Source organism: Microbacterium sp. zg-Y818, assembly GCF_030246905.1.
Lineage (GTDB): Bacteria > Actinomycetota > Actinomycetes > Actinomycetales > Microbacteriaceae > Microbacterium.
Genome location: NZ_CP126741.1, coordinates 2896283 through 2952265, shown reverse-complemented (window position 1 = coordinate 2952265; position 55983 = coordinate 2896283). Strand labels below are relative to the sequence as shown.

Sequence of the window (55983 nt, the reverse complement as noted above, 5' to 3'; positions counted from 1 at the left end):
CGCCTGGCACCGTGGCCAGCGCTCCGTATATGACGACCGCGCTGAGCGGAAACCAGTGCCAGCTGTTGACGAGGATTACAGCGATGAGCGCGACGGCCGAGTCGCCGAACGGTGAGCCGAGGTCGATGCCGATGCCGCGGAAGAGCTGGGTGACGATGCCGTAGTTGCTGTTGAGCATCCACTGCCACACCACGGCCACCGCCACTGTCGGGATCACCCACGGCAGGACGATCCAGGTCCGCGCGGCTCTCGACCACCGGGTGCTGCGTTGCAGGAGGAGCGCCGTCGCGAAGGCGAGAATCGTCTGCACGATCATGTTCACGACGAGCCAGATGCCGGACCGGCCGAGCGCCTCCCAGAAGGCGCTGTCTCCGAGCACCTTGGCATAGGTGTCGAAGCCGACGAATTCGGCAGGGCTGCCAATCGTGCGCTGATCCTGGAAGCTGGTGATCACCGCGTTGATGAGCGGGAACGCGATCACGAGCGCCATGATGACCACGATTGGGGCGATGAGTGCGTAGCCCAGGACACGTTCACCCAGGCTTTGCTTTTTCTTTGGAGCGGGAGCCGACGAGGGGCGGCGCTGACGGATCGCCGCCAGCGCCGCCGGACGGCTCGTTACCGAGCTGGTCATCGTCAGTCGATCGCTGCCTGCATCTGCTCCTGCGCCCAGGCTGTAGCTTCTTCGGCGCTCATGCCGTTGACATGCATCTGCTGAATGGCTTGCGCAAGGAAGTTCTGGCCTGAGATCTCGCCGACAGCGTCGATGTACTGGCCGTCGACGAAGCCGAACAACTCGCCGGTCTCGGACTGCTTCAACATCGCGTCGACGCACTCGGCGTAGGTCGTCAGGACCTCGTTGGAGCGCCACTGCTCAAGTTCCGCGCCACCGCTCGTGACGGGGAGGAAGAGGCCCGGCTCGGCGTTCAGGAAGTCGCCGTAGTTGTCGGGCTCGAGTAGCCATTCGAGGAAGTCACCAGCAGCAGCCTGCTTGGCCGAGTCCTCGCTCAACACCATGGCGCCATTGGAGTAGTAGATGCTTCCCGGCTCCCCGCCCTCGTCCGCCACCGGAATCGGCGCGCAGCCAAGCTGCGACGGGTCGAGGCCGGATTCCTCGGCGAACGGGGCGAGGTACTGCCCCTTCTCGATCGCCATGGCGGCCGCGCCGCTGTTCAGGGCCGCCTGTGGCTCGCCCCACGCGTAATTCGCGGAGTCAGTGGGGGAGTACTGAAGCAGCTCCTTGTACAGATCGAACGCGGCTACGGTCTCGGGCGTGTCAATATCGACCTGACCGTCCTCGGTGAAGAAGTTGGCGCCACCTCCCGTGACCATGAGGCTATAGAGCACCTGATCTGTGGCGAGGTTCTTCCCGGCAGGAAGGGCAATGCCGCTCGTGCCATCCGTGGTCAGCGCCGCAGCGGCGTCGACGAGCTCGCTCCACGTGGTGGGCGCCTCAACCCCCGCGGCCGCGAGCATGTCCTCGCGGTACCAGAGCATCTGCACCATGCCGTACAGCGGCACCGCCCAGTACTCGTCGTCATCCTGATAAGGCGCCTTGGCTGCGTCGATCAGCCCGTACTCGTTCTCGAGCGAGTCGACCACGTCCGTGACCGACTGGCCGAGACCGAGGTTGCGCACGTAGGTAGCGAAGTCGGGGATGGCGAAGAGGATGTCGGGCTGCTTGCCCGACTGCGCCGCACCAGCGACCTTCGTATAGACCTGGTCCCAGTCCTGCACCTGCACAGTGACCGGGTACTCCGGGTTGGTCTCGTTGTACTTCTCGGCAAGCGACTCGAAGGCTGCCACACGGTTAGGCGTGCCTTCCATGTGCCAGAGGACGAGTTCCTGGTCGCCGCCGGCGTCGGGCCCGTCGGTGCCGCCGCCTGAGCACGCACCGAGGGCGAGCACGGCCGCCGTTCCGAGTGCCACAGCCCCAATTGATTTAGATCGCATGTCACAACTTTCTGGTTGGTGTGAACGCCGTTCGACAGTGAACCGGCGCGATGACGGAGCTGCTGAGACTCCGTCCCGTGACGGTTGAGCCAGTGTAGCAAAGAGTGCTCTAGAGCAATATAGGCTGTGATACATGACAGGCGTGTTTCGGGCATGTTCGGTTTTCTTGAACACCTGTCCGGGAGAATGTCATTGACGAAGGGTCGCTGAATGGTCCAACCCAAGTACTTGGAGATCCTCGATGCGCTCCGTAGTCGCTCTTCCGGGCTGCCCATCGGCGCGAGGCTCGCTCCGGAGCGGGCTCTCGCGGAGGAGTTCGGAGTGAGTGTGATGACCGTGCGCCGCTCGCTCGGTCAGCTCGCCGCAGAGGGCTGGGTCAAGAAAATCCCCGGCAGCGGGACATACGTGAGCCGCCCCACGGTGTCGATGGGCCCGGCGCTGACCTCGTTCACGCAGGACATGCGGCAGCGCGGCTTCACGCCCAGTTCGCAGGTGATGCGGAGCGAGACCATCACCCCCGATGTGGAGACCATCGGGGTGCTCGACCTGCGGCCGGGCGAGTCCGCGGTGCTGGTTGAGCGGCTTCGGTACGCCGATAACGAGCCCATGTGCCATGAGGTGAGCGTGTTCCGGCCCCAGTTCGCGCCGCTGCTGTTGGGAGTGGACCTCTCCGGGTCGGTCCACGAGCGGCTCGCAACGAAAGGCTTCACGCCCATGTCGACCGAGCGGGTGGTCCGGGCGGTGCTCGCGTCGAATCGTGAGTGCGAGTTGTTGCAGTTGCCGCGGGGGTACCCCGCGCTCGAGATCGTCGACACCTTCTTCGACACGCTCGGCCGACCCATCCAGCACGTCCGCTCGCGCTACCGTTTCGACCGCTATGAAGTGCGGACGGACATCAATCGCGGATGACCTCACTTGGTGGCTCACCACCCGCGTCATGTGGTCAAAGCTGGCGGCAGGGCGGGCGCTTTGGCGCCGTGGCCCGTGAGTATCAGCACGACTGGGCCGGCCGCTGCAGGCTCATCCGACACATCCGCCCTGCGAGCGCTCTTCGGCAACGTGACCTTTCGGAGTGCGGCGAGCGCCGTGGCGGCGGACGGCTCGACCCAGACGCCGATCGCGGCGAGCTGCCGGGTGGCACGAGCGATCTCTGGTTCTTCGACCGCGACGATCTCGCCACCGGTGCGTTCGACCGCGGCGATGGTGAGGTCGCCGTGAGATTCGTACCCGACCAGCCGGTCGGCGATGGCCGTAGCGAGCGTGGGTCCGCGCTCGCTGGACGCGGTGGCGGTCCTGGGGCCGTGCCGCCGCTGCCACGCGGCGTGAATGGGCGCGACCCGGGCGGCCTGCACGCCGATCAGCGCGGGCGGACGGCCCACTCGACCGACAGCGACGGCGTCGGCGAACCCTCGTTCGATCCCGCGCAGGAGGGGGCCGGCTCCGATCGGCACGATCACGGCGCTCGGAGCCCGGCCGAGCTGCTCGATGAGTTCGAAGGCGAGCGACCGGTACCCCTCGGCGAGTATCGGATTCCGGTACGTCGTCGAGACGTTCATCCATCCCGCGCCCTCGAGGATCTTGGCGTGTGCGTACGCCGCACTGTAGTCGCCCTCGATTTCCCGGACGTCAGCGCCGAGGACGCGACAGGCGTCGAGTTTCTTGGTCGCGTTCGACTCGGACCCGACCAGCACGACGCACGACAGCCCCGCCGCAGCGGCGTACATGGACGCGGAGACGGCTGCGTTGCCCGTGGAGGCGACGACGAGGCCGTCCATCCCAAGCCCCACGGCGGCGGATGCCCCGAGCGCCATCGCTCGGTCCTTGAACGAAAGGGACGGGTTGAGTGATTCGAGCTTTGCGAATACCGGCCGCTCGCCGGCGTCGGTGACGGGCAACGCCACGAGCGGCGTGTCGCCTTCGCCGAGCGAGATGCGGGTCTCGGTGCACGGCAGGAGCGCCGGGAATCGCCACGGGCCACGAGTACCCGGTGCGGTCTGCTTGAGCTCGGCAGCGGTCACCTGGTTGGCGTCGAGCACGATCGCGCCGCCGCAGCTGGGGCAGTCGTAGCGAAAGGCTTCGTCGGAGTCTCCGCAGAGCGCGCAGGCAAAGCGGTGTCCGCGGGTCCCAGCCTTCATTGTTCCGCTCATGCGCCTTCCACCGACTAGATTATGGAAGGCCATTCTGAAAGCTTTGATCGCTTCCCACAAGTCCGGGCCGTCATCAGCTCGCGGAAATAACGAGGAGAATCCATGGACGTGCTCGATCTCACCCGCGAACTGGTCGCTATCGACTCCCAGAATCCCGGCCCGCAGGAGTCGGAAATAGTCAACTATGTCGCGCGCTGGGCCAAAGAGCGCGGATTTGACGCCCAGATCCTGGAACCCGTCACCGGCCGCCCCAACCTCGTCGTCGCGGTCGACCGCGGCGGGTTCGGCCATCTCGGCCTGTCCGGTCACCTTGACACGAAGCCCATCGGGGACGCTGCATCGGAGTGGAAGACCTCCCCGCTCGAGTTGACTGTTGCCGGTGACGAGGCCTTCGGGCTCGGCAGCACGGATATGAAGGGTGGGGTGGCGGCGATGATGCTGGCGCTCGAAGACTTCGCGTCAGATAGGGGTGGGGCTGCGGCCGCTGGTCGGCTATCCCTCGTCCTTACAGCCGACGAGGAACAGGGCTCCGACGCGGGTGCTAAGGCCCTCGCTGCCGACGGACTGCTGCCCGACCTCGACGCCATCGTGATCGGGGAGCCGAGCGGCATCATTGATCCTTGGGAGGCCGTGTACCTGGTGTCGCGTGGTATCTGCTGCTTCCACATCGATGTGCTCGCGCGCCAGGGCCACAGTGGGCTCTCGCACACACTCGGCCGCAACGCCACTCTGCACGCCGCTGACCTCCTGCATGCCTTCGAGACCTTCCGGCCCACCGTTGACACGCCCGGAGAGGTGGGTTGCGCGCCGACGGTCAACCCCGGCATGTTCATCAGTGGCGGAGTGAGTTTCGGAACCTGGCCCGGGCAGTGCCGCGTAAGCATGGAGGTGCGCCTCGTTCCCGGCATGAGCCAGCAGACGCTCCACTCTGAAGTCGACGCGCTCGTACGGGCAACACTCCCCGCCGATGTCGACTACCGGATCAGCTATCTCGGCAGCGGTCAGGGCTGGATGCCCGCGGTCGAGCTGTCGCCCAAGACGGTGGTCGCGCGGGCCGCGCAGTTGGCTACCAAGTCCGTCCTTGGGCGGAGCGTTCCGTTCGCCGCGTTTCCGGGCGGCACAGACGCCACCTACTTCATGGGACAGGGCGGCATTCCCACCATCGCGAGCCTGGGCCCCGGATGGATCAGCGTCGCGCACGGCGCGAACGAGAAGGTCGGTGTCTCTCAGCTCTACCAAGCACATCGGCTCTACGGCACCCTCGTTGAGACCTATTTCGACCTCCGCAGGAAGGAACTCGCATGACCCGCATCGCCCACACCAGTGACATCCTTCCGAATCCGGCAGGGCCATACAGTCACGTGATCGACTGCGGATCCTTCGTGGTCACTGCTGGCTTCGGTCCGCAAGACCCGGCGACGGGGCTCGTTCCTGAGAGCATCGAGGCGCAGACCGAACAGGTCATCAGCAACGTCGAGACAGCACTCGGGCTCGTCGGGCTCACACTCGCGGACGTCGTCAAGTCGACCGTGCACTTGCAGCACCTCGACCGCGATTTCGCCGCATACAACGCTGTTTACGAGCGACGCTTCCCTGCGCCGTACCCGGTACGCACCACGGTCGGCAGCACGCTTGCGAACATCCTGGTCGAGATCGACGTCATGGCGGTCCGCCCGCCGTCGGCGCAGCTGCCGCTCTCTATCGAGGACGGAGCGGTCGGGCAAGGGCCATCATGACCGCGGTCCGGCTGGGCGAGTACGTCTGGCTCGTCGGAACCGCAGACGATCGCAGCCCCGCCTTCACGAGCCCGTACGACGGTAACCAATACCTGATCTGGGACGGCGAGCGGGGTGTGCTGCTCGACGCCGGGACTGGGCTAGGCGCTGACTCCTGGTTCGCGAACGTCGAGTCCGTAGCCGCCGCTGACGCGATCTACCTCGTGCTCATCAGTCACTATCACGGCGATCACGCTGGTGGGGCGGCCGCGGCGGCCGCCCACGGTTGGCCGGTTGCGGCAGGCGAGGTCACCGCAGCCGCGATCGCCGCCGGCGACGAAGCTGTCACGCAGGTCGCGCGGGCTCGCGAACTCGGGATTTACCCGCCACAGTTCTCATTGCGGGCGCAGGCTTCCGAACGGATCCTGGCCGATGGTGAGAGCATCGACGTGGGGACCGTCCGGGTCACGAGCCTCGCCACGCCCGGTCATTGCGATGGACATTTTGTCTTCCTCGCCGACGGGCCGGCGGGGCTAGCGCTGTTCACGGGCGACGTTCTCTTCGCTGGCGGCCTCGTGAGCCTCCAAGCCATTCCAGACTGTCGGCTTGACCGGTACGCCGAGAGCGTCATGAGGCTCGCTGAACTCGGGATCGACCAGCTCTTTCCCGGTCACGGCGATCCGGTCCTGTGTGAGGCGCACCGGGACGTGACCTCGGCCGCAGACTCGTTCGCACGCCTCATCCCTCCGCGCAACTTCCTCAATCCGTGATCACGGCCTCGGGCGCGCCGCGCTCGAGGGACCCGATCATGGCCTCGGCTGTCGCCACGCTCCAGAGCGACTCCCGGTGGGGCATCCGGGTATTCTCTGCCCCGCTGGAGAAGACCGCGAGCGCGTGCTCGATCTCCGCGCTAAGGGCTCCTCCGATGCGGCCGTTGCGCTCCGGCCAGAGTGAGAGGTCCGGCGTGAAGACGCCGCGCTCGTTCCATTCGACGAGTGCGTCGCTGATCAGGCGCTGCCTGACGGTCCCGTTCGCCCCGATGAGTTCGGCCTCACCCGCGATCGTCCCGTCGAGTGCCAACGCGCCTGCGAGCGACTGCGGTCCCCTATCGGGAATGCTCCAAGCGGACTCGATGGTCGCCGTCCGCCCCGACGGGAACCGGAGCAGCGCCGTCATCGAAGCCGGCGCGTCGGTGTCGGGGTCGACGACCTGCAGGGCGTAGACCGATTCCGGGCACTCGCCCGTGAAGTAGATGGCGAGGTCGATGTCGTGAATACACGATTCCCAAACCGGGTGGACTCGGTGTCCGAAGTCCGCCAGCCAGCCGCGTGTGAAGTCGCGGCGCAAGCGTATGCTCCACAGATCGCCGAGTCGCCCGGCATCAAGCGCCTCGCGCATGTACGCGTAGGGTTGCGCAAAGCGGGAGACGTGCCCTGCGATGATGTGAAGCCCTGCGGCCTCCGCGGCGGCAATGCTCCGTGCCGCCTCCGTGCTGCTAAGCGAGAAAGGCTTCTCGACAAACACGTGGCAGCCGTGCTCGATCGCCTGGTCCGTGAGGCGGGTGTGCGACGCCTCGTCGGTGGCCACGACGACGGCGCCCACTTCGCCGCCCCGCAGCACCTCTCCGAGGTCGGTACCGTGCCGGTCCGAGCCGTGCGCAAATGCGAGGACACGGGCCCGCTCGGGGTCCGTGTCGACCGCGGCCACGACCTGTGCGCCGGCCTCGCTCCAGGCCCGCGCGTGCAGCGAGCCGAACCGGCCCGCGCCGGCGATGGCAATGCGAAAGGGCGAGGTCATGTCACTCTGCTTCCATCATGTCGGGCGCCTCGGCGCGGTAGCCCAGGGCCTCGGAGATGCGGTCAGCGCTGCGGCGCACGAGCGCGCCCCACTCGGCGGCGCGCTCACGATCGAACCGTTCGGTCGGGATCGATAGACCGATGGCCGCGACCGGCGCGCCCTGCTCGTCGAAAACTGGCGCCCCGAGGCACGTCACCCATGGCTCGTGCTCGCCGAGGTCGCGACTGAAGCCGGCCCGGCGCGTGTGTGCGAGTTCGGCGTCCAGGTCGTCCCGGTCCATGGCTCGGCCGAGCTGTGATGCTGTGGACTCGACCACCGCGTCGACGACGGCAGGCGTCGAGTAGGCGAGGATCGCCCGGCCCACCGCCGTGGTAACCGCCGGCGCCGTGGCCCCGATCCGCGAGACGACGCCGACCGACCGGGTGCTGTCGAGCTTGTCGACGTAGACGATGTGCGGATTAGCTAGCGTGCCGAGATGGCAGGCCTCGTCCGTCGCATCGCGGAGCTCGGAGAGGACCGGAAGCGCCTCGACCCGGAAGTCGAGCCCGCCGAGAAACCCGCGCGCGAGAATCAGAGTTCCAGGCCCTAGCGCCTGTCGGCCATCGGGGGTCTCGCGCGTGAGTCGGTACTCCCGGAGGGCCCCGATCATGCGGTGCACGGTGGTGAGGGTTAGCCCAGTCTCCCTTGCGAGATCGGCGAGGGTTAGGGCCTGAGGATGCGCCGCGAGCTCGAATAGGATGCTCGTCGCACGGTCTATTGCCCGTAGACCCTCCGGCCCGCGCCGTTTGGGATCGTCTACGTGCTGGGTCATGCCTGCCTCTCGTCGCCGACGCTGAGTGTGGTGATTCCGGAATGCCATTCCAGTTTACGGTGATCGGCCCGCTTCGAGTCCGCAGGAATGAAGCGCCCCAGGTGTCCGGGAAACCGGGTCAGGCTTCAAGTCGATGTCACGTCCCGCGGCACCTACGGGTACCGCCGCGTGCACGCAGAGCTGACAATACGGAGTTCGCGTTCGATACTCAGAGTGCTGCGCAGGCGCTCGACCGGAATGCGTTAGGTCTCCGCTTGCCGAGAGCTTGGCCCGGAATCGGCAAAGCTCGGGGCGAGCAGCTCCTCGACTTCACGCATGTCATAGCGACTCGCGAGCTCCGCGAGGATTTCGCGCGGCGTTCGGTGGGGGCTCTGGCTGCGCAAGGACATGGCCTGAACTGCGCCAATGCCGGCGTCCAAGTGGGCGGATACGCAGTTGGCGGCGAATGTGGCCGCGTCGACGACTTCGACCTCGGCTTCCTCGAGCGCGGTGCTCGCCTCGAACCCTGCGCGCTTGTCTCCGGTTACGAGCGCGTCGGCGTTGCCGATGATCGAGGCGTGGACAACGTGTCCGTCGTCAGGGTCGTCTATGTCGTAACTGTATTGGCGGTTCTTGGGTGCTTCGACGAGGGCGCCGGGAAACGCCTTCTGCATCTGTTCCAGGAGGTGAGCGCGGCGTGCGGCGCTGCTGGTTACGCTACGCCTTTCATGAAGAGCCTCGAGCACATAGTCGAGCTCGTGCAGGATGCCGCTACCCCACAGCGGCGTATATGCCCCTTCTGCTGCCAACTGCAGAAGGAAGTCGCGCTGCAGGCCGGGTACCAGGACGACAGTGTCGAGGACGGCGCGGTACACGTGGCGAGTCTGTCACACGCCGTCCAGCCAGGGGGTCAGCGCGCCCTGCGTGCCTTCGCGGCAAGCGCCGCCGCGTCGGCCGGGTCGACATCGTCGAATTCGGCGGAGCTTTCGGTGATGAACTCATTCCGCGCCTGGTGTAGCCGGTCCCGGTACTCGAGGACGTCCGCGAGTCGTAGCTTCCGGCGTTTCTCTCCTGGCACGGTGGCGTGGAGGTCACCCTGGCCGATCAGCTTGACGACGGTGGGGCGGCTGATGCCCAGAATATCGGCGGCTTGCTGAGTGCTGATCTCTTTGTCGCGCGCGATGATGCTCACGGACTGACCACGGCTGAGTGCTCCGGCGACATCCTTGAGGATCCGGAAGAGCTGTTCGTTCAACTCGACGCGGTCGTGCTCGTTCGGCCCGCTGAGATAGAACGCGGGGGTTGGTGCGGCACCTCCGCGAGACTGGTGGGCATCGAGGAAACTGAGGACTTGCGCCACTTTCGCGCGGTCCGTGGGCGCTGGTGTGACCACCTCCAGCATTGCCGTGCTCATCATGCGCCCCTTCTGTCTGGTGATACAACGGTACCACGGTTGCGAAAGTTACGAAACGGGTAAGGTTTGGCCGAATCGCAACCATTCGCGATCTCGTGGCCGCAGCGCAGATGACGTGCATGACGCTTGAGACGACGACCCACGGGCCCGCGGCACATGTACGCGGCTTCTGTAGAGACCGCGCATAGAGAAGCTATGACCCTGGATCTTCCCGACGGCTACGAGCACGGAACTACCCGTGCGTACCGGCACTGTCGTCCCGCGTGCGTTGCCTGTAGGGCGGCGAACACCGCGGCCGCAGCGGCGCGCCCTGCGGCAAAGCTCGCCGACGGAATGCCCGCCGAGACGCATGGAAAGCCGAGCGGCTACACGTTTTGGAACTGTCGTTGCAAGCGATGTAAGAGGGCGTACCGGGCATCCAACGCGGTACGGACTCGGGCGACTCCGCCCGCGCCCGATCTCGTCGCGATGCCAGCGGAGGATCACGGAACGACTCGCGGGTACAACCGCTGGCGGTGCAAATGCGGTCCCTGCAAGGCGGCAGGGACCCGTCAACGTGCTGAGCGGAAGGAAGCCAAGCGTGCCGCGTACCACGGTCCGGTTTCTATCAAGCGGTACCGCTACCGCATCAACCCCGAACCCGCCGTCGAAGAGGGGCTGCGCCGCACGCTCGGCTCATGCCGCTTCGTCTACAACTCCTACATCGCGCTCGCACGCTCTGCTCACGCGGTCGGCGCCCCGCACCCCGACGGCTACGCCGCCGCAAAGCTCCTTGTGACAGAGGCTCGGAAGGCGGAAGCTACAGCATGGCTGACCGACGTGCCCAGCGCGGTACTTCGCTCCGCGGTAAGCGACGCGGCGACAGCCTACGAGAACTACTTCTCGTCCTGCCGCGGTGCACGCAAAGGTGCGCGGATAGGTGCCCCGAAGTTCAGGAAGCGGGGACACCGTCAAGCCGCCCGGTTCCCGGAGAACGCGTTCAGTATCCGGGGCGGCTGGCAGGACACGGGACCAGGCGGCGGACGTCTTCGGCTCTCTAAGATCGGCGACATCCGGGTGAACTGGCACCGCCCGCTGCCGGGCTACCCCAGCGCGGCGACCATCATCTACGAACCGGACGGCACCTGGTGGGTCTCCTTCATTGTCCGTGTCCCCGTCGATCCGCCGAAGACGCCGACCCGTCAACCTCGGACCGCCGGCATCGACCTCGGCACGGAAGACTTCGCAGCCCTCGTCTACGACGACGGAACACGCGAGAAGGTCGCCGCACCCAAGCGCTACCAGAAGGCGGAGGACTCCCTCCGCCGTGCCGACAATAACCTCTCCCGGAAGAAACCCGGGAGCAAGAACTACGAGAAGGCACGCCGAGCCCGAGCTCGCGCGCACCGACGCGTAGCTAACCTCCGAGAAGACCATGCCCGTCAGCTGGCCTCGAAGCTCACCCGCGAGAACCAAGCGGTCTGCGTCGAGACGCTGAACATCACCGGCATGGTCTCCTCGGGACACAAGAAACGAAACAAGAGCATCCATGATGCGGGCTGGCGACAGTTCCTGCGGTTCCTCGAGGAGGCGTGCGACCGCAAGGGCGTCACCCTCGTCAAGGCGCCGCGGTACCTGCCGTCTACGCAGGTGTGCTCGATCTGCGGAGTCAACAGCGGTCCCAAGCCGCTCGAGATCCGCGACTGGGTCTGCCCCGGATGCGGCACCCACCTCGACCGCGACTACAACGCGGCCGTGAACATACTCGTCGCGGGGCCCGCGACCTGTGGACGGGACATGAGTCTTCGGCTTGCCGCAGCAGTCCCGGATGAAGCAGAAAGCCACCGATCCGAGGCGCTTGTGAAGGCGTCTCGCAGACGGAAGCGTGTTCGCCGACCCTAGTCGGAGCACACGTGCAGGCAAGTTCAGAACCGCGGAATCTCAACGATCTGCGGCCCATCGTGGAAAATCGAGGAGCCAAACGTGGAAAACGTGTGGAACCCCTCTCCGCGAGCCCTTGTCCCATCTGGGATCGGGGAAAAGCTGAACCACCCCACCGCGCAGGCGAGCGTGTGCGGGGAGCGCAGCGGGGGCGGTCAGTCGAGCCAGGCGTCGGCGAAGTCGACGGCATCGAGCGTCGCGAGGTCGCGCTCCACCATCTCGAGGATCGCTTCGACGTCCTCCATGTCGGCAGGCTCGAACCGCCGCACTTCGGTGCCGTCCAGTGCCAGGCGGATGACGATGTCGGTCATCGCCGGGGCCGACGCGCCGCTGGCATCGAACAGCGATACGAGCGCGGTGCCGGCCCACTGGGCGGCACGCTTGAGGGGCGTCGCGGCGCGGTCTTCCCCGCCGGCGGTGTACACCTCGGACGCGGGGACGGGAGCGCTCACGGTCAGCCTGCGGATGCCACGTCGACAGGGGCGACGAGCGGCGCCGGCTCGTCGGCCTCGAGCCCGAACAGCGCCGACACAGCGGCGAACACGTCATCGGCGCGACCCTGCTCGGCGAGCTCGTGAGCGCGCACCGTGGGGGTGTGCATCAGCACGCCGGCGAGGTGGCGCAGCGCCTGCTCGGTGGCGCCGTCGTCGCCGCGGCTGCGGGCACGGGCGATCTCGGTCTCGAGCACCGACGCGACGTGGGCGCGCAGCGCCACGACGGCGGGGGCGACGCTGCGGCGCTCGCCGGTGGCGACGAAGCGCGCGGCGGCGTCGGCGACGAGGCGGCGGGCGTCGTCGGTGGCCTGCAGCTCTTCGAGCGGGGCGTGCAGGCGGATGGTCTCGAGGTCGAGCAGGTCGGTACCGGGGACCTCGGCGACGTCGTGGTCGACGTTGCGCGGCAGCCCGAGGTCGATGACCAGGCGCCGGGCCGGGACCGAGGCGGCGTCGACGGCCGCGGCACCCTCGGCGAACGTCGCCGCCGACAGCACCGGGTGCTCGGAGCTGGTGCAGGTGATGACGAGGTCCGCCGTGGCCACCGCGGCGGCGAACGATGCCGCGGGCACCGGCCGCAGCGCGTGGCGGGCAGCGAAGGCGGCTTCGCGCCCGGAGGGCGAGGCGACCGAGATGTCGGCGGCACCGCGGTCGCGCAGGGCGGCGACGGTGGCAGCGGCGTAGGACCCGGTGCCGACCATCACGACCCGCAGGGCGGCCCAGTCGGTGACGCGGCTGCCGGCGAGCTCCAGCGACAGGCGCACCAGCGAGCGGCCGGCGCGGCCGATCGCCGTGGCGTTCTTGATGCCCCGCTGGGTCTCGCTGGCGCGCTGGAAGAGGCGCTCGAGCTCGGTCGATGTGGTGCGCTGCTCACGCGCTTCGCGGAGGGCGCGGCGCACCTGGCCGGCGATCTCGCCCTCGCCGACGACGACCGACTCCAGCCCGGATGCCACTGCGAAGAGGTGCCGGGCGACATCGTCGCCGACGACGACCTCGTACGATCCCTCGAGCTCGGCGGGGGACACGCCCATGGCGGACTCGATGGCCAGCAGGGTCGCCTCGACGGCCACGGCACCGGCGGCGGTCACCGGCTCGTCCATCTCGACGTACGCCTCGAAGCGGTTGCACGTCGCGACCACGACGGCGCCCTGCACGCACTCGTCGTGCGCGGCGATGATCGGGGCGACGCGGTCGGTGTGCACACTGAGACGCTCGAGCAATTCGAACGAGGCGGTCTTATGACTCGCGGTGACACACAGCAGCACCATTGAAGGCTACCTGGCCCTCGCCTGGGAAGGGGCACGACGGCGGGTGCGAGGATGGATCAATGGCCACCGCCCCCCTCTTGCGTGCGTTGCACGGCGACCGCCCGGAACGCCCTCCCGTCTGGTTCATGCGTCAAGCCGGACGCTCCCTCCCCGAGTACCGCGATCTGCGGGTGGGTACCCGCATGCTCGACGCGTGCCTCGACCCCGCGCTCGCGGCGGAGATCACGCTGCAGCCGGTGCGCCGGCACCGCGTGGATGCCGCGGTCTTCTTCAGTGACATCGTGGTGCCGCTGCTGCTGGCGGGCATCGACGTGGAGATCCAGCCCGGCCGGGGTCCCGTCTTCGCCGAGCCGGTGCGCACCGCCGCCGACGTCGCTCGCGTGACGGCGATCGAGCCGGCCGCGGTGGTCGCGGCATCCGGTCCCATCGCCGAGGCCATCGGCATCGTCACCGCCGAGCTGGGCGAGGTGCCCGTGATCGGCTTCGCCGGCGCGCCCTTCACCCTCGCCGCCTACCTCGTCGAGGGCGGCCCGTCGAAGGAGCACCTGCGCGCGCGCGGCATGATGCACGCCGATCCCGAGGCCTGGCACCGCCTGGCAGGGTGGCTCGCCGAGGTCTCGCGGGCCTTCCTGGGCGTGCAGACGGATGCCGGAGCGTCGGCAGTGCAGCTGTTCGACTCGTGGGCGGGGTCGCTGTCGGCGGCTGACTACCGCGAGTTCGTCGCGCCGCACTCCCTCGCCGCACTCGAGGGGGTCACCGTGCCCCGCATCCACTTCGGCGTCGGCACCGCCCACCTGCTTCCGGACATGCTCCTGGGCGGGCGAGCCGACGCGGTGGGCGTTGACTGGCGGACGCCGCTGGACGAGGCCGCACGCATCGTCGGGCCCGACGTCACGCTGCAGGGGAACATCGATCCCGCGCTGCTGGCGGCGCCCTGGCCGGTGCTGTCGGCGCACGTCCGCGACGTCATCGCCCGCGGCGGCGCCGCCCGTGCGCACATCCTCAACCTCGGGCACGGCGTGCCGCCCGAGGCCGATCCCACGGTGCTGACCCGCATCGTCGCCCTCGCCCACGGGGAGGACGCATGAGCGACGCCGTAGACCTCGTCGCGCAGGCGCGCGACACCCGCATCATCGTGGTCGGCGGCGGTGTCGCGGGCCTGGTCGCGGCGCTCGAATGCGCGAAAGTCGGCATGCAGGTGACGGTGCTCGAAGCGTCGGACCGCCTCGGCGGCGTCGTCCGCTCCGCCGACGTCGACGGGGTGACCGTCGACGTCGGCGCCGAGAGCTTCGCCACGCGCGGGGGCACGGTCGCGGCGCTGGTGACCGAACTGGGGCTGCAGCACGCCGTGGTCGCGCCGGGCGCGGCCGGCGCCTGGGTGGCCGGCCTTCCGGGCGGGGCCGCGGCGCCGCTGCCCGCCGGCGGGATCCTCGGGATCCCCGCCAACCCGTTCTCGGACGACGTTCGGCGCGTCATCGGCTGGCGCGGCGCGTGGCGGGCCTACCTCGATCGCCTGCGCCCCCCACTGACGATCGGCCACGAGCGCAGCCTCGGCGCCCTCGTGCGCCGCCGCATGGGCACGGCCGTGCTCGAGCGGCTCGTTGCCCCCGTGACCACCGGCGTGTACTCCGCACGCCCCGACGACATCGACGTCGACCTCGCCGCCCCGGGCCTCAACAACGCCCTCACCCGCACCGGTTCGCTGTCGGGCGCCGTCGCGCAGCTGCGTGGCGGCCGCGCCGTCGTGCCCGGCCAGGCGGTGCAGGGACTCGCCGGCGGCATGACCCGCCTCGTGGATGCGCTCGTCGAGCGGCTGACCGAACTGGGCGTGGAGCTGCGCGTCGGCACGGCGGCCAGGGAGATCGTCCGCGAGGGCGACGGGTGGGCCGTCGTGGTCGACGCCGCGCCGGCTGTCGCCGACACCTCCACCGAAGCGCCGGCCGGCGACGGCTCGACCCCCGCACCGGTCGACAGGATCCCCGCGCACACCGTGATCGTCGCCACCCCCGAAGCGCAGGCGCGCCATCTGCTCGCCCCGGTGTCCAGCCTCGACCCGGGGAGCGTGACGGCGCCGGTGGTCGAGATCGTGACGCTCGTCGTCGATGCGCCGGAACTGGATGCCGCGCCCCGCGGCACCGGCGTGCTCACCGTCCCCGGCTCCCACACCGCCAAGGCGCTGACGCACGCCACGGCGAAGTGGCAGTGGCTGCGTGAGGCGACGCCGCATCACATCCTGCGCGTGTCGTTCGGCGCTCAGGGCGAGGCTCCCGCGACGGAAGCCCTCGACGACGACGCGGCCGCGGCCCTTGCCCTGTCCGAGGCCGCCGCGCTGCTGGGTGTGCCGCTGCAGCCATCGCAGCTGCGCGCTTCGCACCGCGAGCGCTACGTGCAGTCGCAGCCGGCCGCCGTGATCGGTCGCGCGTCGGTGGCCGCCGCCGGACGCGAGGCCGTGCACGCCGTGCCGGGCCTCGCGGTCGTCGGCGCCTGGCTGTCGGGCACGGGGCTGGCGCAGGTCGTTCCCGACGCGATCGCCGAAGCGGAGCGCGTGCGGCGCGAAGCGCTCTGGGGCGGCGCGGCCGGCGTCGACTAACCCAGGACGCTGCGGCGCGCAACCCCGGATACCCGGGGCGGCATACAGGGCTAATGTGGGGGCACACGAAGCACTCCCAACGAGCGTGAGGAGACCCCATGAGGGGCAAGATTGGACTCGTCGTCGGACTCGCTGCGGGCTACGTACTGGGCACGCGGGCCGGTCGCGAACGCTATGAGCAGATCAAGGAAAAGGCCTCGAAGGTCTGGGATCTCGACCCGGTGCAGGAGCAGGTCGGCAAGGTCAAGGAGCTCGGCAAGACGGCCGCGATGGCCTTTCCGACCGCTGTCTGGGACAGCGCCGTCAAGGTGACCAAGGCCGCGACGAAGCGCGGCGACTCCGCCGGTGAGCGCCTCGACGCCGCGATCGACGCCGGCAGGGACTCGGTCGACGAGGTCGCCGAGGGCGCCGAGACGACCGCAGCGCAGGTCAAGCAGGCCGCGCACGAGGCGCTGGACGACGTCAAGAAGGCCGCGGACAGCTGACATGACCACACCTCGCGGATTCCGCGATCGCAGCGACGACAGCCTGCTGACGCTGATCGGCGAGCTGCCTGAGCTCGTGCGCAACCTCGTCATGGCCGAGTTCAACGCGGCGAAGACGTGGGCGAAGAAGACGGGCAAGGATGCCGGCATCGGCGGCCTCTGGGTCGTCGCGGCGCTGTTCGTGCTGTTCTGGTCGATACCGGTGCTGGGCGCGTTCATCATCATCGGACTGTCTTCCTGGTGGCCGGCATGGCTGTCGGCGCTCGTGGTCTTCATCGTGATGATCGTGATCACCGCCGTGCTGGTGCTGCTCGGCATCCTGCGATTCCGCAAGCTCTCGCGCCGGGACAACCCCGGCCAGGCGATCTCCACCGACGCCAAGATCGTGAAGGACGCTGTCAATGACTATTGACCGACCCACGCCCGTCCCGGTGCCCCGCACCGCCGTGCCGCTGGGCATCGCCGACCCGGTGGAGCAGGCGAGGGCCGAGCTGAAGGCGGCCCTCTCGGCGATCGAGGAGAAGGCGAACGTCTCGAAGCGGGTGGGCGAGGCGACGGACCGCCGCGTCGCCGAGGCCCGTGCCTTCGCCCGTCGCAACCCCAACGCCGCCATCGCGGCGACGGCCGGAGTGGCCATCGCCGTCGGCCTGACGGTGTGGGGAATCGTGCGCCTGATCGCGCGCTGAACCGACCATTCGCATAAACCGCCACCGCCGGCGCCCACCAGCGCCGGCGGTTTGGCGTGCGGCCGAGCGGAAGAGAGACTTGAGGCATGTCCGACACCGCTTACACCCTCTGGTCCGTGCTGCGCCGCGACCCCTCGCGCCCCGTCACCGACACCGATCCCGCCGAGCTGGAGCGCGTCGTGGCCGATCTGGCCGACGCCGGCACCACCGTGCGCGGGTTCTATGACGTCAGCGGTCTGCGCGCCGACGCGGACGTGATGATCTGGATGCACGGGCCCACTGCCGAGGGCCTGCAGCGGGACCTCAGGGCGCTGCGGCGCACCGCCCTGCTCGCACCGCTGCTGCCCACGTGGAGCGCCATGGGCGTGCACCGCGACGCCGAGTTCAACCGCGCCCACGTGCCGGGCTTCCTCCGCGGCATCGCTGCCAAGCAGTGGCTCACCGTCTACCCGTTCGTGCGCAGCTACGAGTGGTACCTGCTGCCCGACGAGGAGCGTCGCGCCATGCTCGCCGACCACGGCCGCAAGGGCGCGGCGTTCACCGGCGTGGTCGCCAACACGGTGGCATCCTTCGCCCTGGGCGACTGGGAGTGGCTGCTGCCCATGGAGGCCGACGAGCTGACGGACCTCGTCGACATGATGCGGGAGCTTCGCTACACCGAGGCGCGCCGTCACGTGCGCGAGGAGGTGCCGTTCTTCACCGGCCGCCTCGTCACCCCGGCCGACCTCGCCGAGGTGCTGCGATGAGGATGCCGCGATGACGCGCCCGTTCCGCCTCGGCACCCGCCGCAGCGCCTTGGCCATGGCGCAGTCGCAGCAGGTCGCCGATGCCCTCGCGGCGGCTGCCGGCCGACCGGTCGAGCTCGTGCCGATCGTCTCCGAGGGCGACGTGTCGCGTGCTTCGCTGTCGCAGATCGGCGGCACGGGGGTCTTCGCGACCCGGCTGCGTGAAGCGCTCGTCGCGGGGGAGTGCGACCTGCTGGTCCATTCGCTGAAGGACCTGCCGACCACCCAGCCCGACGGGCTCGTCATCGCCGCGATCCCGCAGCGCGAAGACGCCCGGGACGTCGTGGTCACCCGCGACGGCACGCCACTGCACCTGATGGCCGCCGGCGCGCGCGTGGGCACCGGTTCACCGCGCCGCCGCGCGCAGGTGGTGCGGCGCAACCCCCGCGTCGAGCTGCACGACCTGCGCGGCAACGTCGACTCCCGCCTGCAGCGGGTGCGTGACGGACAGCTGGATGCCGTCATCCTCGCCGCCGCCGGTCTGTCGCGGATCGGTCTGGACCTCGGCGACCTGCACCTCGAGCCCTTGGGGCTCGCGGCGTGGCCGACCGCACCGGGCCAAGGTGCCCTCGCGATCGAGACGCTGGCCGACGGCCCCGACGACCTGCGGGCAGCCGTCGCCCTCCTCGACCACCTCGACACGCGCCTGGCCGTGACGGCCGAACGCACGGTGCTGTCGGTGCTCGAGGCCGGATGCCACGCCCCCTTGGGTGTGCACGCCGAGCTCTCAGGTGACGACCTGCGCATCGATGCGAACGTGTACGCGCTGGACGGAAGTCGCCGAATCGGCCTGGACAGCGCCGCCGCCTTCCCGCGGGAGTATGGTAGGACGACAGGCAGCGGCGATGGTGCGGATGCTGCCGAGGACGCGACCCCGATCGCGTACGCCGTACGCGCCGGGTCCGACGTTGCTCGTCGCCTGCTCGACAGAGGGGCAGCCGAACTGGTACCACGAGAGTCGACCCCATGAACACAACCCCCTGGCCACCGCCGCACGCCAAGCCGCTCACCGGCTGGCGTGTGCTCGTGCCGCGCGGGGGACCCTGGGGGGATGGCGTCGCGGCCACCCTTCGTTCGCAGGGCGCGACTCCCGTCATCGCACCGCTCATCAACTTCGCGCCGTCCACCGATGAGGCGACGCTCGAGAAGGCGCTGGCCGATCTGGCCGCGGGCGTCTTCGACTGGCTGACCGTCACGAGCGCGACCACGGTCGACGTGCTCTATGCCTATCGCGCGCGGATCCCGGTCAACACCAAGGTCGCCGCGGTCGGCGAGACCACCGCTGCCGCCCTGAGCGCCGTCGGGTACAAGGTCGACCTCGTGCCGGAGGTCGACAACTCCGCCGCAGGGATGGCCGATCAGCTGATCGCCCTCGAGAGCGAGCCCCGCGACATCCTGACCCTGCGCAGCGAGATCGCGAAGCCCGTGCTGACCGAACGGCTCAGCGAGGGCGGCCACCGGGTGCGCAGCGTCGTGGCCTACCGCACCGTCGGCGTACCCGTGACGGAGAAGATCGCGCAGGACGTCGCGAGCGGCCGCATCAACGCCATCCTCGTCACCAGCGGCTCGGTGGCGCAGCAAGTGCGGGAGCAGTTTCCCGCGATCCCGCCGGCGACCGTGCTCGCCGCGATCGGACCGCGTACCGCCGAGGACGCCCGCCTTCTGGGCCTTCCCGTCGACACAGTGGCCGCCGAGCAGACCGTGGCGGCCCTCATCGGTGCGGTGGCGGAACTGGCGTTGCCGCACTCAGCCGACGAGACGGTGCCGTGAGCTTTCCCGACCACCGCCCGCGTCGGCTGCGCCAGTCGCCGGCGGTCCGCCGCCTTGTGCGCGAGACGCACGTCGTCCCCGCCCAGCTCGTCCTCCCCGCGTTCATCCGGGAGGGGCTGGCCGAACCCGTCGCCATCGGCTCGATGCCGGGCGTCATGCAGCACTCGCTCGACTCGCTGCGGCGTGCCGCGACCGAGGCCGCAGCAGCCGGGGTCGGCGGAATCATGCTCTTCGGCGTGCCGACCGTGCGCGACGCCGTCGGTTCCGGTGCCGATGACCCCCGCGGCGTACTGAACGTCGCCACCGAGGCCCTGGTCGCCGAAGTCGGCGATGCGCTGGTCGTGCAGACCGACCTGTGCCTGGACGAATTCACCGACCACGGCCACTGCGGCGTGCTGCGCGCCGACGGGGTCGTCGACAACGACGCGACCCTCGAGCGGTATGCCGCCATGGCTCTCGCCCAGGCGCGGGCCGGCTCGCAGCTGCTGGGCCTGTCGGGGATGATGGACGGCCAGGTCGCCCACATCCGCGCGGCGCTCGAGGCCGAGGGCTTCACCGACACCCTGATCCTGGCGTACGCCGCCAAGTACGCCGGCGCCTTCTACGGGCCCTTCCGCGAGGCGGTGGACTCGCAGCTGCAGGGCGACCGCCGCACGTACCAGCTCGACCCCGGCAACGGCCGCGAGGGTGTGCGCGAAGCCGTCACCGACGTCGATGAGGGTGCCGACATCGTCATGGTCAAACCCGCCCTGCCCTACCTCGACGTGCTGGCCGCCGTGCGCGCCGCCGTCGACGTGCCGGTGTGGGCGTACCAGGTGTCGGGCGAGTACGCGATGGTCGAGGCCGCCGCCGCGAACGGGTGGATCGACCGCCGCGGAGCGATCACCGAGTCGCTCACGGCCATCCGCCGCGCCGGGGCGGACACCATCTTGACCTATTGGGCCGTCGAGGCCGCCGGCTGGCTGCGCGACGGTCTGTGAGGGCCGCGCAGGCGGCGGCCGGCCGCGACGGCGACGCTGAGCCGACGGTGGCGCTGAGAGAGAGTGACGCATGACTGACCGCAACGACGAACTGTTCGCACACGCGCGCGAGGTGATCCCCGGGGGCGTGAACTCCCCGGTGCGCGCCTACGGCTCGGTCGGTGGAACGCCGCGCTTCGTGTCGTCGGCGCGCGGTGCGTACATCACCGACGCCGCCGGCCGTGAGTACGTCGACCTCGTCGCGTCGTGGGGGCCTGCCCTCCTCGGCCACGCGCATCCCGAGGTCGTCGAGGCCGTGCAGCAGGCGGCATCCCGCGGCCTGTCCTTCGGGGCGCCCACCGGCGCCGAGGTGGAGCTGGCGGACATGATCGCCGCTCGGGTGTCTTCCGGCGAGCGTCGTCCCGTCGAGCGCGTCCGGCTGGTGTCGACCGGCACCGAGGCGACGATGACCGCGATCCGGCTGGCCCGGGGCTACACCGGGCGGGACCTGCTGATCAAGTTCGCCGGGCACTATCACGGGCACTCCGACGGGCTGCTCGCCGCGGCCGGCTCCGGGGTCGCCACCCTCGCCCTGCCCGGTTCGGCGGGGGTGCCGGCGCCCATCGCGGCGCAGACGCTCGTGCTGCCGTACAACGACGTGGCCGCCGTCGAAGAGGCCTTCACCGTGCACGGCGACCGCATCGCCGCGATCATCGTCGAGGCGGCCGCCGCGAACATGGGGGTCGTCCCGCCGCTGCCGGGGTTCAACGCGGCGCTCGCCGACATCGCGCATCGAAACGGTGCGCTGCTCATCCTCGACGAGGTGCTCACGGGGTTCCGCGTGCACCCGGCCGGGTACTGGGGTCTGCAGCAGGATGCCGGCGAGCAGTACACCCCCGACCTCTTCACCTTCGGCAAGGTCGTCGGAGGTGGCATGCCGCTGGCGGCGCTCGGCGGCCGCGCCGACGTGATGGAGATGCTCGCGCCCGTCGGGCCGGTGTACCAGGCGGGCACGCTCTCGGGCAATCCGCTCTCGGTCGCCGCGGGCATCGCGACGCTGCGCCTGGCGACCCCCGAGGTGTACGCGCGGGTGGATGCCGCGGCATCGGTCGTGGCCGACGCCCTCAACGCCGCGCTGACGGCCGAAGGCGTGGTGCACGCCGTGCCGCGGGCCGGGTCGCTCTTCGGCCTGGCGATGCTGCCCGAGGCGCCGCGCTCGTACGCAGAAGCGCTCGAGCAGCAGGCGGCGCGGTACACCCCGTTCTTCCACGCGATGCTCGACGCCGGGGTGTCTCTGCCCCCCAGTGTCTACGAGGCCTGGTTCCTCACCGCCGCGCACGACGACGCCGCGCTCGCGCGGATCGTCGATACGCTTCCCGGTGCGGCGCGCGCCGCGGCCGGCGCGGCGGCGTAGGGCCTGCTCCGGGGTCCAGCCGGTTGGCCCATGCCTGGCGGCTTGCGGCAACGGCCCGCCCATAGGGTGGAGCGGTGACATCCTCTCCTCGCGTCGTCGTGCTCGCCGGTGGAGTCGGCGGCTCGAAGTTCACCCTCGGCGTCCGTGAGGCGCTCGCCCGCCGCGGCGCCCCCGAGGCGACGGTCGTCGTCAACACCGGCGACGACCTGTGGCTCTCGGGTGTGCGGCTGCAACCCGACGTCGACTCGATCCTCTACGCGCTCGCCGGGGTCAACGACACCGAGCGGGGATGGGGCCGCGCCGGCGACACCGAGCGAGTCAACCGCGAACTGCAGCAGTGGGATGCCGGGTGGCCATGGTTCACCCTCGGCGACCTCGACCTCGGCACCCACCTCGCGCGCACCGGGTGGCTGCGCGAAGGGCTCACCCCGACACAGGTCGTCGAGCGGCTCTCGCGCCGGTGGCCGCTCGGCGTGCGGATGCTGCCGATGACCGACACCGAGGTCGACACCCACGTTCGAGTGTCCGGCGGCGACGCGATGCACTTCCAGGAGTGGTGGACGCGCCACCGTGCGCAGCTCGCCCCGCTCGGCTTCGACAACCCCGGCATCCGATCGGCGCGTCCCGCGCCCGGCGTCGTCCAGGCGATCGCGGATGCCGACGTCGTGCTGCTCGCACCGTCGAACCCCGTCGTGTCGATCGGCCCGATCCTCGCCGTGCCCGGGATCCGCGAAGCGCTGGCGGACACGGCCGCCCGGGTGGTCGGGGTGTCGCCGATCATCGGCGGGTCCGTCGTGCGGGGGATGGCCGATGTCTGCCTCACGGCGATCGGCGTGGCGACGTCCGCCGCTGCGGTGGCGGGGCTCTACGGCGCCCGCCGCGACGGCGGCGTGCTGGATGCCTGGCTGATCGCACAGGAGGACGCTCCCCTCGCCGCCGAGGTCGATGCGCAGGGCGTGCGCGCGGTCGTCACCCCGCTGTGGATGCGCGATGTCGCGGCATCCGCTGCGATGGCCGACGCCGCGCTGGCCGCGGCCGAGGCCACCGCTCGCTGAGCAGCAACGGATGCCGACGGCGGGATCAACGCGATTGCGTCTATTCCGCGCGCAGGCGCAGGCGCGCCATGCCTCCGTCGACTTCGAGGGCCGTGCCGGTCGTCGAACCGGCTGCGGGCGACACGAGGTATGCCACGGCTGCGGCGACCTCCTCCGGGCTGACCAGCCTGCCATGCGGCTGCCGCGCCTCGAGGGCCGCGCGTTCGGCCTGCGGGTCGGCCGCCTGTCCGAGTAGCCGCTCGACCCAGGGCGTGTCGGCCGTGCCCGGGTTGACGGCGTTGACGCGAATGCCTTCGCGCAGGTGATCGGCGGCCATTGCGCGGGTGAGCGCCGAGACGGCGCCCTTCGAAGCCGAGTACAGCGCGCGCTGCGGAAGCCCCGCGGTCGAGGCTATGGAAGCCGTGTTGCAGACCGCTGCAGCGGGCGATCGGCGCAGCCACGGCAGGGCCGCCGACATCACGCGAGCGATGCCCGTGACGTTGACAGAGAGGACGCGCGCCCATTCATCATCGTCGTTCGCGGTGATGTCCCCGACGGCTCCGATGCCGGCATTGTTCACGACGATGTCGATGCGCCCGAACCGTTCGGCGACGGCGGCGACGGCGCGGTCCACGCTCGCGCGGTCGGAGACGTCGGCGCTGAAGGCGGCGAAGCGCTCGTCGGCCCCGGACGGGTCGCGATCGAGGATGGCGATCCGCGCTCCGTTGGCATGCAGGCGGGCCGCGATGGCCGCGCCGATTCCAGAGGCTCCGCCGGTGACGATCGCGACGAGCCCGTCGAGGGCCGGTGCGGCGTTCGAGTGCGGGCTTGCCTGCGTCATCGCTGCCCCTCCCATGCCACGAAGGACTGGCGCTGATGTCCGAGTCCGTCGATCTCGATGTCGACGATATCGCCGTCGGTGAGATAGGGGTACTTGCCCGATAGGGCCACACCCTGCGGCGTGCCGGTGAGGATGAGGTCGCCGGGTTCGAGCGTCATGTACTGGGACAGGTGGTGCACGATGGTCGGCACGTCGAAGATCATGTCCGACGTGTTCGAGTCCTGGCGGGGCTCGCCGTTGACGAAGCTGCGCAGGCCGAGGTGGGACGGGTCGACCTCGTCGGCGGTGACCAGCCAGGGGCCGGTCGGATTGAATCCAGCGGCGATCTTGCCTTTCGACCATTGCCCGCCCGAGACCTCGAGCTGGAAAGACCGCTCCGACACGTCGTTGGCGGCGACATAGCCGGCGACGTGGGCCGCGGCCTCGGCGGGCGAGTCGAGGTAAGCGGCGCGGGCGCCGATGACGATGCCGAGCTCGACCTCCCAGTCGGTCTTCTCGCTGCCGCGGGGGATCGTCACGGGGTCGTTCGGGCCGACGACCGTGTTCGGCGTCTTCAGGAAGATGATCGGGATCTCCGGGGGCTGTGCGCCTGACTCGGCGGCGTGGGCCGCATAGTTCATGCCGATGCAGACCACGGCGCTCGGTCGGGCGATCGGTGCGCCGATGCGCAACTCGCGGGCGTTCTCGAGTTCGGGGAGCTCGCCTGCTGCCCGTGCCTTCGCCACGCGCTCACGGAAGTTGCTCGACAGGAATTCTCCGTTGACATCGGATGTCAGAGGGCGCAGGTCGAGGTATCGGTCTGCGTCCACCAGGACAGGTATTTCGGCACCCGGGGCGCCGAGCCGCGCGAACTTCATGGTTCTCCTACCTCGTCGGGGAGCCGCGACCAGGCGGCACGTCTGATTGACAGTATAGACATCGGATGTTTACACTCCAAGGGTCTGTGCAGGATTTTCGCGCTGCACCAGGAGAGGAATGCAGTGAGCCGCATCGTCGCACTCGAGACCACCGACATCCGATTCCCGACGTCGCTGCGCCTGGACGGCTCCGACGCGATGAACCCCGATCCGGACTACTCGGCGGCGTATGTCGTGATCCGCACGGATGCGCACGACGGCATCGCCGGTCACTCGTTCGTGTTCACCATCGGCCGCGGCAACGACGTGCAGGTCGCGGCGATCGACGCGCTCGCCGGTCACCTGGTAGGCCGCGAAGTCGAACCGCTGCTGGACGACATGGGCGGCACCTTTCGCGCGATCATCGGCGACTCGCAGCTGCGCTGGCTGGGCCCGGAGAAGGGCGTGATGCACATGGCCATCGGCGCGGTGACGAACGCGCTGTGGGACATCAAAGCCAAGCGGGCAGGTCTCCCGCTGTGGCGGCTGCTCTCGCGCATGACCCCGGAGGAGCTCGTCGACCTCGTCGACTTCCGCTACCTCACCAATGCCCTCACGCGTGACGAGGCCCTCGAGATCCTCCGTGCGGGCGTCGCGGGGCGCGAGCAGCGGGAGGCCGAGCTGCTGGCGACCGGATACCCGGCGTATACGACCAGCCCCGGCTGGCTCGGCTACTCCGATGAGAAGCTCGAGCGGCTGGCCCTGGAAGCGATCGCCGACGGCTTCACCCAGATCAAGCTCAAGGTCGGCGCCGACCTGGACGACGACATCCGACGCTTCCGCAAGGCACGCGAGGTCGTCGGTCCCGACTTCCCGATCGCGATCGACGCGAACCAGCGCTGGGAGGTGTCCGAGGCGATCGCGTGGGTCAGCGCCCTGGCCGAGTTCGATCCGGCATGGGTCGAAGAGCCCACCAGCCCGGACGACATCCTGGGCCACGCCGAGATCGCGCGTGGCATCGCTCCGATCCGCGTTGCGACGGGGGAGCACGCGCAGAACCGCATCATCTTCAAGCAGCTGTTGCAGGCCAGGGCGATCGGGGTCATGCAGATCGATGCCGTCCGCGTCGCCGGTGTCAACGAGAACATCGCCAATCTGCTGCTGGCGGCGAAGTTCGGCATTCCGGTCTGCCCGCACGCCGGTGGCGTCGGCCTGTGCGAGGCTGTGCAGCACCTGTCGATGTTCGACTTCGTCGCCGTGACGGGGACACGCGAGGGGCGGCTGATCGAATACGTCGATCACCTGCACGAGCACTTCGAGGTTCCGGTCGATATCCAGGGCGGTTCCTACCGGGCGCCCTCCGCACCGGGGACCGGCATGGAGATGAAGGCCGACAGCGTGCGGAAGTATGCATGGACGGGTGAGCATGTCACGGACTGAGAGCGTCATCCCGGCGGTCGGCTACGGCGCCGCGAACGTCGGCAATCTCTTCCGCGCGCTCAGCGACGATGATGCGTTGGCGGTTCTGGACGCGGCGTGGGAGAGCGGAGTCCGCTACTACGACACCGCCCCCCACTACGGCCTCGGGCTTTCCGAGCGTCGCCTCGGAGCGTTCCTGCAGACGAAGCCCCGCGATGAGTTCTTCGTCTCGACCAAGGTCGGTCGGCTGTTGCGTCCGAACCCCGCCTTCGACGGGGGGCTGGACACCGATCACGACTTCTTCGTGCCGAACGACCTGCGGCGCGAGTGGGACTTCTCCGAGGCCGGCATCCGCGCCTCGCTCGCCGAATCGCAGGACCGGCTCGGCCTCGACCGGATCGACCTCGTCTACCTGCACGACCCGGAGCGCCACGACCTCGACCTCGCGCTGACCTCAGCGTTCCCCGTGCTGGAACGGCTGCGCGCCGAGGGTGCGGTGGATGCCATCGGCATCGGAGCGATGACCAGTCACGCGCTGGCCCGCGCTGTTCGCGGGGCGGATCTCGACACGATCATGATCGCCGGTCGCTACACGCTGCTGGTGCAGCCCGCCGCCGAAGACGTGCTGCCTGCCTGTCGTGAGCGGGGGACGGGAGTGGTCGCGGCCTCCGTCTTCAACTCGGGGCTGCTCGCACGGGCAGAGCCGACGCGCGACGGCCGATACGAATACGGCGGCGTCCCCGACGAGGTCTGGGATCGGCTGCAGCGCATCGTCGCCGTGTGCCGTGCGCACGACGTGCCGTTGCCCGCCGCCGCGATCCAGTTCCCGCTGCGCGATGCCGCGGTGGAATCGGTGGTGCTGGGCAGCTCGAGGCCCGCGCAGGTGCGTGAGAACGTGCAGCTGGCGACGCTGGAGATCCCGGAGGGCTTCTGGGCGGAGCTGGCCCACGAGGCGCTCATCACCGCGTGACGCCCGGCACCCCGATCGAGGAGGACACATGCTCGAAGGAATCAACCCCCTGCTGACGGGCGAGATGCTGCTGCATCTCGATCGGATGGGCCACTCGGATGCCGTCGTGATCGCCGACGCGCACTTTCCGGCGTGGGCCCTGGGCGGGCGGGTCATCGACCTGCCCGGCACGACCACCCCCGAGGTGCTGGCGGCGATCCGCACCGTCATCCCCCTCGATGACGCGCCGGGCCTCGACCTCATGGAGTCCGCAGACGGCGAGGTGCTCGATGTGCAGCACGAACTGATGGCCGCGGCCGGGACCACGGTGGAGACGACGCGGTTCGTGGAGCGCTTCGCCTACTACGACGTCGCCCGGCCGGCGTATCTCATGGTGCGCACGGGGGAGACGCGCAAATACGGCAACGCGCTGCTGCGCAAGGGCGTCGTCGGGCACCGGTCCGCGTAACGCGGCGCCGGAGCGCCGCGCGCCCCTGCGGCCGCTACAGCTCCATGCGCATGACAGTGATGCCGGTGAGGGCGGACTCGGCGCCATCCCGGTGCATGCCGATCTTCGTCGCCACCCGCGTCGACGCGGCGTTGTGCGGGTGGATGAGTGCCCGCAGCTCGCCGAAGCCCAGCGAGCGCGCCAGATCCCGGGCCGCCGCGGCGGCCTCACTGGCGTAGCCGCGCCGCTGGAAGCGCGGCGCCACGTGATACCCCACCTCCAGCACCCGCCGCGTGCCCATCCGCTGCCAGGTGAGGCCGCAGTCGCCGACGAACGCGCCGTCGTGGTCTTCGACGATCCACAGGCCGAAGCCCTCGTCGCGGTAGCGGCTCTGGTTGCGCTCGATCCACGCGGCCGCCTGCTCGCGGGTGAACGGGGCGGGGTAGTAGCGCATCACCGCGGGATCGCCCAGCAGGGCGGCCATCTCGTCGAGGTCGTGCTGGGCCATCTCACGCAGCCGCAGCCTCGCGGTGGTGAGCACCGCGTCGGCTCCACGGCGGGCCGCGTGTAGCAGTGCCGAGGTGCGCGGTCCCACCCCGACGTCTTCGGCCGTGCGCAGCTGCTGCAGGGTGTCCACGTCGCGGCGCAGGCCGGATGCCGCGGGCGCGGTCACCGCCACGGCGCCGAGCTTGCGGTGCCGGCCGAATGAGCCCGTGCCGAACGCCGACCGCCACGCCAGTCCGCCCGAGGCCGTGACCAGGGTCGATCCGGTCCCTTCTGCATCCCCCACCACCGCGCGGCGGTGACGGGCGGCGGAGCGCAGCGCGCTCGCGAGCTCGTCGGGCCGCAGCGCGGGCAGGTCGCCCAGGAGTGCGGCACGGGCGCGGCCGGAGAACCCCGCGACCCCCATCGCCACGGCGGCGTCGAGCCCTTCGCCCGGGTCTCCCACGATCTCCACGGGGGCGCCGTCGGGGTCGCCGGCCACGGTGGCCGCGGCATCCGGGTCGCTGCTGACCACGATCACCCGCGCGACGCCCGGGGTGCGGGCGACCGCGGCGAGGGTGTCGCGGGCGATGGCGCGGGCCAGCGCCTCGCGATCGATCCCCGGCACGGCGAGTCGCGACTTGCCGGCCTCGGCCGGCTTCACCGGCACGATCACGATCCAGTCGGCGTCGACGGCGTCGGCGTCGGCGTCGCCGTGGCCCTCGCCGTTCGAGGCGCCGGGGCGCACGGCTCCCGTCGCCCCCGGCCCGTCGCCCACCGGCGTGTCGACCGGAGTCACTGACCGAACCGCGCCCGCAGGCGCGGCAGGATCTCGGTGCCGTAGGTGCGCAGGAATGTCTCCTGGTCGTGGCCCGGGTCGTGGAACACCAGGTGGCGGAACCCGAGGTCGACGTACCGGGCGATCTGCTCGACGTGCTCGTCCGGATCGGTGGAGACGATGAACCGCGACGCCGCGCGCTCGATCGGCAGTTCGTCGGCCCGCCGCTGCATCTCGATGGGGTCGTGGATGCCGGTCTTCTCCTCCGGCGACAGCGCGAGCGGCGCCCAGAAGCGGGTCTTCTCCAGCGCCTCTTCGCGGGTCGGGGCGAACGAGACCTTCACCTCGATGAGCGTGTCGACGTCGGCGTCGGTGCGGCCGGCCTTCTCGAGACCCTCCTCGAGAGCGGGGAGCAGCTTGTCGGTGTACAGCGCCGGATCCTTGCCGCTCGTGGTGATCCAGCCGTCGGCGATGCGACCGGCGAGGCGGGTCGCCGCCGGTCCCGACGCGCCGATGTAGATCGGCACCGGCTGGTCGGGACGGTCGTAGACGGTGGCATCCTTCACACTCCAGAAGTTGCCCTCGAACGTCACCCGGTCGTTCGTCCACAGCTCGCGGATGAGCGTGATGGCCTCTTTCATGCGCTGGAAGCGCTCGGGCGGGTCGGGCCAGTCCAGTCCGAGCGTGACCTCGTTCAACGCCTCGCCCGTGCCGACCCCGAGGATCATGCGCCCCGGGAACATCACCCCGAGTGTGGCGAACGCCTGCGCGACGACGGCCGGGTGGTAGCGGAACGTGGGCGTCAGCACCGAGGTCCCCAGCAGCACCCGCGAGGTGCGAGCGCCCACCGCGCCGAGCCACGGCAGGGCAGCGGGGGCGTGGCCGCCCTCGTGCATCCACGGCTGGAAGTGGTCGGAGATGAACACCGAGTCGAACCCGACCTCCTCGGCCAGCACCGCGAAGTCGGCGAGCTGGGAGGGGTCGAACTGCTCGGCCGACGCCTTGTAGCCCAGGCGGATGCCGTCGGCTCCCTGAGCCTGTCCCTGCGTCATGACGTTCTCCTCTCGTCCCCGCCGGTGCGGGCGGGGGTGGTCGTGAATTCGGATCCGTCTGCCCGCGCCAGCCGCGCGCGGAACGCGTCGACGGTGCCGGGCCACAGCAGGGTCAGCCTGCCACGGTCGACGTACCAGTTGTCGCATCCGCCGGTCAGCCACGGCGTAGTGCGGGCGGCCCGCGCGATCTCGGCGGTGTAGTCGGCCTCGGCATCCGGGTGCACGCGCAGCACGCCGCGCGGCGCGGCGGCGCGACGCGCGAGGGCGCGCACGGCGTACGCGGCCTGCTCTTCGAGCATGAGCACGGCGGAGTTGTGCCCGAGCGAGGCGTTCGGCCCGTCGAGCACGAAGAGGTTCGGGAAGCCTGCGACCACCGTCGACGCGAACGACGTCATGCCCGCGGACCAGTGCTCCGCCAGGCTCTGCCCGTGCTCGCCGGTGACGAGGTCGGCGTAGGGCTGGCGCTGCGAGACGAACCCGGTGGCGAGCACGAGGGCGTCGACGCGGTGGCGGGCGCCGGATGCCGCCACCAGCTCGCCGCCCTCGACGGCCGCCAGGGCCGAGGGCTCGAGGGTGACTGCGGGGGAGGCGACCGCGGGGTAGAACTCGTCCGAGAGCAGCACCCGCTTGCATCCGAACGCGTAGCCGGGGGTGAGGGCTGCGCGCAGCGCGGGGTCGGGCACCTGCGCCGCGAGGTGTGTGAGCGCGACCTCACGCGCGGCAGCGGATGCCGCGGCGTCGCCCGACCGCGATGCGTACCGGGCCTCGCCCTCGACGTACAGGGCGGCGCGGAGCGCGGCGAGCTCCTCGGGATGCGCGGCGAAGCGTGCGCGTTCGGCGTCGTCGTACCGGCGCTCGCCGCGCGGCACGATCCAGGCCGGCGTCCGCTGGAACAGCGTCACGTGCCCGGCGATGTCGGCCAGCCGCGGCACCAGCTGCACCGCGCTCGCGCCGGTGCCGACGACCGCCACGTGCGCGCCCGCGAGGTCGGCGCGGTGATCCCACCGCGCGGAGTGGAAGATGGGCCCGGCGAACTGCTCGAGCCCGGGGATCTCTGGGATCGACGGCTCGGTGAGCCGACCGCAGGCCAGCACCAGTGCGTCGGCGGTGAGCGCGCCGGATCCGGTGTCGAGGATCCAGCGGGCCGAGTCGGCATCCCACCGCGCCGACAGCAGGGGGGTGCGCAGGCGCAGGCGGTCGCCCAGGTCTTCGGCCTCGGCGACCTGCTCGAGGTACCCGTGGATCTCGGTGCCGGTGGCGTAGAGCCCCGACCAGTCCGGGTTCGGGTGGGTGGCGAAGCCGTAGAGGTGCGAGGGCACGTCGCAGGCGACGCCGGGGTAGGTGTTGTCGCGCCACGTGCCCCCGACGGATGCCGCGCGCTCCAGGATCACGAACGATTCGCGGCCCGCGCGGCGCAGCGCAATCGCCATGCCGAGTCCGGCGAAGCCCGCGCCGACGACGGCGACCTCGACGTGCTCGGTCACGGGGTGCTCGCCGGTGCGGGCGGGGCGGCGGTGGCGGGCGTCGGGGTGCCGTAGTCGGTGGTCCGCAGACGGAAGGGCCGCATCAGCCGCGCGGCGATGCGTGCGGCGTCGGATGCCGCCAGCTCCTGCCCGTGCTCGATGCCGGTGTCCGGGCGCACGCGCCCGTCGAGCAGCGTCCCGCCCAGGTCGTCGGCGCCCGCCCGCAGCAGCACGGCGGCGGCATCCCGGCCGAGGCGCGGCCACGGCACCTGGATGTGCGGGATCGAGCCGTTGAGGGCCAGTCGCGCGACCGCGACCATGGCCCGGTGCTCGTCGATGGCCGCGCGCCCGGGCACGAGCGGCACGCCGCCGGCTGGGGCGGGCAGCGGGATCGGCACGAACTCGGTGAAGCCGCCTCCGGCGCGGGCGGCCGTCGCGGCATCCTGCAGGCGGCGGAGGAGACGCAGGTGCGCGACGCGCTCTGCGACCGTCTCGACGTGCCCGTAGAACAGCACGCTCGTCGAGCGGAAGCCGTGGCGATGGGCGGCGGAGATGCCCTCGATCCAGCGGTCGACCTCGAGGTCGGTGGGGAAGAGGGCGGCGCGCACCCGCTCGGCGGCGACCTTCACACCGGTGCCGGGCACCGTGTCGACGCCGGCGTCGCGCATCGCCGCGAGGGCGCCGTCCAGGCCCAGACCCCCGCGGTCGGCGAGGTCCCATACGTCCTGCGGGCGGTAGGCGTGCAGGTGGATGCCGGGGGCCGCGGCCTTCACCGCGCGGGCGATGGCCAGGTAGCCGGCCGGGTCCTCGGTCGCCGGCAGCAGGCCCTGGACGCACAGTTCGGTCGCGCCGAGATCGGCCGCGTCGGCGGCGATCGCTGCGACGTCGGCGAGGTCGAACTCGTCGGGCGCGGCCGCGCCGCGCGAGCGGAAGCCGCTGGAGGTCAGGTTGCGGTTGACCACCAAGCTCACCGCCTCGCCCACCGTGTAGCGCCGCACGTCGTCGGCGGTCGCGACGACGGACTCGAGGTCGGTGCCGGTGGCCAGCAGCAGCCGGGCCCAGTCGTCGTCGCCGAGGCTCAGCGGGTCGTCGGCCGCTTCTTCGGCGAGGCGGGCGATGGTGGCTCCGGCGCCTCGGCGTGCAGAACGTCGCCGATCCGCCTCGGGCGACCCCGAAACCGGGCCGTCGGCCGCGCCCTCGCGGGGATCGCCGACGCTGTGCACGCCGGCCTCCGCCGAGCCGCCGGCCGCGCCCGCCGCGCTCGCAACCGCCGCAAGCCCCGACACCGGGTCGGCCAGCGCCGCGACCGGCGCGTGCATCGCCGGGTCGAGCCACCCGTCCGCGGGCCGGATGTACTCCGGGTGGGCGGTGAGCCGCTCACGCAGTTCGAAGCCGAGGTCGGCGGTGCGGCGCGCCAGGTCGTCCAGGTGCGGCCAGGGTCGCTCGGGGTTGACGTGGTCGGCGGTCACGGGCGACACCCCGCCCCAGTCGTCCGCGCCCGCCCGCACCAGCAGAGCGAACTCCGTCGGATCCGACAGGTTCGGCGGCACCTGCACCCGCATGCGCGGTCCCAGCACGAGACGCGCAACGGCGACGGCCGCGACATACTCCCGCAGGTCCGCGTCCGGTGCGGACTGCGCCGCCGTCTGCGGCTTGGCGCGGAAGTTCTGCACGATCACCTCCTGCACGTGCCCGTGGCGCTCGTGCGCGTCGCGGATGGCCACGAGCGACTCCGCCCGGTCCCGCAGCGTCTCGCCGATGCCGACGAGGATGCCGGTGGTGAACGGCACCCGCGCCCGGCCGGCGTCGTCGATGACCCGCAGCCGCACGGCGGGATCCTTGTCGGGCGAGCCGAAGTGCACCTGCCCGGGCTCGGTGTACAGGCGGGTCGAGGTGGTCTCGAGCATCATGCCCATCGAGGGGGCGGTCGGCCGCAGCGCCAGGATCTCCTCGTAGCCCATCACCCCGGGGTTCAGATGCACGAGCATGCCGGTCTCGGCCGTGATGAGCCGGGCCATCGCGCCGACGTAATCCAGCGTCGAGGTATAGCCGTGGTCGTCGAGCCAGGCGCGCGCGGCGGGCCAACGGTCCTCGGGGCGGTCGCCGAGGGTCAGCAGCGCTTCTTTGCATCCGTGCGCCTGCCCCTGCCGCACCACCGACAGCACCTGCGCATCGGTCATGTACAACGGCTTGTGTCGAGCGGCCAGCTGGCCCGGCGTGTCGACGAACACGCAGTAGTGGCAGCGGTCGCGGCACAGGGTCGTCAGCGGAACGAAGACCTTGCGGGAGTAGGTGATGACCCCAGGGCGACCGGATGCCGCCAGGCCCTCGTCTCGCAGTCGCGCCGCGAGGTCGAGCAGCCGGTCGAACGCCTCACCCGACGCCTGCAGCAGCACCTCGGCGTCGACGGCGTCGAGCAGGGCGCCGGAAGCCGCCCTGCCGAGGGTGTCATGGACTGTCGCCGCCGGGGAAGCGGGCTGCGCAAGGGTCACCGCCCCAGTCTTGCACCGCCTACGCGCGCGAGGCCCGGCAGATCGTTGCCGTCCCGTAAGCAAACCCTGACCGTGACGCTGGCAGACTGGAGCACATGGTGACGTTGCTCCTGGACTCGACCCGCCTCGAAGTGGTGCTGTCGGGGACCGAGCGCGCCCTCGCATTCCGCAAGGGGAATGTGATCGTCGAACGCGACACGATCGCCAAGGTGCAGCTGATCGACGATCCGTGGACGTGGTTGCGCGGCATCCAGAGTCCCGGCACGCGGTTTCCCGGGGTCGTCGCCATCGGCACATGGAAGTCGGTCAACGGTGTGGACTTCGTCGTCGTCCGCCGTCACCTGCCCGGCGTCGTCATCGACCTCGAGGGGCACCCGGAGTTCCAGCGGGTGGTGCTCACCACGCGGCACGGCCTCGCGCTGGTGCAGGCGCTGCAGGTGGATGCCGGCGAGCACCCCGCCGACGTCGTGACTCTCGCCACGGCGGCGGTGCCGACACAGCCCGAGGGCAAGCTCGCCGAGGGCGCCCGGACGACGCGTGCGCGCGCGCCGAAGCCGAAGCCCGCGGCCAAGCCCGCCACCGCCTAGCGGGCAGCAGCGTCCGAAGCGCGTCAGGCCACGTCGCGGCGCCAGCTGAAGAGGTATGCCAGCACCAGCAGCACCGCGGCGACGCCGAGCAGCACGAGGCCGCCCGCCCACCACTGGAGCATGTTGCCGCCGCCCGCGCCCATGATCACCTCGGCGTTGTACAGGCTCGCCCCCACGAGGGCGTCGGATGCCGCGCCGGGCAGAAAGCGCACCACGTCGCCGGCGCCCTCGACGAACGGCACCAGCGTGCGGGCGATCGGCTCGACGAACTGGGTGAAGACCAGCACGCCCACGATCGCGACGATCTGGTTGCGCACCAGCGCGCCCACGGCGATGCCGATGAACACCCACAGCACGAAGGCGGCGAGCATGCGCGCGACCATCGCCCACGTGTCGCTTTCGCCGAGTTGGGTGTCGACGCCCTGCACCGACAGCAGCACGGCCGAGGGGACCACCGACGACAGTACGCCGATTACGCCGTACATCAGGCCGAGGGCGACTCCCACGATGAGCTTCGCCGCCAGCACCCTGCCTCGGCGCGGCGTCGCCAGGAACGTGGGCGTGAGTGTCTGGTGGCGGATCTCGGTGGTCACCATGAGCGTGCCGATGAGGAGCGGGAACACGTACCCCATCGCGGTGGCGAGGCTGTAGAGCAGCGGGGGCAGGGTCTCGGCCGGCATCTGCGGGGCGTTCGCTCCACCCAGCTGGCCGGTGGCCGAGGCGGCGAAGAAGAACGCCAGAGCGGCGGCCGTCGACCCGACGTAGACGAGGAGCACGATCGCGAGGATCCACCAGGAGGAGGTGGAGAACTGCTTGGTGTTCTCGGATTTGACCGTGCCGACGAGGCTCATCGCGTGACTCCTTCCGCCGCGGCGTCGACCGGCGGCTCCGCGGCCTCGCCGCCCGCACTGGCGTGCACCCGACGGCCGTCCGCGAGTTCGAGGAACACCTGCTCGAGGGAGGGGCCCTGGCGCTGCAGCAGCGACAGGGCGACGCCGGATGCCGCGGCGATGCGGCCGATCTCGGCGGGGTCCGCCACCGCGACCCGCAGTCCCGCGCGCAGCGGCTCGGCGCCGATGCCGGCGGCGGCAAGGGCTGCCGCAAGTGCGCCGCGATCAGGGGCGTCGACGACGGTGGCGTACTCCCTGGGGTCGACGAGGTCGTCGATCGTGCCCTGGAAGACCAGACGTCCTCGCGCGATCACCAGCAGCGAGTCGACCGTCTGCTGCACTTCGGACAGCAGGTGCGACGAGACGAAGACGGTGCGTCCCTCGCGGGCGAGCGCCTGCAGAAAATCGCGGATCCAGCGGATGCCCTCGGGATCGAGCCCGTTCGTCGGCTCGTCGAGCACGAGTACTCCCGGGTCGCCCAAGAGGGCTGCGGCCAGGCCCAGCCGCTGGCGCATGCCCAGCGAGTAGCCGCCGACCTTGCGCCCGCCGACATCGGCCAGTCCGACGAGCCCCAGCGTCTCGTCCACCCGCGAGACCGGAACGTCCGAGGCTTGGGCGAGGGCGGTCAGGTGGGCGGCGGCGGTGCGGCCGGGGTGGAAGCTCGACGCTTCGAGCGCCGAGCCCACGCTCCGCAGCGGCCGCTGCAGCTGCGCGTACGGAGTGCCGCCGATCGTGGCGGTGCCCTCCGAGGCGCGCACGAGGCCCAGCAGCGTGCGCATCGTCGTGGTCTTGCCCGCGCCGTTGGGGCCGAGAAACCCGGTCACCCGACCGGGTTCGACGCTGGCCGTGAAGCGGTCGACGGCCGTCAGCGCGCCGAAGCGCTTGGTGAGGCCGGAGAACTCGAGCACCTGTCCGTCGGGCATGCGGGCAACCTCTCGTTTCGCCCCAGTCTGACGGGGATGGCCGGTGAATGCGAACCATATAACGTGAGGCTGTGACAGAGACCTCGCCCGAGACCCGCATCCGCGTGCAGCGCCGCCACGGAGTCGGCCATCTCACGCTCGACCGTCCGCGCGCCATCAACGCGCTCGACCTGGGCATGGTCGAGGACCTGCACGCCGCACTGGACGCCTGGCGGGGGGACCCCGACGTGGGGATCGTGCTGCTGGACGGCGCCGGCGATCGGGGGCTGTGCGCCGGCGGAGACGTGCGCGGACTGTACGAGCAGATCGTCGCGGGGCGCCCGGGGGACACGGCCCTGTTCTTCCGCGCCGAGTACGCGCTCAACGCCGCGATCGCCGAGTACCCGAAGCCCGTGGTGGTGCTCGCCGACGGCATCACGATGGGCGGCGGCATCGGCCTCGCCGGCCACGCCGCCGTACGCGTCGTCACGGAGCGATCCCGGCTCGCCATGCCCGAGACCCGCATCGGCTTCACCCCCGACGTCGGCGGCACCTGGCTGCTCGGCCGTGCGCCCGGCAGGCTGGGGGAGTACCTGGGGCTGACCGGCACGACGATGGATGCCGCGGATGCCATCCACGCCGGATTCGCCGATCATCTGGTGCCGTCGGAGCACCTGCCCGAGCTGCACCACGCACTCGAGACCCGGGCCGACCCCCACACCCCCACCGAGCTCGTCCTGCTCTTCGATGCCACGGCAGGGTCGTCCCGCCTGCAGGCGGACCGGGAGTGGATCGACGACGCCTTCGCCGGCGACACCGTGGCCGACATCGTCGCGCGCCTGCGGGCGCGGCCGGAGCCCGCGGCATCCGCCACCGCCGATGAGCTCGAGACGCTGTCGCCGACGGCGCTGACGGTCACCCTCGCCGCCGTCCGCCGCGCGCGCGGCCTGCCGGACCTCCGGGCCGCCCTCGCGCAGGAGTACGGCCTGGTGATGTGGTTCGCACAGACCCAGCCCGACCTCGTGGAGGGGATCCGCGCTCAGCTCGTCGACAAGGACCGCTCGCCCCGGTGGCATCCGGCCGCCCTCGCCGACGTCGACCCGGGAATCGCCGAGGAGGCGCTGGCGTTCGTCCCCGACGTGCCGCTGTGGAGCTGACGCCCGGGTTGCGCCGCTAGCCTGGATGGCCGACCCCGGGAGGGAACGTGTTCGACAGTCCGCTGTCCGCCTCGGCGTACGACGTGCTCGGCGTCGACCCCGCCGCCGACGACGAGGCGCTGCGCAAGGCGTATCGGCTGCGGCTGCGGCAGACCCACCCCGACACCGGCGGCGACGCCGCGGTGTTCGTGCAGGTGCAGCGCGCGTGGGAGCTCGTGGGCACCTCCGACGCCCGTGCCGCCTACGACCGCGGCCACGGCTTCGGCGCTGCCGCCGCCCCCGACTTCTCGGGGTGGAAGGCGCCGGCTGCGCGCACCGACACGCGTCCCCGCGCCCGCTCGTTCGGGCACCCCGGCGGGTGGCGGCGCGAGCGCTACCTGACCCTCATGCGGGAGTGGGTCGGCCGCGGTGTCGACCTTCCCGACCCTTACGACCCCGCGCTCGTGCGTACCGCGCCCCACGAGGTGCGGCGGCTGCTGGCCGACGCGCTCGCCGAAGAGGCGACCGCCCGCGTGGTCGCCGACCTCGGCATGGGCTACACCGTCTGGCACGACGTCTCGGCGCCCGCCCGCGGCGACCTCCCCGACGCCAAGCTCGACCACATCGTGCTCGGTCCGAGCGGGCTGTACGCGGTGCTCTCCGAGGACTTCGGCGGACCGGTGAGGGTGCGCCGCGGCGAACTCATCGGCGACGGCGTCGAGGGGTCGCCCGTGGCCGAGCTGGTCGCCCGCTCCCGCACCATCGCGCGCGCCGCGCGGGTGCGCTTCAGCGGGGCGCTGGTGGTGCTGCCAGATGACGACCTCGTGCAGCCGATCGAGGAGCTGGGAAAGGTCCGGGGTCTGCCCGTCGCGGTGGTCTCGCGCAGCGCGCTGGCGACGGTGCTGCGTCGCGGCATGACCGGCGCGCGCGACATCGGCGGCAACGAGCTGTTCGACGTTCGCACGCGACTGCAGCGCACCGTGCGCTTCGTCTGAACCGCGCCCGCGAAAGGGCACCGGGGTACCGTTGACGGGTGGACCCCGTGATCGCGATCTTCGTCATCCTGGGACTGGCGATCATCGCCTTCGTCAGCGGCAAGGTGCCCCTGGCGATCGTGGCGATCGGCGTGACGCTGGCGCTGTGGGTGAGCGGCATCCAGTCCCTTCCCGAGGCGTTCGCCGGATTCGGTGACCCGACGGTCATCTTCATCGCCTCGCTGTTCGTCATCAGCGAAGGGCTGGACTCCACCGGGGTGACGGCCTGGGCCGGTCAGCAGGTCATCACCCGAGGGGGCACGCGGCCTCGGCGACTTCTGGTGATCATCGGCGCGATGTCGGCGGTGCTCACCGGGTTCATCAGCATCAACGGCGCCGTCGCGGCGCTGCTGCCGGTCGTGGTGGTGGTGGCGCTGCGCGCCGGCATCGTGCCCTCGAAGATGCTCATCCCGCTCGCCTTCACCGCCAGCGCCGGGTCGCTGCTCACCCTCACCGGCACTCCCGTGAACCCGGTGGTGTCGCAGCTGGCGGAGTCGGCAGGAGGTCGCCCGTTCGGCTTCTTCGAGTTCGCGCTCGCGGGGGTGCCTCTCGTCGCGCTCACGATCGCCCTGGTGGCGCTCCTCGGTCCGCGGCTGCTGCCCGACCGCACCGCCGACCGGTTCGACGCTGCGCCGGACCCCAGCGCCGCAGCGCAGGGTTGGCGGGAGAGTTACGCCGTCGACCTGTCCACGCGGAGCCTGTTCAGCGCGACGGACGGCGTGGTCGAGGTGATGGTGGCTCCCCGCTCCAACCTCATCGGGCGCACCGTCTGGTCGGGAATGACGACGCGCGATGAGAATCTCGTGATCCTCGCCGCCCGGCGGGGCACCGCTCAGCCGCCCCACATCTCCCGCGACGGAACAGTGGGCGAGCTGACGCTGCAGGCGGGGGATGCCGTGCTGGTCCAGGGCCCATGGGCGGCACTGGAGCGCTACACCCGCTCGCCCGACGTGATCGCTGTGACGCCGCCGCAGGCACTGCGGCGCACCGTTCCCCTCGGAAACGGGGCCCGCCGGGCGCTGGCGATCATGGGGCTCATGGTGGCCCTGCTCGCCACCAACCTCGTGCCGCCCGCCGTGGCGGGGCTGCTCGCGGCCGGCGCGATGGTGCTCACCGGCGTCATGAGCATGCCGCAGGCCTATCGGGCCATCTCCTGGACGACGGTCATCCTCATCGGGGGCATGGTGCCGTTGTCGTCCGCGTTCGTCTCGACCGGTGCGGCCGACGTCGTCGCCGAGCTGGTGCTGGGCTTCACCGGCGACGCCTCACCCCACCTCGCGCTGCTGGTGCTGTGCGTCGTGACGATCATCCTCGGTCAGTTCATCTCCAACGTCGCCACCGTGCTGGTGGTCGCCCCCATCGCCGTCTCCATCGCCGCGACGCTCGGCCTCAGCGTGCAGCCGTTCATGATGGCGCTGACCGTCGCCGGTGCGGCATCGTTCCTCACCCCGATCGCGACGCCGGTGAACCTCATGGTCATGCAGCCCGGCGGGTACCGCTTCGGGGACTACTGGCGCCTGGGTCTGCCACTGGCGCTGGTGTTCCTGGCCGTCGCGGTGCTCTACGTGCCGCTCATCTGGCCGTTCTGAGCATCGCGGCGCGATCAGCCTGCCAGGCCGAACAGCTGCAGCGGGTGGGTGAGCCGCCACCAGGCGCTCGGTCCCTCGATGGCATCGGCGAGACGCACATCGACCGTCGCGGTGTCGAGGGGTCCCGTCACCGTCAGGGTGCCGGCAGACGCCTTCGCCTCGCGGTCATCGCCGACGGCGAGGTCGGTGGTGACTTCCCCGGTGGCACCGTTCCACAGCACGACCGACGCGTCGGCGGCGGTGACGATGTCGACCCGCTCGCCCCACGCCGTCGTCACCACGCCCGCGATCGTTCCGGCGGTCACCGCGGGCCGCTGCTGCAGTTCGGACTCGAGCTGCGCGAGCAGCTCGCGGGCCGCGACGTTGCGCTCCTCGCCGTCGAACTGCGCGAGGATCGATGCGAACAACCGCACCGGTGTCTCGCCGACGACGATGTCCTTGGCCACCAGCAGGTTGAAGTGCTGCCACAGCGCACCGGTCTTCACCCCGACGACGCCGGGATCCGCCAGCAGCGCATTGGTGTTCTCGATGAGCCCGGCGCCGGGCAGCTCCGCTGACGGCATCCGCACGATCTCGGCGATGACGGGGTTCGCCAGTGCCCGCTCCGCCAGCGCGATCAGTGCGGCGGGGTCTGCGGCGTTGTCGTCGCCGATGCCGCTCGGGTCGACGACGGTGATGCCGGTCAGACCCTGCTGCGCGAGCCAGGACTGCGCGGCGTCGGCGAAGACCCGGTTGCTCGGCCACAGCTCCGATGCGAGCCGGTCGGCGTAGTTGTTCGCCGAGGCGATGAGAATGCCCTGCAGCATCTGGTACTGCGTCAGCGTGCCGTCGACGGGCACGGGGAGGGCCGATTCGCCGCGTTCGCGGTACGCCCAGTACTCGCTCTGGTCGGCGTAGGTGAACCGGTACTCGGGGCCCTGCTCGCCGGGGGCGAGCGGCATCTCGTCGAGGATCATCAGCGACGTGACGACCTTCGTGAGGCTCGCAATGGAGCGGACGTCGGGTGACGAGGCGACCGTGCCGGTGATGCCGTCCACCCCCACCGCGGCGCTTCCGTCCTCTGGCCACGCCGGTGCGGCGGCGGGCGCCGAAAGCGGGGCGATGGTGGCGGCCGACACCTGCGGGGGCAGGGCGTGCAGCGGCCACAGCAGCGTGGTGAGCACATACAGGGTGATCACCGCGACGACGCTGAAGAGGGGCACGAGCACCGACGGACGCCACGGCGACCGTCGCGGTCGGCTGGCGAGCAGGTCGGTCTGCACCGTCGTGTAGGGGGAGGCGGCGGTGCCGAGACTCATGGCGGGGGATGCCGCGGCCACGACATCCTCGTCCACCCACGCGAGCGCGACCCGGCGGTGCGATGCGCTGGGGACAGGGGCTTCGGCAGGTGCGGGGGAGGTGGACGCCTCACCGGTCGCGGTCGCGGTCTCTTCGTCCGTGGGATCGATGGGCCCCGCCGGCGGCGTCGGCAGAGCGGATGCCGCGATGATGGCCGACGCCGGGACGGGACGTGCCGGCGCGAGGGGAGCGGCGTCGTCGTGACCGCTGCCGTCGCGGTCGATCACGGGACGGGCAGGATCGCGCTCGGGCGCCACGTCGGTGGCTCCGTGCGCTGTGACGGCGGCATCCTCGTGCCGGCCCCCGGAGGTCGGCTCCGCGCCGGTGTCGCTGCTCGCCGCGGCGGACGGAGCCGCAGGGTCCGCCGGGGCAGGGGATGCGCTGTCTCCGGCGGGGTCCGGTGCGGCCGCGTCGGGCGACGCACTGGCCGCGGCATCGGTCGATGCTGCGGCGCGCAGGCGCGCACGTCTTGCGCGACGCGTGAGCGGGGGGGCGTCCTCGGTGGTCACCTGCCAAAAATACCCTGCCCGCCCGTGGGTATACTCGACGCCACAACCACGGGAGTCCGGTGAGCCGGGCTGAGAGGAAGCGATCCACGCTTCGACCGTCGAACCTGATCCGGATCATGCCGGCGCAGGGAGGAGAGAGAAATGCACGCATCGAAGCCTGCTGGCGCAACCGCGCAGAGCTCATCGCGACCGGCCGTTCCGCCGCTGTCGCAGCGCGCCCGCTGGCGCGTCGTCGACATCGTCGTGGCCAGCGTCATCGCCGTCGCCTGTGCGGCGGTGTTCCTGCTGTGGAACGTCGGCTACGAGGGTCCGAGCGCGCTGCTGACGCCGCTGCTGCCCGGCGTCCAGGGCCTGCTCGCGGGTCCCTGGCTGATCGCAGGAGTGCTCGGCGGGCTCATCATCCGAAAGCCGGGGGCGGCCCTCTACACCGAGACCGTCGCCGCGGTGATCTCGGCCCTCCTCGGCAACAAGTGGGGGCCGTTGACGATCGTCTCCGGTCTCGTGCAGGGGGCGGGGGCCGAGCTGGTGTTCCTGCTGTTCCTCTACGGCGTGTGGCGGCTGCCGGTGGCGATCCTCGCCGGAGCCGGGGCTGGCCTCGCCGCCGGCATCAACGACCGCATCCTCTGGTACGCGGGGGCGGACACGCTCTTCACCACCGTCTACATCGCCTCGACGACGCTCTCGGGCGCGGTCATCGCGGGTCTCGGCGCCTGGCTCATCGCGCGAGGGCTGGCCGCCACCGGTGCGCTGGGCAGGTTCGCGGCAGGCCGCGAGGTCTCCCGGCGCGTCTGACGTGCCGGCATCCGCTGCCTCCCCACCCGCCGCCGTCGAGGCCCGCGGGTGGGGCTGGCGCTATGCGACGCGTGAGGCCTGGGCGGTGCGCGACGTGTCGCTGCGCATCGAGCCGGGCCAGCGCGTGCTGCTTCTCGGCGCGTCGGGGTCCGGCAAGTCGACGCTGCTTCACGGCATCGCCGGCGTGCTCGGCGGTGCCGACGAGGGCGAGCAGGAGGGTGCGCTGTTCGTCGGCGGTGAGCCGGCGACGGCGACACGCGGCACCGCAGGACTCGTGCTGCAGGATCCCGACAGCCAGACGATCCTCGCGCGCGTGGGCGACGACGTCGCCTTCGGCTGCGAGAACCTCGGCGTGCCACGGCAGGAGATCTGGCAGCGGGTGGACGCGGCGCTGGAGGCGGTCGGCCTCGACGTGCCGCTGGACCGGTCGACCTCGGCGCTGTCGGGTGGGCAGAAGCAGCGCCTTGCGCTCGCCGGTGTCATCGCGATGCGTCCGGGGGGCCTGCTGCTGGACGAGCCGACCGCGAACCTCGACCCGGCAGGCGTCGCCGAGGTGCGCGACGCCGTGGGCCGGGTGCTGGATGCCACCGGCGCCACCCTGATCGTCATCGAGCACCGGGTGGACGTGTGGCTGCCGCTGGTGGACCGCGTCGTCGTGCTTGCGCCGGGGGGCGGTGTGCTCGCAGACGGGTCCCCGCGCGCCGTGCTGGGTTCGGGGGAGCACACCCCCCGCGACTCCGACCTGCCGCGGCAGCTCGCTGCGGCAGGGGTGTGGGTGCCCGGCATCGCCCCGCGGGTGCCGCCGCCGCCCGCCGGGGCGCCCGGCGAAGCGCTCCTGACCGCGCGCGGACTCGTGGTGGCGCGCACCCCGGGGGTTCCGGTCGCCGGCCCGCTGGACCTCGAGGTGCAGGCGGGGGAGGTGCTGGGCGTCGTCGGGCCGAACGGCGCCGGCAAGTCCACCCTCGGACTCACCCTCGCGGGGTTGGCGCGGTCCGAGGCGGGGCGGGTCGTGGCATCCGACGCGCTCGCCGCGGGGGCTGCGGCGCGCCGACGTCGGGCCGATGCCGGAACCGACCCGGCCGGCTGGTCGTCGCGCAGCCTGCTCACCCGCATCGGCACGGTCTTTCAGGATCCCGAGCACCAGCTGCTGGCGCGCACCGTGCGCGAGGAGCTGGCCGTCGGGCCGCGTGCGCTCGGCCTGCCCGAGACCGAGGTGGCGGCGCGGGTGGACGACTTGCTCGAGCGGCTGCGGCTCGCGCGTCTGGCCGAGGCCAATCCCTACACGCTCTCCGGCGGCGAGAAGCGCCGGCTCACGGTCGCCGCGACGCTCGCGACGCGCCCCCGCGTGATGGTGCTGGACGAACCGACCTTCGGTCAGGATGCCACCACGTGGGCCGAGCTCGTGGCGATCATCGCGGGGCTCCGCGACGGCATCGACGAGCGAGGTCCGCTCGCGATCGTCGCGATCACCCACGACGAGGCCGTGCTCGCAGCCCTGCATGCCCGCCGCTTCGAGGTGGGCCGGTGAGTCCCCGGGTCGGCAGCGGTCCGGTCGCCGCGCGCAACGCGGTCGCCAAGCTCGGCGCCGCGCTGCTCATCGCCCTGCCGCTCGTCGTGACGATCGATCCGGTGTCGGCGCTTGTCGCCCTGCTGCTGGAGATCCCGTTGCTGCTGGCGGCGGGGCTCAGCGCCCGGCAGTTCTGGCTGCGGACGCTGCCGCTGTGGATCGCCGCTCCCACCTCCGCCGTCACCATCGCGCTCTACGGCGCGACGAGCGGCGATGTCTACGTCGAGTGGCTCTTCGTCCGGGTGAGCGAGGGGTCGCTGCTGCTGGCGGCGGCGACCTTCTTGCGCGTGCTTGCGATCGGCCTGCCCGCGGTGGTGCTGTTCGTCACGGTGGACCCCACCGACCTCGCCGACGGGCTGGCGCAGATCGTGCGGCTGCCGGCCCGCTTCGTGCTCGGGGCGCTCGCCGGCATGCGGATGCTGGGGCTGCTCGTGGATGACTGGCGGGCGCTGTCGCTCGCGCGGCGGGCGCGCGGCGTCGCCGACACCGGGCGACTGCGGCGGGCGGTGGGCACAGCGTTCGCGCTGTTCGTGCTCGCGATCCGGCGGGGGTCGTCGCTCGCGACCGCGATGGAGGCCCGCGCCTTCGGCGCCCCGGGCGCGCGCACCTGGGCGCGGGAGTCCCGGCTGACCGTCGCCGACGGCATCCTGCTGCTCTCCGGCGCCACGATCTCGGCCGTCGCGCTCGCGGTGTCGATCGCGGCGGGAGCGTTCACCCCGATCCTCGGCCGCTGACCCGCCCCGGCGCCGGGCGGGCAAGGGCGGGGCTCGGCGGGAAAGGGTGGGACGGGCGCGACATCCGGCCAGTGTGCACCCTGGAGGGTCTGGCACGGACACCGCACCCCGGGACCGATAGCCTGGGAGCCGCGACGCCGCGCATGGCACCGGGTCGCACTTACCGTGAGACGCAGCACCAGTTCGAAGGAGAACACATGGACATCGCCGGCGCATCCGCCCTCGTCACGGGAGGCGCGAGCGGGCTGGGACTGGCCACCGCGCGACGCCTGGCCGACGCCGGCGCGCACGTCGTCATCATCGACCTGCCCTCGTCTGCCGGCGCCGAACGCGCCGCGGAGTTCGGCGGCACGTTCGCCCCCGCCGACGTCACCGATCCGAGCGAGGTGGCCGCCGCGGTCGCCACCGCCGCGAGCATCGGGCCCCTGCGGGTGGTGGTCAACTGCGCCGGCATCGCCCCGCCCGCGAAGGTGCTGGACCGCGACGGCGCCCCGACCCCCCTCGGGGACTTCGAGCGCATCGTCCGGGTGAACCTCATCGGCACCTACAACGTCGTCGCGCAGGCATCCGCCGCCATCGCCCGCACCGAGCCGACCGCCGACGGCGACCGCGGCGTCATCGTCAACACCGCCAGCGTCGCCGCCTTCGACGGGCAGATCGGCCAGCCCGCCTACGCCGCCAGCAAGGGCGGTGTGCACGCGATGACGCTCCCCATCGCGCGGGAGCTGGCGCGCTACGGCATCCGGGTCGTCACCATCGCCCCCGGCATCATGGAGACGCCCATGCTCGCGAGCCTGCCGCAGGCCGCGCAGGACTCCCTCGGCCAGCAGGTGCCCCACCCCGCACGGCTCGGCCGGCCCGACGAGTACGCGGCCCTCGTGGCGCACATCGTCGACAACGGCTACCTCAACGGCGAGACCATCCGCCTCGACGGCGCCATCCGCATGGCGCCGAAATGACCGGCACTCCGACGAGAAGAGATGACATGAGCGACGCCATCCTGTTCAGCGTCCACGACGGGCTCGCCCGCATCACGCTCAACCGGCCCGAGAGCCTCAACGCCTTCGACGCCGCGCTCGCCCGCGAATGGGAGCGCGTCACGGTCGAGGCGACCTCCCGCGACGACGTCGGCGCCATTGTGCTCGACGCCGCCGGGCGGGCGTTCTGCGCCGGCGGCGACGTGCGCGCGATGGCCCAGACCATGGGGTCCGGCCAGGACATCAGCGATCTCGCCGAGGTGATCAACGCCGGCATCCGCGCTCTGACGGAGTCCGCGATCCCCGTCGTCGCCGCCGCGCACGGCACCACCGCCGGCGGGGGACTGGGGATCCTGCTCACCAGCGACTACGCGATCGTGGGCGCGGACTCCCGCATCGGCAGCCTCTACGCGAACATCGGACTGACCCCCGACCTGTCGGTGTCGGCCCAGCTCGCCCAGGCGGTCGGTCAGCGCCGGGCGCTGCAGCTCGTGCTGCAGGACCGCATGCTGACGGCGGAAGAGGCCCGGGACTGGGGTCTCGTGGCGGAGGTGGTCGGCGGCGAGGATGCCGAATCGATCGCCGCGGCGGTTCGGGCGCGCGCCGAGGAGGTCGCCCGGTTCTGGTTGGCCGGCGCCTACGGCGCGTACGGGCAGGCCAAGCGGCTCATCCGCTCCCGGCCCGAGCGCACCTTCGCCCAGCAGCTCGACGAGGAGGCCCGCTCCATCGGCGCGGCCTTCGACACCCCCCAGGCGAAGGCCCGCGTGGCCGCGTTCGCCTCGGCATCCCGCAAGACCGCTTCGAAGGAGAACGCATGAGCCTCGCCGGCAAGACCATCCTGATGTCCGGCGGCAGTCGCGGCATCGGCCTCGCCATCGCCCTGCGCGCCGCGCGCGACGGGGCGAACATCGCGCTGCTGGCGAAGACCGACACCCCTCACCCGAAGCTCGAGGGGACCGTGCACACGGCCGCCGAGCAGATCCGGGCGGCGGGCGGGCAGGCGCTGCCGCTCGTGGGCGATGTGCGCAACGACGACGACATCATGGCGGCGGTGCTGAAGACCCAGGGCGAGTTCGGCGGCATCGATATCGTCGTGAACAACGCCAGCGTCATCGACCTGTCGGGCTCACTGGATCTCTCGGCGAAGAAGTACGACCTGATGCAGGACGTCAACGTCCGCGGCACGTTCATGCTGAGCCGCGCGGCCGTGCCGATGCTGAAGGATGCCGAGAACCCCCACATCCTCTCGCTGTCGCCGCCGCTGAACCTCTCGCCGCGGTGGCTGGGCGCGCACACCGGCTACACCCTCGCGAAGTACGGCATGACGATGGCCACCCTCGGGATGGCGGCCGAGTTCGCCGACGACGGCATCGCGGCGAACACGCTGTGGCCGGCGACGACGATCGCGACGGCCGCGGTGCAGTTCGCCCTGGGCGGCGACCGCATGATGAAGGTCAGTCGCACGCCGGAGATCTACGCGGATGCCGCCTACGAGGTGCTGATCCGTCCGGCCGCTGAGCGCAGCGGCCAGACGCTGATCGTCGAGGACGTGCTCGCGGAAGCGGGCGTCACCGACTTCTCCGGCTACGCCGCGACGCCGGGAACCCCCGACAGCGAGCTGTTCCCCGACATCTTCCTGTGACGGTCGCGCGGCGGCCCGCGCTGCTCCGGTGTCGCAAATGGCGGGTTCGGCGTCGCTCGACTGTGCGAATGTGACACTCGAGCGGCGCGGCGCGGGGAGGGCGCGGCGAGGGGAGGGCGCGGCGCGGCGAGGGGGCGTCGGGGGCGTGGGCAGGCTCAGCCTGCGACGAGGTCGTGGCGGACGAAGGCGTTCCAGACGCCGTCGTGGTGGATGCTCGTGGTCACCTCGTCGGCGCGCGCCTTGAGCGCCTGCTCGGCGTTTCCCATCGCGATGCCGACGCCGCACACCTCGAACATCTCCACGTCGTTCCAGCTGTCGCCGATGCCGATCGAGTCGGCCGCGTCGATGCCGAGCCGCTCGAGCACGCGCTGGATCGCGGAGCCCTTCGTCGTCCCGCTCATGCCGATCTCGCCGTTGGTTCCGCCCGGCAGCGGCATGCTGCCCGCGACGACGTGGAAGCGGTCGCCGAGGTCGCCCCGCGCGCGCTCGACGGTTCCGGCGTCGTCGCCCAGGAACACCGCCTTGGCGACGTGGTCGAGGTCGATGTCTGCCATGTCCAGGAACCGCGGGGTGCTCTGCGGAGCGGTCTGCGGCTCGTCCGCGTCGCTGTGGACGCTCAGCGACTGCTCCATGAACGCGGCGGTGGCCGCCTGCACCTCCGGGGTCGCGTACACGGCGGCATCCGTCTGCAAGAAGTAGAGGATGCCGTGGTCCTCGAAATAGCCGATCAGCCGCTCCACGGCATCGCGTGGCATGGGGTCGGCCACGATGACCTCGTCGCCGGCCGTGGCGTAGGCGCCGCCGTTGGTGATGGCGCCGTCGAAACCGATCTCCCGGACGCGGGGGTCGATGTCGCCGTCGGAACGGCCGGTGCAGAGGTACACCAGGCAGCCGGCGGCGCGGGCGGAGCGCACCGCCTCGATCGTCGAGGGGGCGATGTCCCTGCCGTGGTCGAGGATGGTGCCGTCGACGTCGAGGAAGGCGATGCGGGGGATGGTCACGGCGTGCTCCCTGGGGGGTCGGGCGCGGGCAGGTCGGAGGTCGCGGAGGTCGCGGCGCGCAGCCCCGCCTCGAGGATCGCAGTCAGGCGGGGGATGAGGTGGGGGGCGGATGCCGCGATCGCCGCCGGCTGCGGGCGGGTGATCATCCCGACTGCGAGCACGAGTTCGAGCGGGTCGAGATCGGCGCGCACGAGGCCGGCGGCGCGGGCGGCGGTGAGCACGTCGGCGACGCGGCCGAGGGTGTCGTCCTGCGCTGCGCGGACGTCGGCGGAGATCTCGGCGTCCGCGGGATGGGCGAGCGCCTCGGTGAGCGCCCCGAGGTCGAGTCCCACCAGGGCGTGGAGGAAGGCACGCCAGGCGTCGTCGGGCGTGCCAGGCAGCGCCTGGAGTGCGCGGCCGGCGGCATGGCGCATCTCGGCCAGGATCGACAGCGCCACGGCCTCGGTCAGCTCCGCGCGCGAGGCGAAGTTGCGGTAGAGCGTCGCGATGCCGACGCCGCCCGCCTCGGCGATCGCCTCGAGTGGCACCGACGCGCCTTGCGCGGCGAACAGTCGACGGGCTTCGCGCACGATCGTCTCGCGTCTCTTCAGGGCGTCGGAGCGCATGGCGGGCCTTCCGGTGTCGATCATGGGGCGTCGCACGTCGGCTCTCAGCGTATGTGGAGGAGGGATCTCCGTATAGTGGAGGCATTCCCTCCGCTTCGCCTTCGGGCAGACAGGACTCCGCATGACCTCTCCTACTGCCGACGCCGTCGCCCCGGCCACCGCAGCGCGTCGCGCGCCGTCGCCGCTCGCGAAGATGCTGGGTCTCACCGCCGGGCTCGGTGTGATCCTCGTCGTGCTGCTGATGCTGTTCGTGATGCCGTCGCTCAAGAGCGGCGCCCAGAACCTGCCGCTCGGCGTCGCCGGCGACGCCGCGGCCGTGACCCAGGTGGAGGAAGGGCTGGCGGATGCCGCGCCCGGCGCCTATGACGTCGTGACCTACGCGTCGGATGCAGACCTGCGCGCCGCCGTCACCGCACGCGAGGTCGCCGGCGGTGTCGGCGTCGACGGGTCGGGAGTGACGGCCTACGTCGCGAGCGCCGCGTCGCCCGCGATCTCCGGTGCCGTCACCGCCACCGCGCAGGGGCTCGGGCAGGCGGCGGGTGCCCCGGTGTCGGTCACCGACGTCGTGCCGCTGCCCGAGGCGGATCCCACCGGCATCGGCATCGGCGGGCTTGCGTTCCCGCTCGTGTTCGGCGGGATCGTGCCTGCTGTGGCCTTCCGCAAGGTGTTCGCGCGCCACCTCGGCTGGGCGGTCGCCGGCATCGCGACCTTCTCCGTCATCGGCGGGGCGATCGTCGCCGGAATCCTCGCCTTCTCGTTCGGCAGCATCGCCGCCGCGGCGTTCTGGCCGGTCGCCGGCGCGATGGCCCTCGGCATCGGCGCGTTGGCGCTCGCCCTCGCGGGGCTGCAGGAAGCCTTCGGGGGCAAGGGCTTCACGATCGGCGCCATGGTGATGATGTTCATCGGCAACCCGCTGGCCGGCATCGCGACGGGCGCCGCCTGGCTGCCCTCCGGACTCGGCCTGGCCGGGCAGCTGCTCCCGCCGGGGGCGACCGGCACGCTGGTGCGGTCGGTGGCGTACTTCGGCGGCTCGGGCGGTCTCGCCGCGGGGCTCACCCTCGCCGGGTGGGCGGCAGCCGGCATCCTGCTTCTGCTCGTCGGGGCGCGTCGTCGCGCGGCGCAGCCAGAGGCCGCGCCCTCGGCCTCGGTGGCCGTGGCCGAGCCGGTCGCGGCCGTCGCCGCGGTCTGACCGCGCCGGGGACTCTCTGGCCCCCACGAGCTGGGGGTGCCGCGCCGTCGTGCCGCCGCCGCCGTCCGGCCCTCGCTCGCCTGTCGCGTTCTGTCGTTTCGCCGCGCGGGAAACCGCGATCCGCGACAGGCGAACCCGGGCGGGCGATCGGCCGACAGGCGAACCCGGGCGGGCGATCGGCCGCCGGGCCGGGGCCGGGCCTGGGGCGGCTCAGGCCAGCGGCTTCTGCAGGAAGACCTGGTCGCTCCCGTCGCCGGGGACCCGCTCCGACTCGGTGTAGCCCTCGCGCTCGTAGAGCCGCAGGTTCGCCTCGCTGAGCGACCCGGTGAAGAGTTCGGCCGTGCGCGCACCGGCATCCCGCCCGCGCTGCTCGACCGCCGTCAGCAGCGTCGTGCCGATGCCGCGCCCCTGCTGGTCGGGGGCGATCGCGATGCGCCCGATCAGCAGCAGTTCGCCGTCGCGTCGGGCACGCACGGCGCCCACGATGCGGGCGTCGTCGAGGGCGACGCAGCCGAGGTTGTCCACCAGCTCCGCCTGCACCTCCTCGAGGGTCTGCGTCAGCGGCGGCATGTCGGGGTCGCCGTAGATGAGCGCCTCGCTGACGAACGCCGCGCGCTGCAGGGTCAGCACCTCGCCGGCATCCTCGGGGCGGATGTCGCGGATTCTGATCGACTCGTCGCTCACCCCGCCACGGTATCCGCGCCGCCGCAGGGCGTTCCAGCCCTCCCGCGCCCCGCCGCGGTGTGGTAGCGCCACCAGCGCTCGCTCAGCGCGCCTCCCGTACCCTGGGAGCATGACCGATTCCTCCCCCGTGCGCGCCACCAAACCGCGGCAGGTACGCCCGGCGACCGAGGGCTGGTCCCAGCAGAAGGATGCCGAGGGCCGCCCGCTGCTGCAGTTCGCGAGCCCCAAGCGCGGCAAGCCGCCGGTGCACCTCGCCGACCTCACACCCGAGCAGCGCGTCGAGAAGGTGAAGGAGCTCGGGATGCCGGGCTTCCGCGCCGCACAGCTCGAGAAGCACTACTTCACGCACTACACCGCCGACCCGGCCCACATGACCGACCTCCCCGCCGCCGGTCGCGAGGAGCTCGTGCACGGCATGCTGCCGCCGCTGCTGACCGAGGTGCGGCGCCTGGAGACCGACAAGGGCGACACGATCAAGTTCCTGTGGAAGCTGCACGACGGTGCCCTCGTCGAGTCGGTGCTCATGCGCTACCCCGGCCGCATCACGCTGTGCGTGTCGAGCCAGGCCGGCTGCGGCATGAACTGCCCGTTCTGCGCCACCGGCCAGGCGGGGCTGACCCGCAACATGTCGGCCGCCGAGATCGTCGACCAGGTCGTGCGGGCCAACCGCCTCATCGCCGAGGGCGGACTCGGCGACCCCCGCAAGGTGGGTCACGAGGGTGAGCGCGTCACCAACATCGTCTTCATGGGCATGGGTGAGCCCCTCGCCAACTACAACCGCGTCATGCAGGCCGTCCGCACGATGGTCGACAAGAAGCACGGCCTGGGCATGAGCGCCCGCGGCGTCACGGTCTCGACCGTCGGGCTGGTGCCGGCGATCCGCAAGCTCGCCGACGAGGACATCCCGGTGACGTTCGCCCTGTCGCTGCACGCCCCCGACGACCACCTGCGCGACGAGCTCATCCCGGTGAACTCCCGCTGGAAGGTCGACGAGGCGCTCGATGCCGCCCGCGAGTACTTCGACAAGACCGGTCGCCGTGTCTCGATCGAGTACGCGCTCATCAAGGACATGAACGACCACGCCTGGCGGGCCGATCTGCTGGCCGAGAAGCTCAATGCGCGTGGCCGCGGATGGGTGCACGTGAACCCGATTCCGCTCAACCCGACGCCCGGGTCGATCTGGACCTCGTCCGACAAGGACGTGCAGGACGAGTTCGTCCGCCGTCTCAACGACGCCGGCGTGCCGACGACACTCCGCGACACCCGCGGCAAGGAGATCGACGGCGCGTGCGGTCAGCTCGTGGCCACCGAGGATGACGAGCGCGCCGCAGAGGACATGCCGGTCGAGGCCTGAGGTCCCGGCGGGTTCACGGGCCGAGCGAGGATGTCCATGTCGACCCTGCCTCGCCGAGAACACGGGTAACGTTTTCCCATGGTCAACTATCGCTATCTCGGCAACTCTGGTTTCAAGGTCTCGGAAATCACCTACGGCAACTGGATCACCCACGCCTCGCAGGTTGGCAACGAGGCGGCGATCGCCACGGTGCACAAGGCCCTCGACCTCGGCATCACCTCGTTCGACACGGCGGACACCTACGCCAACACCGCCGCCGAAGAGGTGCTGGGTGAGGCGCTGAAGGGCCAGCCGCGCGAGTCGGTCGAGATCTTCACGAAGGTCTACTGGCCCATCGGCCGCATGGGCCCCAACGACGTCGGCCTCAGCCGCAAGCACATCTTCGACGGCATCCACGGGTCGCTCAAGCGCCTCGGCGTCGACTACGTCGACCTGTACCAGGCGCACCGGTACGACTACGAGACCCCGCTCGAAGAGACGATGCAGGCCTTCGCCGACATCGTCCGTCAGGGCAAGGTGCTCTACATCGGCGTCTCGGAGTGGACCGCCGAGCAGCTGCGCGAAGGCCACGCCCTCGCGAAGGACCTGGGCGTGCAGCTCGTCTCCAACCAGCCCCAGTACTCCGCGCTGTGGCGCGTCATCGAGGGCAAGGTGATCCCGGCATCCGAAGAGCTCGGCATCTCGCAGATCGTCTGGTCGCCGATGGCGCAGGGCGTGCTCAGCGGCAAGTACCTGCCCGGTCAGCCGCTTCCCGAGGGGTCGCGCGCGACCGACGACAAGAGCGGCGCGACGTTCATCAAGCGCTTCATGAACGACGAGGTGCTCACCGCGGTGCAGAAGCTCAAGCCCGTCGCCGAGCAGGCCGGCCTGTCGATGCCGCAGCTCGCGATCGCGTGGGTGCTGCAGAACCCCAACGTCGCCGCCGCCCTCGTGGGGGCCTCACGGCCCGAGCAGCTCGAGGACACCGTCAAGGCTTCGGGTGTCACGCTCGACGCCGACACGATGACCGCCATCGACGACGCCCTTTCGGGCGTGGCCGAGACCGACCCCGAGAACACCTACGAGGTCTCGCCGAAGTCCCGCCCGGCCTGATGCCCGTCCACAGCGCCGGTCTCCTGCTCTACCGGCTCGCCGACGGCGGGCCCGAGGTGCTGATCGCCCACATGGGCGGTCCGTACTGGGCGGGCAAGGAGACCGGCGCGTGGTCGATCCCCAAGGGCGAGTACGACCCCGACGCCGAGTCGGCACTGGATGCCGCACAGCGCGAGTTCCGTGAGGAGCTGGGAGTCGACCCGCCCGAAGGTCCGTACGCCGAGCTGGGCACCTACCCGTACTCGTCGGGCAAGCGGGTCACGGTGTTCGTCGCCGACGGCGGCGGGTTCACGGCGACCGCGGACGACTTCGTCTTCGGGGAGTTCGAGATGCCGTGGCCGCCCCGCTCGGGCAAGACGGCGCGGTTCCCCGAGGTCGACCGCGCGGGTTGGGTGGGGCTGAGTCTTGCGGCCGACCGGCTCGTGAAGGGGCAGCGCCCCGCGCTCGAGGCGTTGGCCACCCGCCTGCGGGGCGCCGGGGCGTAGGGCCGCGCCCGCCCGCGCGCCGGCCCCGCCCGCGGCTGCGCCGGTGCCTGCAGCGGCCTCGCGCCGCTCTGGCCCCGCCCGGCCGGCCGGGATGAGGAGATCTGCCGGGTTGAGGAGCGTATGCGGGGATCCGCCCTCATCCGGGCAGATCCCCTCACCCGGGCAGCTGTGCAGCCCCAGTGGTTGAGCGATGTATACGCAATTCCGTGCTAGCGGGACAGGACCGCCGCTGGGCGGGGTTTATGTATACACTGATGCCGATGGTTACCGACGGAGCGACCCAGGGGCGCGCGGGCGAACGCGCTTATGCGACTCTGCTCGCCGAGATCCAGTCGGGCGCACTCCCCGCCGGCACCGTGCTCGGCGAGGTCGAGCAGGCCGCCCGGCTCGGGGTGAGCCGCACTCCCTTGCGCGAAGCGCTGCGCCGCCTGACCGCCGACGGCCTGGTCACGCAGCAGTCCCCGCGCGTGACGGTGGTCACCGACGTGGAGCCGGGCGACATCCGGGCGCTGTTCGAATTGCGACGTGCCCTGGAAGAGACCGCCGCCGCCCTCGCAGCCCGCCGCGGCGACCGCGCCGTCTTCGCCCGCTTCGTCGAGCGGTTCGCCGACGTCGACCTCGCCGCCCCCGGCGGGCCCGACGCCTACTACGCCCTCATCGCACAGCTCGACGCAGAGGTCGACACCGCCGTGGCCAACGACTACTTCACCGCCGCGCTGAGGACCGTCCGCACGCACCTCGTGCGCGTGCGGCGCCTCGCCCGCGACAACCCCGACCGCCTTGCGGCATCCGTCGCCGAGCACCGGCTGATCGCCGCCGCGATCGCCGACGGCGACGCGGAACTGGCCGCCCACGCCACGCACATCCACCTGCACAACGCGCTCGCGAGCATCCTGACGTCGCTCGACGACGGCTCCGCCGCGCGCCCCGTCACGTTCTGAGAAAGGACACCCATGACCATCACGCACCACCTGCGCGTCCACCGCAGCGACGAGGACCTGCCCCGCGAGGGGCAGCTCGCCTGGCACATCGCCGAGGTTGCCACCGACCCGGTGCCCGTCGAGCCCGAGGTGGTCGACATGATCATCAACCGCGTGATCGACAACGCCGCCGTCGCCGCAGCCTCCCTCACCCGCGCCCCCGTCAGCGCCGCACGCCAGCAGGCCCTCGACCACGCCGTCTCGGTCGGCGGCACCGGCGCCACGGTGTTCGGCTGCGCCCTCGAGCGCCGCACGAGCCCCGAGTGGGCGGCCTGGGCCAACGGCGTCGCCGTGCGGGAGCTGGACTACCACGACACGTTCCTCGCCGCCGATTACTCCCACCCCGGCGACAACATCCCGCCGATCCTCGCCGTCGCCCAGCACGTCGGCGCCGACGGCGACGCGCTCGTGCGCGGCATCGCGACCGGCTACGAGATCCAGATCGACCTGGTGCGGGCCATCTGCCTGCACGAGCACAAGATCGACCACGTCGCCCACCTCGGCCCCTCGGCCGCCGCCGGCATCGGCACGCTGCTCGGCCTTCCGACCGAGACGATCTACCAGGCGGTCGGTCAGGCGCTGCACACCACCACCGCGACCCGCCAGTCGCGCAAGGGCGAGATCTCCACCTGGAAGGCGCACGCCCCGGCCTTCGCGGGGAAGATGGCAGTCGAGGCGGTCGACCGTGCGATGCGCGGCGAGACCTCCCCGTCGCCCATCTACGAAGGCGAAGACGGTGTCGTCGCCTGGATGCTCGACGGCCCCGACGCGTCGTACGACGTGCCGCTGCCCGCCGTGGGTGAGCCCAAGCGCGCGATCCTCGACTCGTACACGAAGGAGCACTCGGCCGAGTACCAGGCGCAGGCCTGGATCGACCTGGCCCGCAAGCTCCACGGTGAGCACCCGGAGGCCACCGA

At 71.3% G+C, this 55983-nt stretch carries 56 protein-coding genes and 1 riboswitch (2 of these 57 only partly in view); of the genes, 35 read left to right on the top strand and 21 right to left on the bottom strand.

The window, feature by feature from the left end:
* On the bottom strand, positions 1-490 hold the 5' portion of the coding sequence (locus tag QNO21_RS13940; RefSeq protein ID WP_285178399.1) for a carbohydrate ABC transporter permease. Its footprint begins 323 nt before the window's first position; the window shows 490 of its 813 coding nt (coding positions 1-490); it begins with the start codon at positions 488-490; its stop codon lies beyond the left edge, outside the window.
* 146 nt (positions 491-636) lie between these two features.
* A complete protein-coding gene (locus QNO21_RS13935) occupies positions 637-1929 on the bottom strand; it encodes an ABC transporter substrate-binding protein (RefSeq protein WP_257518443.1) in 1293 nt (430 codons plus the stop codon).
* A 234-nt stretch (positions 1930-2163) separates the two neighbouring features.
* Here QNO21_RS13935 and QNO21_RS13930 point away from each other — a divergent pair, with 234 nt between their 5' ends.
* Entirely contained in the window at positions 2164-2862 is a 699-nt protein-coding gene (locus tag QNO21_RS13930; RefSeq protein WP_257518442.1) for a GntR family transcriptional regulator, read from the top strand.
* A 26-nt stretch (positions 2863-2888) separates the two neighbouring features.
* Here the strand turns inward: QNO21_RS13930 and QNO21_RS13925 are convergent, their stop codons facing one another.
* A complete protein-coding gene (locus QNO21_RS13925) occupies positions 2889-4160 on the bottom strand; it encodes a threonine synthase (protein WP_257518441.1) in 1272 nt (423 codons plus the stop codon).
* A gap of 42 nt (positions 4161-4202) precedes the next feature.
* Between QNO21_RS13925 and QNO21_RS13920 the strand changes: the two genes are divergently transcribed.
* Genes QNO21_RS13920 through QNO21_RS13910 form a run of 3 tightly spaced genes read left to right on the top strand, consistent with a single transcriptional unit; the run spans position 4203 to position 6585 of the window.
* A complete protein-coding gene (locus tag QNO21_RS13920) occupies positions 4203-5405 on the top strand; it encodes a M20 family metallopeptidase (RefSeq protein ID WP_257518440.1) in 1203 nt (400 codons plus the stop codon).
* The gene (locus tag QNO21_RS13915) at positions 5402-5836 is read left to right on the top strand and encodes a RidA family protein (RefSeq protein ID WP_257518439.1); all 435 of its coding nucleotides are present in this window, start codon (positions 5402-5404) and stop codon (positions 5834-5836) included. Before QNO21_RS13920 ends, QNO21_RS13915 begins: the two co-directional genes overlap by 4 nt.
* On the top strand, positions 5833-6585 hold the full coding sequence (locus tag QNO21_RS13910) for an MBL fold metallo-hydrolase (RefSeq protein WP_257518438.1): 753 nt from the start codon (positions 5833-5835) through the stop codon (positions 6583-6585). The genes QNO21_RS13915 and QNO21_RS13910 overlap by 4 nt, the downstream gene beginning before the upstream one ends.
* Here QNO21_RS13910 and QNO21_RS13905 read toward each other — a convergent pair.
* From QNO21_RS13905 to QNO21_RS13890, 4 genes are all read right to left on the bottom strand, one after another.
* On the bottom strand, positions 6575-7612 hold the full coding sequence (locus tag QNO21_RS13905) for a Gfo/Idh/MocA family oxidoreductase (RefSeq protein ID WP_257518437.1): 1038 nt from the start codon (positions 7610-7612) through the stop codon (positions 6575-6577). The genes QNO21_RS13910 and QNO21_RS13905 overlap by 11 nt on opposite strands.
* Before the next feature lies 1 nt (position 7613).
* On the bottom strand, positions 7614-8423 hold the full coding sequence (locus tag QNO21_RS13900; protein WP_257518436.1) for an IclR family transcriptional regulator: 810 nt from the start codon (positions 8421-8423) through the stop codon (positions 7614-7616).
* Positions 8424-8665: 242 nt separating this feature from the next.
* Entirely contained in the window at positions 8666-9277 is a 612-nt protein-coding gene (locus QNO21_RS13895) for a PIN domain-containing protein (RefSeq protein ID WP_257518435.1), read from the bottom strand.
* A 35-nt stretch (positions 9278-9312) separates the two neighbouring features.
* Positions 9313-9819, bottom strand: a complete 507-nt coding sequence (locus QNO21_RS13890; protein ID WP_257518434.1) for a helix-turn-helix domain-containing protein — start codon at positions 9817-9819, stop codon at positions 9313-9315.
* Between the two features lie 192 nt (positions 9820-10011).
* Between QNO21_RS13890 and QNO21_RS13885 the strand changes: the two genes are divergently transcribed.
* The gene (locus QNO21_RS13885) at positions 10012-11697 is read left to right on the top strand and encodes an RNA-guided endonuclease InsQ/TnpB family protein (protein WP_257518433.1); all 1686 of its coding nucleotides are present in this window, start codon (positions 10012-10014) and stop codon (positions 11695-11697) included.
* Positions 11698-11891: 194 nt separating this feature from the next.
* Here QNO21_RS13885 and QNO21_RS13880 read toward each other — a convergent pair whose 3' ends face one another.
* Both QNO21_RS13880 and QNO21_RS13875 read right to left on the bottom strand, forming a co-directional pair.
* Complete coding sequence (locus QNO21_RS13880) at positions 11892-12188, bottom strand: hypothetical protein (protein ID WP_257518432.1); 297 nt, start codon at positions 12186-12188, stop codon at positions 11892-11894.
* 2 nt (positions 12189-12190) lie between these two features.
* Positions 12191-13492: a glutamyl-tRNA reductase gene (locus QNO21_RS13875; RefSeq protein ID WP_257518431.1), complete on the bottom strand. Its 1302-nt coding sequence runs from the start codon at positions 13490-13492 to the stop codon at positions 12191-12193.
* A 62-nt stretch (positions 13493-13554) separates the two neighbouring features.
* Here QNO21_RS13875 and hemE point away from each other — a divergent pair, with 62 nt between their 5' ends.
* The 11 genes from hemE (at position 13555) to cofD (ending at position 23239) form a co-directional block, all read left to right on the top strand.
* On the top strand, positions 13555-14583 hold the full coding sequence (gene hemE / locus QNO21_RS13870) for a uroporphyrinogen decarboxylase (RefSeq protein ID WP_257518430.1): 1029 nt from the start codon (positions 13555-13557) through the stop codon (positions 14581-14583).
* Complete coding sequence (locus QNO21_RS13865; RefSeq protein WP_257518429.1) at positions 14580-16085, top strand: protoporphyrinogen/coproporphyrinogen oxidase; 1506 nt, start codon at positions 14580-14582, stop codon at positions 16083-16085. Before hemE ends, QNO21_RS13865 begins: the two co-directional genes overlap by 4 nt.
* A gap of 98 nt (positions 16086-16183) precedes the next feature.
* Positions 16184-16570, top strand: coding sequence for a hypothetical protein (locus QNO21_RS13860; protein ID WP_257514817.1), 387 nt, complete (start codon positions 16184-16186; stop codon positions 16568-16570).
* A 1-nt stretch (position 16571) separates the two neighbouring features.
* Complete coding sequence (locus QNO21_RS13855; protein ID WP_257518428.1) at positions 16572-16982, top strand: phage holin family protein; 411 nt, start codon at positions 16572-16574, stop codon at positions 16980-16982.
* On the top strand, positions 16972-17256 hold the full coding sequence (locus QNO21_RS13850; protein WP_257518427.1) for a hypothetical protein: 285 nt from the start codon (positions 16972-16974) through the stop codon (positions 17254-17256). The genes QNO21_RS13855 and QNO21_RS13850 overlap by 11 nt, the downstream gene beginning before the upstream one ends.
* Positions 17257-17342: 86 nt before the next feature.
* Positions 17343-18002: a hydrogen peroxide-dependent heme synthase gene (gene hemQ / locus QNO21_RS13845; protein ID WP_257518426.1), complete on the top strand. Its 660-nt coding sequence runs from the start codon at positions 17343-17345 to the stop codon at positions 18000-18002.
* 10 nt (positions 18003-18012) lie between these two features.
* Entirely contained in the window at positions 18013-19011 is a 999-nt protein-coding gene (gene hemC / locus QNO21_RS13840) for a hydroxymethylbilane synthase (protein WP_257518425.1), read from the top strand.
* On the top strand, positions 19008-19811 hold the full coding sequence (locus tag QNO21_RS13835; protein ID WP_257518424.1) for a uroporphyrinogen-III synthase: 804 nt from the start codon (positions 19008-19010) through the stop codon (positions 19809-19811). Before hemC ends, QNO21_RS13835 begins: the two co-directional genes overlap by 4 nt.
* Positions 19808-20791, top strand: coding sequence for a porphobilinogen synthase (hemB, locus tag QNO21_RS13830; protein WP_257518423.1), 984 nt, complete (start codon positions 19808-19810; stop codon positions 20789-20791). The genes QNO21_RS13835 and hemB overlap by 4 nt, the downstream gene beginning before the upstream one ends.
* A 70-nt stretch (positions 20792-20861) precedes the next feature.
* A complete protein-coding gene (gene hemL, locus QNO21_RS13825; protein WP_257518422.1) occupies positions 20862-22184 on the top strand; it encodes a glutamate-1-semialdehyde 2,1-aminomutase in 1323 nt (440 codons plus the stop codon).
* Between the two features lie 74 nt (positions 22185-22258).
* A complete protein-coding gene (gene cofD / locus QNO21_RS13820; protein ID WP_257518421.1) occupies positions 22259-23239 on the top strand; it encodes a 2-phospho-L-lactate transferase in 981 nt (326 codons plus the stop codon).
* A gap of 40 nt (positions 23240-23279) precedes the next feature.
* Here the strand turns inward: cofD and QNO21_RS13815 are convergent, their stop codons facing one another.
* Positions 23280-24059, bottom strand: coding sequence for an SDR family NAD(P)-dependent oxidoreductase (locus QNO21_RS13815; protein ID WP_257518420.1), 780 nt, complete (start codon positions 24057-24059; stop codon positions 23280-23282).
* A complete protein-coding gene (locus QNO21_RS13810; protein WP_257518419.1) occupies positions 24056-24916 on the bottom strand; it encodes a fumarylacetoacetate hydrolase family protein in 861 nt (286 codons plus the stop codon). The genes QNO21_RS13815 and QNO21_RS13810 overlap by 4 nt, the downstream gene beginning before the upstream one ends.
* Positions 24917-25039: 123 nt before the next feature.
* On the opposite strand from QNO21_RS13810, the gene QNO21_RS13805 reads away from it, so the two are divergent.
* The 3 genes from QNO21_RS13805 to QNO21_RS13795 are packed head-to-tail and all read left to right on the top strand — an operon-like array spanning position 25040 to position 27732.
* Positions 25040-26335 (top strand): enolase C-terminal domain-like protein, encoded by a 1296-nt coding sequence (locus QNO21_RS13805; protein WP_257514805.1) that lies wholly within the window; start codon positions 25040-25042, stop codon positions 26333-26335.
* Entirely contained in the window at positions 26322-27284 is a 963-nt protein-coding gene (locus tag QNO21_RS13800; protein WP_257518418.1) for an aldo/keto reductase, read from the top strand. Before QNO21_RS13805 ends, QNO21_RS13800 begins: the two co-directional genes overlap by 14 nt.
* 28 nt (positions 27285-27312) lie before the next feature.
* Positions 27313-27732, top strand: a complete 420-nt coding sequence (locus QNO21_RS13795; RefSeq protein ID WP_257518417.1) for an RbsD/FucU family protein — start codon at positions 27313-27315, stop codon at positions 27730-27732.
* Between the two features lie 34 nt (positions 27733-27766).
* Here the strand turns inward: QNO21_RS13795 and cofC are convergent, their stop codons facing one another.
* From cofC to cofG, 4 genes are read right to left on the bottom strand one after another with little or no spacing between them, the layout of a single operon-like run.
* Positions 27767-28993 (bottom strand): 2-phospho-L-lactate guanylyltransferase, encoded by a 1227-nt coding sequence (gene cofC, locus QNO21_RS15405; protein WP_308211307.1) that lies wholly within the window; start codon positions 28991-28993, stop codon positions 27767-27769.
* Positions 28990-30024, bottom strand: a complete 1035-nt coding sequence (gene fgd / locus QNO21_RS13780) for a glucose-6-phosphate dehydrogenase (coenzyme-F420) (protein WP_257518416.1) — start codon at positions 30022-30024, stop codon at positions 28990-28992. The genes cofC and fgd overlap by 4 nt, the downstream gene beginning before the upstream one ends.
* Positions 30021-31508, bottom strand: coding sequence for a flavin-containing monooxygenase (locus QNO21_RS13775; RefSeq protein WP_257518415.1), 1488 nt, complete (start codon positions 31506-31508; stop codon positions 30021-30023). The genes fgd and QNO21_RS13775 overlap by 4 nt, the downstream gene beginning before the upstream one ends.
* Positions 31505-33979, bottom strand: coding sequence for a 7,8-didemethyl-8-hydroxy-5-deazariboflavin synthase CofG (gene cofG, locus QNO21_RS13770; protein ID WP_257518414.1), 2475 nt, complete (start codon positions 33977-33979; stop codon positions 31505-31507). Before cofG ends, QNO21_RS13775 begins: the two co-directional genes overlap by 4 nt.
* Positions 33980-34074: 95 nt before the next feature.
* Here cofG and QNO21_RS13765 point away from each other — a divergent pair, with 95 nt between their 5' ends.
* Positions 34075-34566 carry a hypothetical protein gene (locus QNO21_RS13765; protein ID WP_257515710.1) on the top strand — a complete coding sequence of 164 codons (492 nt, stop codon included), beginning with the start codon at positions 34075-34077 and terminating at the stop codon, positions 34564-34566.
* Positions 34567-34589: 23 nt separating this feature from the next.
* Here the strand turns inward: QNO21_RS13765 and QNO21_RS13760 are convergent, their stop codons facing one another.
* Positions 34590-35417: an ABC-2 transporter permease gene (locus tag QNO21_RS13760; protein WP_257518413.1), complete on the bottom strand. Its 828-nt coding sequence runs from the start codon at positions 35415-35417 to the stop codon at positions 34590-34592.
* Positions 35414-36379: an ATP-binding cassette domain-containing protein gene (locus QNO21_RS13755; RefSeq protein ID WP_257518412.1), complete on the bottom strand. Its 966-nt coding sequence runs from the start codon at positions 36377-36379 to the stop codon at positions 35414-35416. Before QNO21_RS13755 ends, QNO21_RS13760 begins: the two co-directional genes overlap by 4 nt.
* Positions 36380-36450: 71 nt before the next feature.
* On the opposite strand from QNO21_RS13755, the gene QNO21_RS13750 reads away from it, so the two are divergent.
* The 3 genes from QNO21_RS13750 to QNO21_RS13740 are packed head-to-tail and all read left to right on the top strand — an operon-like array spanning position 36451 to position 40117.
* Positions 36451-37515: an enoyl-CoA hydratase/isomerase family protein gene (locus QNO21_RS13750; protein ID WP_257518411.1), complete on the top strand. Its 1065-nt coding sequence runs from the start codon at positions 36451-36453 to the stop codon at positions 37513-37515.
* A gap of 47 nt (positions 37516-37562) precedes the next feature.
* The gene (locus QNO21_RS13745; RefSeq protein WP_257515714.1) at positions 37563-38489 is read left to right on the top strand and encodes a J domain-containing protein; all 927 of its coding nucleotides are present in this window, start codon (positions 37563-37565) and stop codon (positions 38487-38489) included.
* Between the two features lie 38 nt (positions 38490-38527).
* Positions 38528-40117, top strand: coding sequence for an SLC13 family permease (locus QNO21_RS13740; RefSeq protein WP_257518410.1), 1590 nt, complete (start codon positions 38528-38530; stop codon positions 40115-40117).
* A 14-nt stretch (positions 40118-40131) separates the two neighbouring features.
* On the opposite strand, the gene QNO21_RS13735 is transcribed toward QNO21_RS13740, so the two are convergent.
* Positions 40132-41964 carry a D-alanyl-D-alanine carboxypeptidase family protein gene (locus QNO21_RS13735; RefSeq protein WP_257518409.1) on the bottom strand — a complete coding sequence of 611 codons (1833 nt, stop codon included), beginning with the start codon at positions 41962-41964 and terminating at the stop codon, positions 40132-40134.
* Positions 41965-42002: 38 nt separating this feature from the next.
* Positions 42003-42112: riboswitch (TPP riboswitch) on the top strand.
* Between QNO21_RS13735 and QNO21_RS13730 the strand changes: the two genes are divergently transcribed.
* The 6 genes from QNO21_RS13730 to QNO21_RS13705 all read left to right on the top strand — a co-directional run bounded on the left by QNO21_RS13730 (position 42106) and on the right by QNO21_RS13705 (position 47676).
* Positions 42106-42756: an ECF transporter S component gene (locus tag QNO21_RS13730; RefSeq protein WP_257517525.1), complete on the top strand. Its 651-nt coding sequence runs from the start codon at positions 42106-42108 to the stop codon at positions 42754-42756. (Overlaps the previous riboswitch by 7 nt.)
* A 1-nt stretch (position 42757) precedes the next feature.
* Positions 42758-44284 (top strand): ABC transporter ATP-binding protein, encoded by a 1527-nt coding sequence (locus QNO21_RS13725; RefSeq protein WP_257518408.1) that lies wholly within the window; start codon positions 42758-42760, stop codon positions 44282-44284.
* Positions 44281-45057, top strand: a complete 777-nt coding sequence (locus QNO21_RS13720; RefSeq protein ID WP_257513850.1) for an energy-coupling factor transporter transmembrane component T family protein — start codon at positions 44281-44283, stop codon at positions 45055-45057. The genes QNO21_RS13725 and QNO21_RS13720 overlap by 4 nt, the downstream gene beginning before the upstream one ends.
* Positions 45058-45254: 197 nt before the next feature.
* Complete coding sequence (locus tag QNO21_RS13715) at positions 45255-46016, top strand: SDR family NAD(P)-dependent oxidoreductase (RefSeq protein WP_257513849.1); 762 nt, start codon at positions 45255-45257, stop codon at positions 46014-46016.
* A 26-nt stretch (positions 46017-46042) separates the two neighbouring features.
* On the top strand, positions 46043-46852 hold the full coding sequence (locus tag QNO21_RS13710) for an enoyl-CoA hydratase/isomerase family protein (protein WP_257518407.1): 810 nt from the start codon (positions 46043-46045) through the stop codon (positions 46850-46852).
* Positions 46849-47676 carry an SDR family oxidoreductase gene (locus QNO21_RS13705; RefSeq protein ID WP_257518406.1) on the top strand — a complete coding sequence of 276 codons (828 nt, stop codon included), beginning with the start codon at positions 46849-46851 and terminating at the stop codon, positions 47674-47676. The genes QNO21_RS13710 and QNO21_RS13705 overlap by 4 nt, the downstream gene beginning before the upstream one ends.
* Before the next feature lie 155 nt (positions 47677-47831).
* Here QNO21_RS13705 and QNO21_RS13700 read toward each other — a convergent pair whose 3' ends face one another.
* Positions 47832-48677, bottom strand: a complete 846-nt coding sequence (locus tag QNO21_RS13700; protein ID WP_257518405.1) for a Cof-type HAD-IIB family hydrolase — start codon at positions 48675-48677, stop codon at positions 47832-47834.
* A complete protein-coding gene (locus QNO21_RS13695) occupies positions 48674-49318 on the bottom strand; it encodes a TetR/AcrR family transcriptional regulator (protein WP_257518404.1) in 645 nt (214 codons plus the stop codon). The genes QNO21_RS13700 and QNO21_RS13695 overlap by 4 nt, the downstream gene beginning before the upstream one ends.
* Positions 49319-49403: 85 nt before the next feature.
* Between QNO21_RS13695 and QNO21_RS13690 the strand changes: the two genes are divergently transcribed.
* Positions 49404-50471 (top strand): hypothetical protein, encoded by a 1068-nt coding sequence (locus tag QNO21_RS13690; RefSeq protein WP_285178398.1) that lies wholly within the window; start codon positions 49404-49406, stop codon positions 50469-50471.
* A 210-nt stretch (positions 50472-50681) separates the two neighbouring features.
* On the opposite strand, the gene QNO21_RS13685 is transcribed toward QNO21_RS13690, so the two are convergent.
* Positions 50682-51155 carry a GNAT family N-acetyltransferase gene (locus tag QNO21_RS13685; protein ID WP_257518364.1) on the bottom strand — a complete coding sequence of 158 codons (474 nt, stop codon included), beginning with the start codon at positions 51153-51155 and terminating at the stop codon, positions 50682-50684.
* Between the two features lie 109 nt (positions 51156-51264).
* Between QNO21_RS13685 and rlmN the strand changes: the two genes are divergently transcribed.
* The 5 genes from rlmN to QNO21_RS13660 all read left to right on the top strand — a co-directional run.
* A complete protein-coding gene (gene rlmN, locus QNO21_RS13680) occupies positions 51265-52509 on the top strand; it encodes a dual-specificity RNA methyltransferase RlmN (RefSeq protein ID WP_257513841.1) in 1245 nt (414 codons plus the stop codon).
* 78 nt (positions 52510-52587) lie between these two features.
* Complete coding sequence (locus tag QNO21_RS13675; protein ID WP_257518362.1) at positions 52588-53601, top strand: aldo/keto reductase family protein; 1014 nt, start codon at positions 52588-52590, stop codon at positions 53599-53601.
* Positions 53601-54086 (top strand): NUDIX hydrolase, encoded by a 486-nt coding sequence (locus QNO21_RS13670; protein WP_257513839.1) that lies wholly within the window; start codon positions 53601-53603, stop codon positions 54084-54086. The genes QNO21_RS13675 and QNO21_RS13670 overlap by 1 nt, the downstream gene beginning before the upstream one ends.
* 260 nt (positions 54087-54346) lie before the next feature.
* Complete coding sequence (locus QNO21_RS13665; RefSeq protein WP_257513838.1) at positions 54347-55027, top strand: GntR family transcriptional regulator; 681 nt, start codon at positions 54347-54349, stop codon at positions 55025-55027.
* A gap of 12 nt (positions 55028-55039) precedes the next feature.
* Positions 55040-55983, top strand: partial view of an MmgE/PrpD family protein gene (locus tag QNO21_RS13660; protein WP_257518360.1) — the 5' portion only. Its footprint extends 583 nt past the window's final position; the window shows 944 of its 1527 coding nt (coding positions 1-944); the start codon lies at positions 55040-55042; its stop codon lies beyond the right edge, outside the window.

Coding starts and splice junctions, on each gene's coding strand:
- QNO21_RS13665 (WP_257513838.1), top strand. CDS start 54,347: ATGGTTACCGACGGAGCGACCCAGGGGCGCGCGGGCGAACGCGCTTAT.
- rlmN (WP_257513841.1), top strand. CDS start 51,265: ATGACCGATTCCTCCCCCGTGCGCGCCACCAAACCGCGGCAGGTACGC.
- QNO21_RS13910 (WP_257518438.1), top strand. CDS start 5,833: ATGACCGCGGTCCGGCTGGGCGAGTACGTCTGGCTCGTCGGAACCGCA.
- QNO21_RS13795 (WP_257518417.1), top strand. CDS start 27,313: ATGCTCGAAGGAATCAACCCCCTGCTGACGGGCGAGATGCTGCTGCAT.
- QNO21_RS13865 (WP_257518429.1), top strand. CDS start 14,580: ATGAGCGACGCCGTAGACCTCGTCGCGCAGGCGCGCGACACCCGCATC.
- QNO21_RS13915 (WP_257518439.1), top strand. CDS start 5,402: ATGACCCGCATCGCCCACACCAGTGACATCCTTCCGAATCCGGCAGGG.
- hemQ (WP_257518426.1), top strand. CDS start 17,343: ATGTCCGACACCGCTTACACCCTCTGGTCCGTGCTGCGCCGCGACCCC.
- QNO21_RS13765 (WP_257515710.1), top strand. CDS start 34,075: ATGGTGACGTTGCTCCTGGACTCGACCCGCCTCGAAGTGGTGCTGTCG.
- QNO21_RS13835 (WP_257518424.1), top strand. CDS start 19,008: ATGAACACAACCCCCTGGCCACCGCCGCACGCCAAGCCGCTCACCGGC.
- QNO21_RS13755 (WP_257518412.1), bottom strand. CDS start 36,379: ATGCCCGACGGACAGGTGCTCGAGTTCTCCGGCCTCACCAAGCGCTTC.
- QNO21_RS13800 (WP_257518418.1), top strand. CDS start 26,322: ATGTCACGGACTGAGAGCGTCATCCCGGCGGTCGGCTACGGCGCCGCG.
- QNO21_RS13860 (WP_257514817.1), top strand. CDS start 16,184: ATGAGGGGCAAGATTGGACTCGTCGTCGGACTCGCTGCGGGCTACGTA.
- hemL (WP_257518422.1), top strand. CDS start 20,862: ATGACTGACCGCAACGACGAACTGTTCGCACACGCGCGCGAGGTGATC.
- QNO21_RS13715 (WP_257513849.1), top strand. CDS start 45,255: ATGGACATCGCCGGCGCATCCGCCCTCGTCACGGGAGGCGCGAGCGGG.
- QNO21_RS13760 (WP_257518413.1), bottom strand. CDS start 35,417: ATGAGCCTCGTCGGCACGGTCAAATCCGAGAACACCAAGCAGTTCTCC.
- QNO21_RS13890 (WP_257518434.1), bottom strand. CDS start 9,819: ATGATGAGCACGGCAATGCTGGAGGTGGTCACACCAGCGCCCACGGAC.
- QNO21_RS13670 (WP_257513839.1), top strand. CDS start 53,601: ATGCCCGTCCACAGCGCCGGTCTCCTGCTCTACCGGCTCGCCGACGGC.
- QNO21_RS13920 (WP_257518440.1), top strand. CDS start 4,203: ATGGACGTGCTCGATCTCACCCGCGAACTGGTCGCTATCGACTCCCAG.
- QNO21_RS13930 (WP_257518442.1), top strand. CDS start 2,164: ATGGTCCAACCCAAGTACTTGGAGATCCTCGATGCGCTCCGTAGTCGC.
- QNO21_RS13850 (WP_257518427.1), top strand. CDS start 16,972: ATGACTATTGACCGACCCACGCCCGTCCCGGTGCCCCGCACCGCCGTG.
- hemC (WP_257518425.1), top strand. CDS start 18,013: ATGACGCGCCCGTTCCGCCTCGGCACCCGCCGCAGCGCCTTGGCCATG.
- QNO21_RS13855 (WP_257518428.1), top strand. CDS start 16,572: ATGACCACACCTCGCGGATTCCGCGATCGCAGCGACGACAGCCTGCTG.
- QNO21_RS13710 (WP_257518407.1), top strand. CDS start 46,043: ATGAGCGACGCCATCCTGTTCAGCGTCCACGACGGGCTCGCCCGCATC.
- QNO21_RS13900 (WP_257518436.1), bottom strand. CDS start 8,423: ATGACCCAGCACGTAGACGATCCCAAACGGCGCGGGCCGGAGGGTCTA.
- QNO21_RS13810 (WP_257518419.1), bottom strand. CDS start 24,916: ATGAAGTTCGCGCGGCTCGGCGCCCCGGGTGCCGAAATACCTGTCCTG.
- QNO21_RS13885 (WP_257518433.1), top strand. CDS start 10,012: ATGACCCTGGATCTTCCCGACGGCTACGAGCACGGAACTACCCGTGCG.
- QNO21_RS13815 (WP_257518420.1), bottom strand. CDS start 24,059: ATGACGCAGGCAAGCCCGCACTCGAACGCCGCACCGGCCCTCGACGGG.
- QNO21_RS13905 (WP_257518437.1), bottom strand. CDS start 7,612: ATGACCTCGCCCTTTCGCATTGCCATCGCCGGCGCGGGCCGGTTCGGC.
- QNO21_RS13675 (WP_257518362.1), top strand. CDS start 52,588: ATGGTCAACTATCGCTATCTCGGCAACTCTGGTTTCAAGGTCTCGGAA.
- QNO21_RS13730 (WP_257517525.1), top strand. CDS start 42,106: ATGCACGCATCGAAGCCTGCTGGCGCAACCGCGCAGAGCTCATCGCGA.
- QNO21_RS13705 (WP_257518406.1), top strand. CDS start 46,849: ATGAGCCTCGCCGGCAAGACCATCCTGATGTCCGGCGGCAGTCGCGGC.
- hemE (WP_257518430.1), top strand. CDS start 13,555: ATGGCCACCGCCCCCCTCTTGCGTGCGTTGCACGGCGACCGCCCGGAA.
- fgd (WP_257518416.1), bottom strand. CDS start 30,024: ATGACGCAGGGACAGGCTCAGGGAGCCGACGGCATCCGCCTGGGCTAC.
- QNO21_RS13690 (WP_285178398.1), top strand. CDS start 49,404: ATGACCTCTCCTACTGCCGACGCCGTCGCCCCGGCCACCGCAGCGCGT.